Below are 57,029 nucleotides of genomic sequence, written 5' to 3'. Positions count from 1 at the left end.
TCTTTCCGTGGCACACGCGATCACGCCAGCCATGCACGAAGCGATGCTGCCGGCCCTGGGCCGCGCCTTCGGCCACACGTTTGTCTGGGCGCTGGGCATCATCGCCCTGGGGTTGGTGGCCGCCACCTTCCTGCCGCGCAAGCGCGCCGTGCACGACACCGGCGAAGCATCCGTAGCGACATTGGTCGACTAGCCCTATAAGGGGTCAGAGTCATTTTCCCGCAGCGAGCGCTATAAGGGGTCAGCGCTATAAGGGGTCAGAGTCATTTCCCTAAGCTTGGATGGGGCAATAATGACTCTGACCCCTTATGGTTTCTGATAGGGAAATAATGACTCTGACCCCTTATCGATGACTCTGACCCCTTATCGTTCCTTATGGTTTCACAGCTGTTTGGTGAAGCGTCGCGCTTCGATGCCGTAACCCATGGCGCGGTAGAACTGGTGGGCACCTTCGCGGTGGTTGCCGCTGGTGACTTCGATACGTGAGGCGCCACGGGCGAGGGCCCAGTGCTCGACGGCACGGACAAGGTAGCGACCGATGCCCTGCCGTTCGCGTCCCTGGCGCACCGATAGTGCGGTAATCCGCACCAGTTCCCCGGCTTGATGGAACAGGGGAATCGCGTGCGCGCTGGCCACGCCGGTAAGTGATGAGATTTCGGCACATACCAGCACGATGTCGCGTGGTGATTCCTTGAAGTGGGCGAGGTGGATGGCAATCGCTTCCGAGGTGGTGCCGTAGCCTAGCGACTGCATGCATGCGGCGATTTCGGCTGCATCGCGCACGCATCCGCGGCGCACCAGATGGGTGGAAGTGGCCATGGCTTCGCTCCGCTTTTTTGCGTCGATGTCCTGCAGCGTGTGGGCTCATTGGGGCCGTACAGGGGCGGCGGTGAGGCGCAATGGGCCCGTGTGTGGCCTTTCGCGGGCGGATATCCCGCCGGTCCCTTGAATTCCCGGGATGCAGAATGCCGTGGCGGCCATGTATCGAGCCGGGGGCACTTTATCTTCAAGCGGCAGAAGGGCATTCTTTCCGGTCTCGTAGTGCAGGAAGGGCCGACGATGACGATCCTGGTGACTGGTAGCGCCGGCCACCTCGGTGAAGCGCTGGTGCGCCGCCTTCGTGCGGAGGGCGCGGCAGTCCGCGGCCTGGACATCAAGCCGTCCCCGTTCACCGATGTCGTGGGTTCGATCACCGATCCTGCCGTGGTCGAGCGCGCCATGGACGGAATCGCCGCGGTGTTCCATGCCGCCACGTTGCACAAACCACACGTGGCGACGCATCCCCCGGGCGACTTTGTCGACACCAACATCAACGGCACGCTTGCGTTGCTCGAACGCGCCGTGGCGAACAAGGTAAGCGCCTTTGTCTTCACCAGCACCACCAGTGCCTTCGGTGCTGCACTGACGGCGGGGCAGGACGAGGCCGCATGGATCACCGAGGACGTGCGTCCCGTACCGAAGAATATCTACGGCGTGACCAAGGTTGCCGCCGAGGATCTGTGCGAGCTCTATCATCGCAAGCGGGGGCTACCTGTTGTGGTGCTGCGTACTTCCCGGTTCTTCCCCGAGGATGACGATGATCCGGCGAAGCGGGCGGCATTTGCGCTGGCGAACATGCAGGCGATGGAGTTGTTGTACCGGCGCGTGGACATCGCCGACGTGGTCGACGCGCACCTTGCCGCCGCTACACGCGCCCACGCCATCGGCTATGACCGCTTCATCGTTTCGGCAACCACGCCTTTCAGGCGGGACGAGGCGTACGCGTTGCGGCACCACTTGCCCAACGCCATTGCTGCTCACTTTCCCGATGCCGCTGCCTTGTTCGAAGCCCGAGGCTGGCGCATGTTCCAGGGCATCGACCGCGTTTACGACAATGCCCGCGCCAGGGAATTATTGGCCTGGAAACCGAAGCATGATTTTGCCCACGCACTGGAACGAATCCGTGCAGGCGCGGATTTCCGTAGCGACATGGCAATGGCCGTGGGCGTGAAGGGCTACCACGACGAGACGTTCGATGAAGGCCCGTATCCGGTGGATGCACCTCATTGAATGGCACTGCGAAACCTCACTGGGCTTCGCGAACTGGTTCGGCCACGCACTCGCGCGGCGCTGACCTTTGGCACATGCTCTTGTGGCACTCTGGTTGCAGATTCGACGCCTGCCAAGGGAGCTTTCGATGACACCTTTCATCTGTATCACCTGCGGTACCCAGTACGAACCTTCCGATGCCCCGCCGAGCGAGTGCCCGGTTTGCGTGGACGAGCGGCAGTACGTGGGATGGGACGGCCAAGAGTGGACCACCCACGCGGAACTGCAGGCGAAGAACAAGCTGCGTATCGAGGAAGACAACGGGGTCTTCGCGGTGAGCATGCCGGCCGGTTTCGCCATCCCGCAGCGCGCGATGCATCTTCGTACCGATGCTGGGAATATCCTCTTTGAGTGCGTGAGCATGGTGAATGATCAGGCCGTGCAAGCCTTGCGCGCTCGCGGCGGGGTAGATCGCATCATCATTTCGCACCCGCATTTCTATACATCGATGGTGGAATGGAGCGAGGCACTTGGTGGCGTTCCGATCTTGCTTAACGCTGCCGATCGCGAATGGGTGAAGCGATCATCGCCGCGGATCGAGTTCTGGGAAGGCGATCTCAATGTGCTGTCTCCCGACGTCACGCTTATTCGCACTGGCGGTCATTTCCCCGGTTGCACGGCGTTGCACTGGAAGAAAGGCCCGCGGCCCGGTGGCACGCTGTTCGCCGGCGACACGCCGCAGGTGGTCTTCGACCGCCGGCACGTCACCTTCATGTACAGCTACCCGAACTACATGCCGATGAAGCCGTCGGACGTGCGCGCCATGCGCGAGCGCCTGGCGGGATTTGAGTTCGAGGATGTGTACGGGTACACGTGGGGGCGGAACATCATCGGTGGCGGCCGTGCCGCCGTGGATGCCTCGTTCGATCGTTACCTGGCCGATACCGGTAGTTAGCGACGGTTAGTGGTTGCGGCGATTCAGATAGACCGGATTGCCAAGCAAAATCAGTCTTCCATCCGCGGCGTGTCCTTCGGCACGGATCCAATGAGGTTTGCCATCCCCTTGGATGCGTGCCGTCACCGTGCCCGTCGTTGAGGTGCCGTCGGGCAGGGGCTTGCCATCGAGCAACAGGACGATCTTCGAGCCAGGGGGCGCTTTCATGGTCGCCTGTGCCCTAACGTCGCTACCTGCGGGTGCGGTAAGTTCATCACCCATGCCGGCTTTTGTGTTGCCCACGCTGGCCTCAAGGTCAATCATGCCGTCCGCCGTGCCTTCGGTATCGATGAAGACATGCCCGGCGCGAATACCATCCAGGATGGCCGGCATCGACAACGCCGTGGCGTGCACGACGGTGGTCGGCGTGCCGACGGGAATATCCGGCTCGGTAAGGATCGGCACGGCGCGGTGGTTGTCGCTGCCACCCACGGCCGTGGGCCGGAAGCCCTGCGCCAGTTGATTCTCCCAGAAGGGAATACCTGAATCCGGACGTACCGCGTCGGTACCGTTCACCGCCTCGACGGCCTGCACCAGGTGCATGTCCACGGGCGGTTCGGGTGTCCAGCCGCAGCCCATGCATTTCTCGCCGCTGGGGCGGATGGCGTGGTTGATGGAAACAACGCCATGCAGCGGTGCGACGCTCTTCAACAGGGCGTTCCAGTCCGGAACGGTCTTGCTGCCGACGCGGAAGTCGACTGAGGTTGGCACGCCCCACAGGTTGGCATGGCCCTGGAAGGTGGTGAGTTCGCGGCCGGGAATAAGCAGAAGGTTGTCGAAGTAGGGTTGCAGTTCGCGGATGTCGCTCAGGTGCGAAGAGGTGTTGTGGTCGGTGAGGGCGATGAAGTCGAGCTTGCGCTTGGCCGCCGCTTCCACGGTAAGGAATAACGGGCAGGGCACTTTCACGTGGTTGCCCTGGCTAAGGCAGCTGCCGTCGCTATGTGCCGTGTGCATGTGCAGGTCGCCGCGGTACCAGCCAGGTTGCTTGCGCAATGGCGGGTTTAGCACATCGGGCCCCCACGCGGTGGCGGCATCGCGCGAGAACCACACCTTTGCCGTATAGCTGGCATGTGCATTGGCTCGGATGTTGGGGATACCCAGCAGCAGCGTCCACTTGCCGGGGCGAATCGCCCCGGGCAGGAAGCTTGGCGTGGCGTCGCTGGCTGAGACGGTGAAGATGCGCTTGCTGCCACCCGCCCAGCCGCGGAACCCATCCTGGCCCTTGAAACCATCCGGGCCGAGCAGCCCCAGGTCGATCGTGGTGTGGTCTTCCTTGCCCGTGGCCTCGAAGGCGATGGTGATGCGGGTGACGCCGGCGGGAACGTCGAAGGTGACGTTCCTATAGGTGTGGTTGTCCTTACCGGTAATTTCCCCGTGCAGTGTGAGGTCGCTCTTGTCTTCGGCCCTCGACGGCACGGGCGCAAACAGCAACCCGGCCACCAGGGCGATAGCAGCAATTCGCAGGTCCACCGTCAGAACCGGTACATGGCGGCAAGGCGGAAGCTACGCCCCAACAGCGGGCGGGCGATGAAGGTATTGGCACCGGCATCGGCGCTTGCCAACTCGCCAGCGCGCGGGTTGCCCTCGGTCAGGCCGAGTGAATTATTCAGGTTATCCGCATAGAAGAATGTCGACAGGGCTGGCGTCCAGTCGTAGCGGGCGCTGAAACCTACTGTCTTGTACGAAGGCAATACCACGGAGTTGGCGGTGTCGACGAAGCGCTTGCCTTCGTATTCGTAGGACACCTGCAAACGCAGGCGGCCATCGAGCAGGTTCACGCCGGGCACGATGCGATAGCTTACCTTGGGCACCCGGATCAGCTGGTCGTCCTCGTAGTCGCGCAGCACCGGCGCGCCGGCCACCACTTCCGTATAGCGCAGGCCCTTGTACTTCGGCTGCTGCAGGGTGGCGTTGAACTGCACGTCGAACATCTTGCTGGGATAGAGCGTGCCTTCCAGTTCCAGGCCGTAGGTCTTGGTATCGGCGTAGCCCGTTTGCGCGGTGGAAGCCTGGGAGTTCGGGTCGAAGACGTAGTTGCTGAACTGCACGTCGTTGTACTTGGTGCCGAAGGCCGTGGCGTAGAGGTCCACGTAACGATCGCTGTACTTGTAGCCCGCCTCGCCCAGCTTCATCGTCTGGATGATCGGCACGGCCGTTGGGCTGGTGATGTACGAGCTCAACGACGGCAGGCGGAAGGTCGACGTATAGCGGGCGAACAGGCCCTGGTGCTCGTCGAACTGGTAGTTGGCGCCGAGCGTCCAGCCAAGCTTGTGGAAGCTGTGGTCGTAGTGGGCGTAGTTGCCGTTGCCGGTGGAAATGTTCGAATCGGCAAGGGTACCCAGGTTCACGGTCTGTTTCAGCTCCGTGTAGCCCTTGGTGTTCACCTTCTCCCAACGCGCACCACCATCGATGCGCAGCTTGTCCGTTACCTGCCATTCGTCCGACGCGTAGAAGGCGTTGGTCGAGGATCGCCCGTTGGCGTGCTCCCACTCGTAACCATTGCGGTAGATGCCGTCTTCGGTGAGCGTGCCCACCGGGGCGCCGGCGGCATTGAGCGCGATAAGGTCGAGTACGCGGGCGTTATTCTGTGCGTCGAGCAGCACCGTGGAGGAATAACGGTCAAAGCGCTGGCTGAAGTTGGCCAGGTAGTAGCCCAGGCTGATGTCGTGCGTCTGGTCGCCGAACTCGAACTTGCGAAGCAGGCGCGTGTCGTTGATCAGTTCCTTTACCGGCATGGTCACGCCGCGTGCGCCACCGAGCACCACCAGGCCATTGCCGTTCTGGTTGGCGGTGTCGAACACCTGGCCGTTGTCGTGGTAACGGAACTGCAGGGCGGTGGCGCCCGGGTAACCAGCGAGCTGCTTGAGGTTGTTCGAATCGGTAAGGAACGAGCTTGCGCTTTGCAGTGCATTGGGGAACACGCCGTTGCGCGTGGTATCGGTGTCGCTGTAGCGAAGGCTCTCGGCAAGCTTCCAGTCATCGCCCAGGTCAAGGTTGAACTTGGCCGTGTACTGGGTGCGCTTGACGTGCGTGCCTTCGCTATTGTCGAAGTCGTACGGGCTGCCATCGCCCTCGCGCAGCACCAGGTGCTCGGTTTCGGGGCCGGCCAGGGTGCCGTAGTTGCCGTTGAAGCCAGGCACGGCGCGGATGTCGCCATTGCTGTTGGTGCGCATGGGGATGCCAAGGTACAGCGCCACCTTGTCGTCCAGGTGCTTGACGTCGAAGCTGAAGTCGCCACCTTCGAATTCCTTCGACAGCACGGCGCGCAACTGGCCGCCCTTGTCTGCGTCGAACCCCGTGCGGCGGATGCCGTCGTCGACGCGCCAGAAGCCGCCGACACCAAGCTTCCAGCCCTGGCCCACTGGTGTGCCATACCAGAAATCGGCACGGTTCAGGCCATAGTTGCCCACCGTGTACTTGATCAGGCCATCAGGGGTATCGCCGACCTTGCGGGGGATGAAGTTGATCGCGCCGGCCGGTGCGTTGGAATAGAACACCGACGAAGGGCCACCACGGACCACTTCGATGCGCTCGATGGTCTCGTCCAGGCGAAAGGCCTGGTCGGCATTGAGGTAGCCCAGGGCCGGGTCGTGCTGCACGGGGATGCCATCTTCGAGCAGGGTCACCGAACCGTAGCCATCGACGGGAATACCGCGGGCGCGGATGTTGCCGCTCGCCTCGCCGCCGGATGCTTCCACCCAGAAGCCAGGAACCGATTTCACCGCTTCGGTGACGCTGGTGGGTGCCTGCATGCGCAGGCGGTCCTCATCGATGGTGGTGACGGAATAGCTTGTTTCGGCTTTGGTGCGGGTATCCACGCCCGAACGCGCGGTTACAACGACGTTCTCCAGCGAGGTCGCTTTCTTCTCGGGGGGAGTTTGATTGTCGGCGGCAGTTGACTGGTCTTGTGCGAAAGCTGGAAGGGCAAGTGCCCCCACCGTGGTGAACAGGGCGACGCGAAGGGCGCGGCGCAGGATCAGGGAAGACATGTCGTGGACGACTCCGGTAGGGAACGAAGGCGGCAACGGGAGGGTTCACACCGTGGGGACGGCGTTACGGGTGATTGCATGCCGCGGCACCCTCCCGGGCTCGCAAGACATTCAACGTAAGAAATCCAGGTTACGCAGCCACGCCACCGGCGTGACGATTAAGTTTCAATCGTGATAAACCGCACTAAATGAGACATTAAGGCTTCGCACCATCATTTTTTGCCAAACAGTTCGCAAAAAATTCCGATGCAGTGCAACACAGCAACCATTAGGGGTCAGAGTCATTTATCGCCGCTACGGACTGCCACGTCCCTGGTGAGGTGTGCTGGTTGTGACATTGATATGACTCTGACCCCTTATTGAGCACTGACCCCTTATGGGCGGCGGGAAGCGCAAGAAATTACATCCATGACCATCGGCATGTTTGGACGTCTAAACGTTCAAATGAGAACTGGCTCATGTTTCTTCCCGACGATCGGCGGATAGTGCAGTGCACTGAACGCCCCGTGCTTGCAGTGCCAGGGGGAGCCTTTCGGGGGGCTCAGGTGTTGTATCCATCCAACGCTTAGGGAGATCCTCCATGTCACGCAGGGCAAGCATCTGGCTCGCAATAGCGGGCCTGACGACAAGTTGCGCGCTGATTCCGGCGACGCAGGCAAAGACGTTCGACATCACCGCGCACACATTGGCGAAAGTGGCCACGCCGCAGCTCACCAAAAGCATCGACAACACCAGCCTGGCACGCGTGCCCGGTTCCATGCCCCGCCAGGCGCTGGCGAAATACGATCAGGGCGCGCTACCGGCCAACCAGGCGATCAGTAATATCACCCTGGTCCTGAAACGCAGCGATGATCGGGAAAAGGCGTTCCGCAGCTACCTGCATGACCTTAATAACCCGGCTTCGCCGAATTTCCATCACTGGCTGAGCGAAGAGCAGATCGGCGAGAAGTTCGGGCCGGCGACAGAGGATGTATCGAAGGTGACACAGTGGTTGTCATCACAGGGCCTGAAGGTGACCAGGGCCACGCCCGACCGCATGATGGTGTTCTTTTCAGGTACCCCGGCCGCGTTGAACAAGGCCTTCCATACCAGCCTGCACAGGTACACGGTGGACGGCGAGGAACATTTCGCCAACAGTTCCGAGCAACAGATCCCGGCGGCTCTGACGCCTGTAGTGAAGGGCGTGGCATCGCTGCATAACTTCTTCCCCAAGCCCCAGCACACGGCGATCGGCAAACTGGCGCTCAATCGGAAAACCGGCAAGTGGGGTAAGGCGGCATCGAAGGTGGCGCCGCAGTTCACGGTGCCACCGGGCACGGTGGATCCGAACACCACCTATGACATGGTGCCGGCGGACTTCAACGAGGTCTATAACGTCAATGGCCTGTGGGGCCGTGGCACACCCATTCGTGGCGCCGGCCAGACCGTGGCCGTGCTCGAACGCACCAACGTGCAGCCGCAGGACGTGGCGAACTTCCGCAAGGCCTTCCTGCCCGCCGACGCGACAGGCGTGGTGGCGTATGTGCATCCGGGCGACGGCCACGGCGACGTGTGCGCCGATCCAGGCATCAATGGGGACGAGGGCGAGGCAGCACTCGACGCGGAGTGGGCCGGCGCTGCAGCACCCGATGCGAACATCCTGCTGGCTTCGTGCGCCGACAACATAAACGCGCTCGGCGCTACCTTCGGCGCCTTCACCGCCGCTGCCGAGTTGCTCGGCGGCACCGGGCAGGGTGGTTTGCCAGCCCCGACCATCTGGAGCCTGAGCTACGGTTCGTGCGAGATGGCCGATGAAGGCGATGCCGGCCTTGCCGACATCTTCTGGTCGGAAGCCGCGGCTGAAGGCGTGACGGTGTTCGTCTCCACCGGTGATGGCGGTTCCACCCAATGCGATCAGGGCGGCTTGTTCGCATCCCAGGGTGGTGCGGAAGTGAACGGCATGGCGGCATCGACCTCGGCCGTGGCCGTGGGCGGCACCGATTTCAACGACCGCGACCACCTTGCCGACTACTGGACCAGCAGCAACCTGCCGCTGTACCAGTCGGCGATCAGCTATATCCCTGAAATGGCCTGGAACAACAGCTGCGCATCCAGCCACCTGTACACGCTGCTCGGCTACAAGGATGGCGTGACCGCCTGTAACGACAGCGTCGGTCGTGGCGAGGACTTCCTGCAGATAGGCGGCGGTGGCGGTGGTGCCAGCACGTTGTTCGCCCAACCCGAATCGCAGGTGGGCATCTATGGTTCCTTCAACCACACCTCGCGCACCTTGCCTGATATTTCCCTGTTCTCGGCGAACGGGATTTTCAGCCATGCTTTGGTGTTCTGCATGTCCGACGCCAACGAAGGCGGTACGGCCTGCGACTTCACCAACCCGGACAACGTGTTCGCCAACAGTGCCGGCGGCACTTCATTCGCGGCACCGGCCATGGCTGGCGTGCAGGCCCTGGTAAACCAGGTAGCCGGCGAGCGCAGCGGCAATATCCTGCCGGCCGTCTACACCATTGCCGCGCGCGAGTTCGGCACGGTGGGATCACCCAATGCCAAGGACGTGACCGATTGCAATTCCACCAACGGCGCCGGTGTCGGTAGTGCCTGCGTGTTCAACAATGTTACCGAAGGTGACATCGTGCAGCCGTGCTGGTCCGGCTCGGTGAATTGCGATAGTGGCCGGAACCTCGGCAACACTTTCGGCATCGTCGACGGTGGCAATCCGACCAGCCAGAAGCTGGTGCCGGCATGGAAGACCAATCCGGGTTATAGCCTTGCCACGGGCCTGGGTTCGATCAACGCGGCGAATTTCGCCGATGCGGTGGCAGCTTATGCAGCACCGTACAAGCGCGGGTACACCGTGCCGTACGATTTCCTTTCGCTGGGGGATGTCTTCACCAATGATGGCTATAGCGACGTGATCACGATGGATCCGGTAAAGGGCCAGTTGCGCAGCATTGCCATGAAAGGCGCCGTTGAGCTTTACGAAGTAACGCAACCGACGGATGTGGGCGCTTCGGTCGGCGCGGTGGGTGATTTCGTGCCGGGCCTGGATGTTTTGTCACTGAAGTCCGGCGAGGTGGTACTGGTGGAGCCGGACAACAGGCTGCACGTTTGGGTGTCCACGGCCAATGGCGGGTTCTTCCCGTTTACCGTGTCCAATCCCGTGCCGACGACATGGAAGCTCATCGGTGGCGGCGTCAACGATGCCAGTGGCAACCAAAAGCTGTTGTTCTTCGATACGCAGAGTTCCCAGCTGTACTGGTGGACGCTGGATCTTGACCAGACCACGTTGAACGACATCATCGTGACCAACGTGTCCGCACCGGTCGACGGTATCGAAGGCGCCACGCCGACGCTCGCCGACACCAATAACGACGGCTACAGCGATATCGTCTGGACAAGCCCAAGCGATAACAGCGTGAATCTGTGGATCAGCAACCAGCAAGGCGGTTACGTTGCGCATCGCCTGGCCGACCACCCGGCGGGCTTCTCGCTGTTTGGCACGGCCGATGTCAACGGCGATGGCACCACGGACCTGATCTGGTCTGACCCGACCACCAGCCAGGTGGCCTGGTGGACCTTGAGCGGGTTCAAGGTGGTTACACAGAAAGCCAAGGCCGTGCCGGCGGGTCTGAACCTGGTATCAATCGCCGACTACGACGGCGACGGCGTGGCCGATCTTCTGTTCCAGAACGCAGCAGGCAAGCTGGTCGACTGGCAGGGAACGGGCACGAACTTCCAGTCCACCAAGGTCGCCGATGCCTTTGGCAAGGCGGTAGTGGTGCCGGCTGGGCAGGTCGTGCAGGCCGGTCGCATCCAGGGCGGCAGGCGCCTAGTCGTGACCAGCACCAGCGCGTCACTCTAGGTTGGGAAAAATCAGGGGCCGGGCTTACCCGGCCCCTGTCTTGTCTGGCTCATCCCGGCGGCGTGAGAAGCCCGATGCCGCTGCCGACCAGCTCCAGGCTGTCAGGAGGCCATGCCTTCCGGGCCTTGCGGCGTGAGGTACCCAGGCGTCTAATAATCCCATGACCACGCTTCACGCCGCCGCTCACCGTACCGCAGCCGCCTTCCGCGGCCTGGGCCGCGTTGCGCTGATCGTGCTGGTCTGGGCGCTGGTCGCGGGCATGGCCACCATGGGTGGTTTCGCCTCGATCATGTTCGCGCCGCTTCGCGCGCTGCAATAAATCCCCCCGGCAACGCCGTTTAAGTTCCAGCCAGCTACGGAGCCTGCATCCGCGTAACCTTCTGCGGCTGACATCTCCGGTTTTCCCCTCATGACTGAATTTCCACCCGGTCCGCACACCCGTGCGGCGGTTCCGCTCGCCCCGTCGCTGGATCCGACCCTTGCTGCTGCTCACATGCCGCGCCAGTTCCGGCCGCTGGACTGGCGTGTGGCCTGGATCGCCGGTACGGGCATCGTCTTGGCGGCCCTGGTGGCGCTGGTGGCCCAGTGGCTTACCGGGCTGATCGGCCTGGTCACCAACCTGGTTTACTACGGGCGCATCAGCACCGACTTCACCAGCCCCGCCCATAACACCCTTGGTGTATGGGCTATCGGCATACCGGTGCTGGGCGGCCTGGTGGTGGGTTTGATGGCGCGTTTCGGCTCACGCGCCATTCGCGGCCACGGCATTCCCGAAGCCATGGAGCAGGTGCTGCGCAACGACAGCCGCATCCCGCCGATCATCACCTGGTTGAAGCCGGTGTCGTCCGCGGTGGCCATCGGCACCGGCGGCCCGTTCGGTGCGGAAGGCCCGATCATCGCCACTGGCGGTGCGCTCGGTTCGCTGCTTGGCCAATGGCTGCATGTCACCGCCGACGAACGCAAGACACTGCTTGCCGCGGGTGCCGCAGCCGGTATGGCGGCGGTGTTCGCCGCGCCCGTGGCGGCCGTACTGCTGGCGGTGGAATTGCTGTTGTTCGAACGCCGCGCCCGTTCGCTGATCCCGGTGGCCCTGGCCGCCATGGTGGGCGCGGGCATGCACGTGTACTTCGACGGCGCGGGCGCGGTATTCCCCATGCCGACCGTGCAGTCGGCCAGCCTCGTCGCACTTGCCACCTATGTCGCGCTCGGCGCGCTGGTGGGCGTGGCGAGCGTGGGCGTTACACGCCTTTCCTATGGCATCGAGGATGCCTTCGAGCGCCTGCCCATCCACTGGATGTGGTGGCCGGCCATCGGCGGACTGGTGGTGGGTATCGTGGGCTATTTCATGCCGCGCACGCTCGGCGTGGGCTACGACAACATTTCCCTGGTGCTCAGCGGCGGCATCGGCATGGGCGCCATGCTCGCGCTTTGCCTGATGAAACTGCTGTCGTGGTCGGTGGCGCTGGGCAGTGGTACATCCGGTGGCACGCTGGCGCCACTGTTCACCATCGGTGGTGCACTGGGCGGTGCGATAGGCATCGCGCTTGCCACCTATGTGCCGTGGCTGGGCGTGGATCCGAAACTGGCAGCCCTCGTCTGCATGGCCGCGATGTTCGCCGGTGCATCGCGGGCGTTCCTTACTGCCGTGGTGTTTTCGTTCGAAACCACCCAGCAGACCCATGGCCTGCTGCCCTTGCTCGGTGGATGCGCCGCGGCCTTCCTGGTATCCGGGCTGATGATGCGCAACACCATCATGACCGAGAAGATCGTGCGTCGCGGCGTACGTGTGCCGTCGGAATACAGCGCCGACTTCCTGGACCAGGTTCATGTGGGCGACGCCTGCTCACGCGATGTAGTGAGTCTCAAGGCCGGCCAGACATTGGGTGAAGTCCGCCAATGGCTTGCCACCGGTGGCAAGAAGGCCTCGCACCAGGGCTTCCCCATCCTTGGTAACCAGGGGGGCGAACTACTGGGCGTGCTCACGCGGCGCGACCTGTTCGATCCGGCGCGGCCAGACGAAGTGACGCTGGACACGTTGTTGCGGCGTCCACCGCTGGTGGTGCGTGCGGATCACTCGCTGCGCGAAGCCGCCGACCACATGGTGGAAGCCGGGGTGGGGCGGCTCATCGTCGTCGACCCGCGCGTTCCGATGAAAATGCTGGGTATCATCACGCGTGGCGACCTCCTGGCCGCCCATGCGCACCGCTTGCGTTCGGCACGCGAGGCGTCGCGGCATTTCCGTTTCCGGGAGCGCAAGCAACGATGACATCGAAGGCCCTGCCAACCGACAAGCCCGCCCAGCCTTCGTGCCCGGTTTGCCACGGTACCGGCGAGGTGGTGGTGATCGACGAGGAAGTGGGCTGCCACGTGCCCATGCCGTGCTGGGCCTGCCAGGATGGCCCGATGCCGCCGGAGGGTTATGATCGTCGTCCGATCAAGGACGGCCCATGAAAAACATCCGGGGAAAGACGATCCTCATTACCGGTGCAGCGATGGGCATGGGGCGTCTTTACGCCGAGCGTGCGGTGAGCGAGGGTGCCGCCGTGGTGATCCTCTGGGATATCAACCAGGAGGAGCTTGAGCGCACGGTGCTTGCGCTGAAGGATGCCGGCGTTCGGTTGGCGCCCTATCTTGTGGATATCGGCAGCCTTGACGCCATCGTTGCGGCGTCCGACCGCGTGCGCAAGGACGTCGGCGATCCGGACATCATCATCAACAATGCCGGCATTGTGCGTGGGAAGTACTTCTGGGAGCACACCGCTGCCGATACGCGCCTGACCATGGAAATCAACGCGCTGGCTCCGATGTACATCACCGCCGGGTTCCTTCCGGCGATGATGGCAAGCAGGCGCGAATGCCGCATCGTCACCATCGCCTCGGCGGCGGGCACGGTGTCCAATCCACGCATGAGCGTCTATTGCGCCTCGAAGTGGGCTGCCGTGGGCTGGAGCGATTCCCTTCGACTGGAATTGATCCAGGCTGGGCATGATCATGTAAAGGTCACGACCGTGTGCCCCGGCTATGTCTCCACCGGCATGTTCGAAGGCGCGCGCGGTCCGCTGATGACGCCGGTGATGAAGCCGAACTACGTGGTGGACCGTGTCTGGCGCGCCATGCTGGCCGGTCGGCCCCTGTTGATGTTGCCCTGGACGGTAACCTTGGGGAAAATCGCGAAGGGCATACTGCCGCTGCGCGCATGGGATTGGGTCGCCGACCACGTCTTTGGCGTGTATCACACGATGGATCGCTTCAAGGGGCGTTAGATGCGCAAGAAAATCATCCTGGGCGTGGTCGTCCTGCTGGTGCTGTTCGTGCTGTACTTTGCCTACATGATGGTCGCCGTGCGCGGCACGTTCGCGCCGATCATTCCTGCCGACAAGGCAGGCGGCGACGCTGTGACCGCTGGTGCCGAAGGCCACCGCATCGTTGGCCGCATGCACCTTGAGGGCCAACTCAATCCATCGGCTCCGCTGGTGGTGATCCTGCACGGCGATGCACCGTTCGCTCATCCGCGCTACCAGTACGGCGTGGCGGCGGACATCGCCAATGCGGCGCCTGGTGCGCGCGTGGTGGCGCTGATACGCCCGGGATACACCGATGCCTACGGTGCGCATTCCGATGGCGAGCATGGGTCGACCTCGGGAGATAACTACACGCCCGAAGCGGTGAAGGACCTGGCCGACGCCATCGCCGAGCTCAAGACACGCTTCCATGCGCCCTCCGTGCTGCTGCTGGGGCATTCCGGCGGCGCCACGATGGCGGCGAACATCGCCGCGCTTAGCCCGGGACTGGTGCAGCATGTGTACCTGGCCGCGTGCCCCTGCGACGTGCCGCCCTTCCGCAAGCACATGGCCAAGCTGCAAACGAGCCCTGTATGGCTGTTTCCCGTCCGCAGCCTGTCACCGCTGCAGACGCTCGACCAGATGAAGCCCGGCGTGGCCATTACCGCGATTTCAGGCTCGGACGATCCACTGGCTTTGCCCGTGTACGCGCGTGACTACGTGGCCAAGGCCAAGGCACGCGGTTTCGATGCGTCGATGTTGATCATCCCCGGCAAGGGTCATGAAATCCTGGACGAAGGCGTAGTGATCAAGGCCGTGGCTGACGATGCTAAAGCTCGAATGTCGCCAGCACCGGAAAATGGTCCGACGGATATCGCCCATCCTTCGACGTCGTGACCGTTTCCACGCTGAGCGGCTTCACGCCGCGGTAGAAGATCCAGTCGATGCGCCGGTCGGGAACCCCGGTGAAGTTCTGGAAGGTTTTATCCGGGCCGCTTCGGGAAGGTGCCGTGTCCCAGGCGTCCTTCAGCTTCGCCGCCACGACCGCATGCACCTGGCTTTCCGGCCCGGTATTGAAATCGCCGGTAAGAATGAACGGGATATTCTTCGGCAGCGCCTGCATGCGCTTCATGATCAGGGTGACGCCCTTCAGGCGGGCGTCTTCATCCTGCGTGCGATAGGGCAGGTGGGTGTCGTAGAGGTAGAACTTCTTGCCGTCGCTCAGGCGCTGGAACAGGGCCCATGTCACCATGCGCGGTAATGGATGGCCCCAGGTGATGCTGCCCGCCACGTCCGGCGTATCGGACAGCCAGAAATTACCTGATTGAAGCACCTTCAGGCGGTCTTTGCGGTAGAACACGCCCATGTGCTCGTCGCTGTCGTCACCGGTGCGGCCCCGGCCGAACCAGGTGTACTGCGGCAGGCGCTGCACGGTGTCATCGCCCTGCAGCTTGAACAGCTCTTGCGTGCCGAAGACGTCCGGATCGGCCTTGCGCACGGTATCGGCGAAGAGGTCGCGTCGCGCTTCCCAGCGGTTGGGTCCGTCCGACGCCACCGGAAGGCGCACATTGAAAGTCATCACCTTCAACGGTTCGGCATGAAGCGCGGGAATAAAGGCAAGCAGTACCGCCAGAAAGGCTACGCGCATGGATTCACCGCCCGTGGTGGAAGTTATTGTTCACCCCTTCCACCGAGATGCTGACTCCCCCGGTGGGATGATCGCAGCTGCCGAAGGCCTGCGACAGGGTAACGCCGCCGCCCTGGTAACTGCCGCCGCGGATATGGCTGCCGCCCACCACGCCGGTCTCGATACTGCCGTGTACCTGCGGCTGGTTGTAGGTGGCATCGTCGCAGCGATCGACAGGGGTCTCGTCGGCCACGGCCATGCGTCCGCTGTGGTCGCCGTAGTACGTGCCCGGGGGATCCTTCGCGTGCACGGCGGCATTGGCGTTGGCCGAGGTCGAGGCACTGGCCGGCGCCGTGGCCGAAGAGGCCGGGATGTCCGAAGGCGGCAGCTTGAGGTTCAGTGGCTTGTTCGCGGACTGCGCGGCAGCCGCCGTGGAGAGGCAGAAGGCGAAGGCGGCGAGGAACGGGGAAACTTTCATGAGGGGGCTCCGCAGGATGCCGCTATTAACGCACCGACCAGCGGGGCGTGCACGTGAACACGTTGGACGGCATTCAGGACGGGGAGTTCCGCGGGCGTCCGGGGCCGGAAGCTGGCACGATGTCCCGCAAGATCCCGCCTCCGGGATCCTTCGGAGAGCGCCATGGGCCAGGCAGCGGGCAAGGTGGGACGGGTTTTGGCGGCATCGTGCCTTGCCTTGGCGGCATGGCCCACGGGCGGAGCACACGCACAATCGGCAACGCTGCCGTTCAGTGGCCCGGATCGTCCCTATTACCGCTACGCCAGCGAACTTGAGCACGCGCTTGAACTTTCCATGCAGGCAGCGCCCACGGCCGATGGTGGGGACGGTGTGGCCATGGCCTATGTGCAGGGCGTGGCTGATGCCGTGCAGGGGACGACAGCCTGCCCGACTCCCGCGCAGCGCTCGGGCGAGTTGATACGCGTGGTCCAGGCCTACTTTGCCGCCAATCCAGGGCTGGGCGCGCAGCCCGCGGCCGCCGTGGTGCGCGACGCATTGCGCCGTGCCTACCCCTGCAAGGGTCGTTGAGCACCGTTGCCTCTGGCCGTGGCGGCGTGCCCGCCGCGCTGCTATGGTCGGCGGCAATCTATCCAGGGGGCAACCGGGCATGGTCATGAACCGTCGGGAATTCCTGTATTCGGCCGTGGCCGGCAGTGCGCTCGCCGGGCTGGGCCTGCCAGCCGCTGCCTTTGCCGCCACCCGGGCTGATCCGGACCATATCGACCATGCGGTGGTGCTTCGCGGGGACAATGTCCCGCGCTACAACCGCGATACGGTGGCGCATCTGGACAAGCTCCTGGCCGCGCGGCCCAGCCCGCCCGGCAGCGGGCATGAGGTGGTCACCGACAGCTACCTGCAGCACGGCGCGGTCGAGGAACTGGAGCAGCACTTCGCCACCCTCCTTGGCAAGGAAGACGCAGTCTTCATGCCCACGGGCACGCTGGCCAACCACATTGCCATCCGGGTGCTTTGCGGCGAGCATCGCCACGCGCTGGTGCAGCGCGAAAGCCATGTCTACCGTGACGAAGCCGATACGGTCACCACGCTCAGCGGCATCAACCTGGTGCCGCTGGCCGAAGGCAAGGCGTCGCCGACCATGGATGAAGTGAACAAGTCCATCGACGATGCCGAGCATGGCCCGTATCCGATCAAGGTCGGTGCGATATCGCTCGAATCGCCAGTGCGCCGTTGCGACGGCGAGATGGTGCCGTACGAGTTGGCCCAGCAGATATCCGCCACCGCGCACGCCAAGGGCATCGGCATGCACCTGGACGGTGCGCGGCTGCTGCTCAATATCGGCGCCGACGGGTTCACGGTGCAAAAATACACGGCGCTCTTCGACACCGTGTATGTCTCGCTTTATAAGTATCTGGGCGCTCCCTTTGGCGCCGTGCTGGCGGGAAACAGGGCGCAGATGGCCCAGGCGCGCGAGTTGCGCCATCTCTTTGGTGGACTGATCTATCACGGCTGGATGCCGGCACTGCTGGCGCTGGACACCTTGCAGGGATTCCCCGAGCGCTTCTCGAAGGTGCGGCAGGCTGGCGAGAAGCTTTTGGCCGCGCTTGGTTCCATCGACGGCTATACAGTTCAGCGTGTACCCAACGGCACCAACATCCACTTTCTGGCCGTGGCGCCTGCGCGCCAGGCCGGGCTTGCCGAGCGGCTCAAAAAGCAGGATATCCTGGTTGGCGGGCTGCGGGATGGTCGCCTGATGCTGACATTCAACGAGACGCTCGTTCGCCGTAGTCCTGAGGCGATCGCGCGGGCATTCGCGGGCTGATGCCATGACCCTGAGCGATATCGTTCTTATCGTGGTGGTGGTTGGGGTGATCGGCGCCGTCATCAGGTTCTGGCCCAAGAAGATGCCGAAGGAGCGGGCGTTTCGGTGCAAGCGTTGCCACGCCGTTACGACCCACACGAGCCGCACCATCGAGGCATGGCGGAGCGGAAAAACGCAGTTCTACTGCGACGCCTGCCACAGCACCTGGCATGTCAATCGCACGTCAGCCCATGGCCATCACGTGCGTGCCCGTGCCGGCGGCGCCAGAGGCAAAGGTGGTTGTTTCGCCATGGTTGTCGGCCTGGTGGTGCTTCCCGTACTGGCCGTCACGGCCTTGCTCGTTCGATGGGCCTGAAAGCCTGGGGCGGCTGATATCAGCCCGCCGTGCCTGCTGTCTTTGGAAGAAGCGCGAGGGACAGTGCGTCTTCCCACGTTTTGATCCGCGCGGTATCGCGTTCCAGTTGTACCGTTGCGCGCGTGAGTTCGAATAACGAAGGGCCATGCGCCACCCCTCGGCTGGCGCGTAAGACAAGGAAATCGCGTTGCACGCTTGCCACGTCAACGTCTTCGCGCCAGTTTTCGAAACGGCGAAGGATGTCGCTGCCCGCCGGATGGGCCTGGAACATCAACTCACGCAGGCGGCCCAGTTGCCGGCGGAGGTCCCGTGGCTCAAGCGAGGGCGTCTCGCCGGCAGATGCCATCGCGTACGACCGGATGCAACGCCGAAGCGCAACCTGCAGCTGCACCGCGTAGCCTGTGAGAACCTCGAGGGCGCGGTGGACTTCCGTGTCATTGGGCGAGTACATGATAAATCCTAGCGAACAATTACTGACATCTGCTGCTTGAATAGACGCTCTGGGATGTAATCCAGATAACCGCTGTTAATGGCTTGATCAATGAGCTCATATTGAGAAGTGGCAGAAAATTTGTGCCGCAACGTCGCTACATGCTGTTCTATGGTCCGTGGCGACAAATCCAGAAGGACAGCAATGTCTTTCACCCGTTTCCCTCGAATCAGGAAAAACAGGACTTCCGCTTCGCGAGGGCTAAGGTCAACCGATCCGGCCTGATCGCCCACCAGATAACTGACTTGTCCTTCCCGCCCGGCTCCTGCTCGAATCCGACCCAGAAGCGAGCCGAGTTCCAACGTACGAGCGGACGTGATATCCATGCCATGGAAGATCGTTCCAATGATCTCTCCTTGCTGAATCAAGGGGGTCTTCGTGAAGAGATAGGCACACCATTCGCCGCCGGCAAAAGGATGGATATCCAGGATCTTCAGTGGCTTTGTACTCACCATGACCTCCTTGTCCTGCGCCTGGAACAAGCCCGCGCAGGCTGCCGTATCGCAAGGCGTATCGAAGTCGGTACTCCCAATCATATCCTGGTGTTGCTTGACACCAACTGCCTTCGCATACGCAGGATTGGCGTACATGAAAACCGAGTTTTCATCCTTGCAGCCCCATAGCCCAGGCATCTGGTCGAACAGCATGCGCAGTGAGGGATCTACCACACGCGTCATGACACTTCCTCTGAAGAAGAAGGAGACGGAACGACTCGATCTTCACTTAGGTGCTGGGGTGGACACGCGAACAAAAGGACCAGTGGCTGCGTACCGGTATTGACCAGTTGATGGACCGTTCCCGGTGGGATGTTGAATACATCGCCGTGCTCAACCTGGACTTTTGCTACGTCTGCGGCACTGTCGGGTTGCCAGGTTCTGATCACCCCCTTACCGCTGAAGATGATGTAAAGCTCATCGCCTTGGCGGTGGTAGTGCGGAGTTACCGATTTTCCTGGCGCGATCTCGGTCGCGTAGTACGAGCGAGTGGCATCTTCCAGCACGGTCGCTATGCGAATGCCAACGGCGGGATCGTGAACCACTTGGCTGGACAACTTCTGAAGGGCGTTACAGGCCGCGATCGGCGCGGCGCGAAAATTTGAAATTGCTTTCAAAATTCATCCTGTTTGACTGCTTGAAGGGTGGTGCTCGCCCTACTATCCATAGAAGAGCGCGCCCTGCCTATCCGTAGAAACTACGGATGAAAGATCACATCGATACTGATGGGTTGGCAGCAGGCCTTGTGCGCAACGCGGTAACGCCGGGTGCGCATGTGACGAACACGCGCTTTATGTCGTTGCGGGGCAATGGAAAAAATTGGGGATCAGAGCGACAGGTCTCGTTGTCTCACCCATACGACGCGGTCCCATCGACCAGCTTCCAGCGGAAGAAACGGGTATGCGCCAATTCGAGCATCTCTTCATCATCCCGCGTGTCGCCATACGCATACACATGTTCGAACAATTCCATGTCGTAGCGTTCGTTGATTCGCCGGCGCTTTTCTTCGCCGACACACTGGGCTTCCCGGTAACGGCCGGTCAGAACGCCGTCACGCTCTTCCAGGCGCGAGCAGATCAGTTCCAATCCCTGATCCCGGCACCAATACTCCAGGTAGATGTCGAGGGCACCAGAGACTACAACTACTTCGTCACCTCGCTCCTGGTGCCAGCGGATGCGAGCCAGAGCCATCGGACGAATCGACCCGGGGACCACCTCGGTGCAAAAAGTGCGTGCCTTCGCGCTCACCACTTTCACCGGCACACCGCGGAATCCGAACCGGACGACACGGGCGCGTATCCGGTTTCCCGATACCAAGCCCATTTTGTAGCCAAGGATCAGTGGTATGAAGAGAATGTTTCCCGCGAGTCGGCGTGGCTGCGACACGGCATAGCGCATGAAGTCGGCGAACAATGCGCGAGTGGTGATGGTGCCATCGAAATCGAATAGTGCGATATTCATAAATACGTTGTCTGATAGTTGAGGGGCCGGTTATCCATTGTGTTGGCACCAATGGGATGCTCCGTCCCTATCAGGGTGTGTGCGGCTTGTGTAAGCCAAATTCACCGAAATATTAGCGTGCGGGGGCCAGTACCTGGGAAGAGCCCGACTGCCGTCGGGGCTCTGATTCAGCAATGCCGGTAAGGTGGCGGGCGTGCCAGGGTGGAAGTCCGTATCCAGGGAACGGCTAGGCCGCAGCCTACCTGGCACGCCGCCATAAGCGGAATGCGGATGTCGCCACGGGGTGTGACGGTGTTGCTGGACAGCGGGCTTCCACGCCCGGCTGCCCGTGGTCGGGCAGCGCTGACATGATGACGCCGTGCATCAGCACAATCCATCGGAATGGTCGGAAAGTTTCCGGTGGATTTCACTCAGCCTTGCAGCAGGCAGCGCGCACATCGGCCACCAGCTTCACCAGCCCTCTAATGTCGTAGTTGGGCGGATCCACCGTGGAGCCCAGCCGCACGATCACCAGTTGGTTCGAAGGCACGATCACCACGCGCTGGCCGTCCTTGCCCGAGGCAAAATAGGCATCTGCAGGGAAGCCATCGATGGATTCATGGCCGGGACCCACGTTCGACCAGAACCCCGAGCCATACAGCGCGCCCAGCGTGCGCTTGCCGGCGGATGCGGCCCAGCCCTCGGGCAGGATGCGGCCGCCGCCTGCCATGCCGTCGTCGAGGTAAAGCTGTCCCAACTGCGCCCAGTCGCGGGCCGAAGCATAGACACGGGTCGAGCCAATCAGGCTTTGTGCGCCGTCGAATTCCATCAGCACGTGATGCATGCCCAGCGGTTTGAACAACTCCACATGGGCAAAGGCAAGCAACGCGGGAGCGCCGCCGCCTAGCGTGTCCCGGATGATCCCCGAGACGACCAGCGTGTTGCCGCTGGTGTATTCCCATCGGGTACCCGGTGGTACGGCCAGCGGTGCTGAGGCCGCGTACGCCGCCATGTCGCGCGTGGCGAACATCATTCGGGATACCGGATCGAAGCCCGTGTCGGCTTCGGGGAAATCCAGGCCGCTTTCCATGCGCAGGAGCTGATCGATGGTGATCGCATGGCGCGGATCGGCGGTATCGCGCCATGCGGCAACGGGTGCCGGCGTGGTGATGTCCAGCCGGTGCTGGCGCACCAGGATGCCCACCAGCGCGTGTACGACGGATTTGCTCAGTGAGTATCCGATCTGCGGCGTGTCGGGGGTGAAGCCGTCGGCGTAGCGTTCGGCGACGATCTGCCCGCGGTGCAGCACCACGATGGCGTGTACGTTGCGATGTGGTCCTGACTTAGGTTCGGCGAAGGCGGTAGCCATCGCCGCCTGCATGGCGGCATCGCCCGGCTGTATGGGAGTGTCGTCGGACGAACCTGGAACTGCCCGCGCCGCCGCGAGCGTCGCCGCCGAAGGTGTGCGCAACGGTAGTGCGCAACCATAGCCAGGGTAGTAGGTGGCTTTCGCCTCGAATCCGCCGTGCCAGCGCACAGTGACGGTGTTGCCATCGACGACCGTCTTCATGCCGCGCAGCAACGGATGCAGCCCCGGTTGCGAGGCCACGCTTTCGGCGAACACCCGCGGTTCTTCCAGGTGGGAAATGAACACGCCGCTGCACAGCGTCTCCGCGGCGCTGGCCATGGCGATGTTCAGCGCACGATCCGGCCGCTTCCAGGCCGCCAGCACCACCAGTGCAACGATGGCCAGGCCAAGCAGGCGCAGTACGATCCTTCCCACCGGCAGCGACGGCTCCGTCATCGTGTTCCCCTGTGTCGTGCGCTATGGCGTCATGGCGTGCTGCTGTCGCAGGTAGTGCGCTTGGTGATGAGCCCGGTGGCAAACGGCAGGTGGGCGAAGAAGACGTCCTCGCGCTCAGCGTTCTGGCCGTGGTAGATCCCGTGGGAGATATCCCCGGCATCATCCTGCATCACCACCCCTTCAGCCACCACCAGATGGTAGGCCTGGCCCACTTCCTTGCGTTCATCGGCGGTGGCCGGGCGCATGCGCGTGGCGGCAGTGCCACCACCGGTCATCACGTAGTCGTCTTCGGAACGGCGGGTGAGGCGGATACCGGGTTGCGAGGCCACCTCGTAACAGCCCAGGAGTGGTGACGGGGCGCTTTCACCCTGCAGCCGCCCGTTGGTCGAGCCGGCCTCGCAAGGCACCTGCTGGTACGACACCTGGCCGTTGCGGTTGCAACGGTAGATGTCGGCATGGGCCGCGACAGCCATGCCCGATAAACCCAGCCCCAACAGGAACAACACCCGCCACCGACCCATCCGCGCCCCTCGCCTTACCCTTGCGTGGGGCGATCATCGCATGGCGCGGGGCATGGTTTGCAGCCGCTATCCCACGACGTCCTGGTAGGTGCGGTAGCGCTGGTCGGTGATGTCGGGGAAGACGCTCATCCGGCTGCCGTCGGGCAAGCGCCATTGGCCGCGGCCGCTTTCCTTCGCCATCAAAAGGTCGCGGCGGGTGGTGGCGAGATCGCGATCGTCGATCATGCGCATCAGTACCAGCGGGCCAGCCAGCAAGGCCACGCTCTGCCCATGGCCATCTTCGATTTCCTGCAGGCGCATCGCCAGCGGCAGCTCCAGTTCGATACGGTCGCCGCCGCGCCACTGCCGGCTGATTTCGGCGAAACTGCCCGGCTCGGCAGGCACCGCCTTGCCGTTGACCTTCAGGCTGGCGCCATCGGCCCAGGCCGGGATGCGCAGGCGAAGGGCAAAGGTCTGTGGGGTGGCGGTGTCCACGGTGATGCCGATGGCCCCGCTATAGGGGTAGGCGGTGTCCACTGCCAGGCGCGCATCGTGGCCTCCCTGGCGCCAGGTGACTTCGCCAGGTACGTACAGGTTGACGTAAAGGCCACCGGCATCGGTGAAGTAGGTGCTGATGCGGTAGTCGGCGGCAACGATCGGAAGCGTTGCCGAGCAACACGGCCAGCGATCGGGATGGAAGGTTTTTTCTGCCTGCCGGGTGTAGTCGGAGTAGTAGAAGGCGTGTCCGTCGGCCTGGATATTCTTCGCGCCAAGTATCGTGTTGTACATCACCCGTTCCATGCTGTCGCCGTATCGGGCGTCGCGGGTGGTGCGAAGCAGGTAGCGGGTGAGCTTGAAGTGCGCATACGAGCCGCACGGGGTCTCGAAACTCTTGTGTTGCGTCACCAGGCTCGCGGCCAGTGCGCCGGTGCCCGGCTGCACGAAGTGTTCGTCCGGGCCCCAGCCGCCGGTGGCGTAGCTTTGCGCATCGATGAAATCGAAGCCGTGACGTGCCGCGGCAAGGTATTTTGCGTCGCCAAGCGTGGCGTAGGCCTGCGCGGCGGAACTGAGCGCGTTGACGTGGCTGTATGCGTGTTTGCCCGGCAGCACGTTGTGCCCGCGGGCCAGCGGCCCGAAGAAATCGTCGTACAGGAAGCGCTGGCCCAGGCGCCGGTGCAGCGGGTCACCGGTGAGGCGCCAGGCCAGGAACTGGTTTTCAGGAATGGTGTAGCTCTCATCCCAGGCGTGCTGGCTGAAGTCCTCGCCGGGAAGGGCATGCTCGTTGCGTGGTACCGCGTGCGCCGGCAGGTAGGGCATGGCGGCATGGTTGCTGCGCTTGAGCGCGGCCAGGGCGTTGCCGTCGTTGGCCAGGCGCCGGGCATCCACCATCGCGCCGACGAGCTTGTCGTATGTGTATGAAGGGAAACGGTTATCGCGGTAGAACTTGCCCTCCGGCCCCACGGTGTCGGCGTAACCCTTTACCAACCGGCCAAGCTTGGCGCGCGTGGCTTCATCGCCGGTGATCGCGTAGTAGCGCGCCAGGCCGCTGGCCCACTGGCCGAAGTTGGCGCCGGGCGCGAACGCATAGGTGCCGTACCAGCCGGGGAGGTCCTCGCCGGGGGCAGCCAGGCCCTCGCGCAGGCGGAAGGGTCGCAGCAGGGAATTTTCATCCATCCCCATCAACAGCCGGTGGGCTTCTCGGCCCTGGTCGTCCAGCGGGCCGGTGAGCTTGACCTGCGTGTAGCCAAGCTCGGCCAGCGCAGGCAAGGCGGCGCCGGTGGGCACGAAGGCCATGCCCGGGCGGGCCAGGGCTGCGGCTCCTGCGAATGCGGAGAATTTAAGTACCGTGCGGCGGTGCGGATCGAATGTCATCCCCCGACCTTACGCCGATCCTCAATAGCCTTCCAGATCGTCCACGGGCATGGAAAGATCTGCCCCGATGATGCGCGAGATGCTGCGGCCGACCACCGTGGTGTTGTTGTCGAAGCTTCCATGGGACGCGGGAATGACCTTGCCACGCCGGGTGGGTACGGTCGGGGCAATGACCGGCCGGGTGCGGTCGGCAAGTCCGGTATCGTCTGCCGCGCGGCGCCACGCGCGTAGCGCTGCGTCGGTAACCGATGTGCCGTCCCATTGCGTGTAGGAGGCATCCATCACGTTTGCAAGGCCAAGAATCGGCGTATGGACGTCCGTTTCAAGGGCATTGGATACCAGGTACAGCAGGGATTTGCGATAGGGGCCTACCGTGTCGTCCAGCTCGTTACGGTCGGAGAGCAGGTCGATGTAGAGGTTGTGCATGAGCGCATCGTGCGTGGCGTAGTACTGGTTTGCGAACGCCACGGTGCAGGCGGGTGCATACAGGTGCGCCGATGCCACATGGCCATCCAGCCTGCGCTGCGCCAGGAGGTCGAGCAGGTAACCCAGGAAGATCGATCCTGCCGAATGGCCGATCACGTGCACTTCAAGCTTTGGCCATGTCGTTGCCAGTGATGCGATCGCGCCGGCGAGCTGCTCCATGCCGCGCGTGGGCAGGCTGCAATCGAGCGCCTTGGTCTTCATGTCCGACCAGATGGGTTTTCCAGCCAGGCGCCCGGGCCCGCGTTCGATCACCAGGTCCGTGGCGTCGGTCCAGCGCCCCGCCGCGGCCGGGCCTTCGTTTGGCGAGAACAGGTTCCCGAACTGGGCGCCGAGGGTTTCCCAAAGCCCGGTCTTCCACACCATGAACAGTGGGTAGCAGCCGTTGCCGATGAAATAGCGCCCCATCGCCTGGGCCCGCGTGATCGCCGCCGCCTGGTCGTTGAGCCCGCCATGGGCGTAGATCACCAGACGCTGCTTTTTTCGCGCGCCGGCGGTGCGGAACCATTGATCGGGCAATACCGCCGCCTGGTACTGCAGGTTGATGCTCAGGTGGTCCTGGGTAACGTAGCTGTCCACGCGCCCGTCATCCTTGAATATCACGCTGTGCTCGAGCGCCGTGGCCTCGTCCCACCACTGGGATTTGTCCAGGCCCGCGCGTTTGCCGCCACCACCCTTGCTGTCGCCGACGATCTGCCCCTGCATCACGCCTGGTACGCCCATCGCCGCTACCCAGGCGTCCATGCCATTGGCCAGCCAGTCGCCATAGCTGAGCACGGCGAAGCCGCCGCCACCCCATTGCTTGCTCCAGGAGTTCTGTAGCACGAAGCCTTTGGTGTTGAATCCGACCAGCGCGAATGCGTGTCCATCGGTCGTGCTTGGGGTGCCGTCAAAAGCTATCACGGGAAGGTCCGGGTGCTCATTGACATGGCTCTTGAGCGTGGGGACCGATTGCCACCCGCGGTGGGTGTTGGCGGACACATAGATGGCGCCGACCTGCGCGATGGCAGCTTGCAGGTCGGTGATCGACTTGATGTCGATGCGGTAATAGACGCCCAAGGTGCTGTCAGCGGCGCGTTCGACATAGCCGAGGTTCGGCGTGGTGACCTTGCCGGCGAGGTACGGCCAGTCCGTCGCCAGACATACGCCATGGTGGAACCAGCCTTTCAGTGCGCCACGGCAGCTCGAACCTTCGTAGTTCTCGCCCGCGTATTCATCGTATCGGCGCGCGAAGTTATAGAGCATGCGCGGGCTCACCGACGTAAATGTCGCCGGTTCCTTGTGGATGCGCCAGCGCAGATAGTTGATCACGCATGCCAAGCCGAATCCGGTGCAGGCGCCTTCGTTGCCCTGGTCAAGGATCAGCCCCGCCGCGGTATAGCGTGGAAGGAACGCGGCGACCGTGGCGTCGTCGGGGTAACAGGCGGCAAGGCTCGTGGGCGGCGGCGTGTAAAGGCGATCCTGGATGTCGACCGGGTCCTTGCTGGCATTGAGCGGCCTTGAGCTTGCGCGCATCCTGCCACGCGTGGCGCCGGCGCCGGCCTTCGGTGCAGCTGCTGGGGCCGGGAGCGATTTAGCCAGTGTGAATACGCTTTCGAATTTATCCAGGCCGAAGCTGCCGCCGTTGACCAGCTTGCGGGCGGAAGCGAAGTTGCCCAGGGTCAACGCGCGCCGCATGGCCGCGGCTTTGGAGGCCAGGAAGGTTGCCAGTAGCACCGCCGCCACTTCAGGTGCGTTGGCAAGCTCGGGGTTACCGGCAAGGTCGATGCCCAGCTGCTTGCCGAATTCGGTGTAGTTGGCGCGGCCGGAAAGCTGCACGAAGCCGCGGCCGCGAAACCGGGCGCCATCGCCGGGCTGGTTGTTGCCGAGGGTTTTCCTGCCTTCGTACTGGCTGAAAGGTGGTTGGCCCGGAAGGGTGTTGAAGCGCGAAGGGAATTCCGATATCGGCACGAAGCCCTCGCTCTCGGCGCGAATGGTGCCGAGCGCGGCAAGAATCATCGGGCTGTCACGCAGGCCCGTGGCATCCAGAGCCGCCGCCACGTAGGGCAGGTTGCGGCGGATGTTCGAGCCGCGCGTGGCTGGGAACAGGTGCTGGACGTTCTCCACCGTCAGGTCCACCGCCATGGCGCCTGGCTTGGTCATGCCCAGCAATTGCTGGCAGTAAGGCCCGATCACACCATCGGCCACCAGTGCCTTGCCCGCCTGCCAGGCGCGCGCGGCGGCGTCGGTAACGGCGTCGAAATCCGAGCCTGTGGCAAGGCTGCGAAATCCCGCTGCCGCCGGCCCCAGGGCCTGTGCAAGCAGCCTGCGCAAGTTTGCTACCTGCGGTCCCTTCGATCCTGCCCGCAATAACAGCGTCATGGCAGTGCTCCGAACGTTGCGACCCGACCGATGCTGCGCCGATGCCCGTTCAGCCGCAACGGCCCGAACGGTCTACGTTCCTACTGCTTGTGTCGTAGGCGCGGGCAAGCCTTCGTGCGCGGTGAGCATGCGTTGCACGTCGCGCAGCGGCGGCGCACCGAACTGGCGGCTGTATTCGCGGTTGAACTGCGAGGGACTTTCATAGCCCACGTGCATGGCGATGGAGCCGACATCGAGGCGGCGTGCCAGTAGCAATCGCCGCGCCTCGTGCAGGCGCAGCTGCTTCTGGTACTGCAGCGGGCTCATCGATGTCACCGACTTGAACTGGTGGTGCAAGGTGGAGGCACTCATGTTCAAGCGTTGCGATAGCTCATCGATGCGCAGCGGTTGCTGGTAGTGCTCCTTCAACCACTCCACCGCGCGGGCGACGCGGCTGGATCCCGTATCGCGCGCGGCGAGCTGGCGCAGCCGTGGCCCGTGCTCGCTGCTGAGCAGGCGGTAGAGGATCTCGCGCTCCACCATCGGCGCCAGGTACGGGGCGTCGGCCGGGGCATCCATCAGCCGGGCCAGGCGTACGGCAGCATCGAGCAACGGCCGCTGCAGGCGGCTCACGCCAATGGCACGCCCCAGCGGCGAGGCAGCGGGGTGAGGCTGACCCATCTCGGCCATCATCCGGGTGATGTGGCGAAGGTCCAGTGCCAGGGCCATGCAAAGGTATGGCGCTTGCGCCGACGCCACGGTCACGTGCGACATCACCGGGAGGTCCAGCGTGGTCACCAGGCAATGCGAAGCGTTGTACTCGTAGCTCAGGCCGCCGATTTCCACGCACTTGGCGCCTTGCGCTGCAATGACCAGCGAAGGGCGGGCCAGGCAGCAGGGCAGGTCGCGGATATGGCCATGACGGTGGAGCGTGACACCAGGAAGGCCCGGCTCGTGGTCACCATCCATCGGCGCGTGGCGCAGTATCAGGCCGGCAAGCTCCGCTGAGAGATCGTCAAGGGTATCGACATTCTGCATGGCGGGATTTTGCACCCGATCGGCTTCGCGTGGGAGTGCTTCGGGCAGGATCAGGCAAGAATCGGGCAGGATCGGGGATTCGCGGCGGCGACAGCCAGGGCCACACTGGTGAGGTCCTGCCATCCCCACTGGAGCCAAGCCATGTTCACCGTACGCGCCTACGCCGCCCAGAGCCCCACCTCGCCGATCACTCCGTTCAGCATCGAACGCCGCGAGCCGGGCGAGAACGACGTCCATATCGAAATTCTTTACAGCGGCATCTGCCATTCCGACCTGCACCAGGCCCATGACGACTGGGGCGGCGCACTCTTCCCGATGGTGCCGGGCCACGAGATCGTCGGCCGGGTCAAGGCCGTGGGTTCGAAGGTCACCAAGCTCAAGGTGGGCGATTTCGCAGGCGTCGGCTGCATGGTGGATTCCTGCCGCGAGTGTTCGGCGTGCAAGGAAGACCTTGAACAGTACTGTGAACGCGGTGGCGCCACATGGACGTATAACTCGAAGGAACGCAACAGCGACCGCCTTACCTTTGGCGGATACTCCGAAGCTATCGTGGTCGAGCAGCGCTTCGTGGTGAAGATTCCAGCCGGCATGGACCTCAAAGCCGTGGCGCCGCTGCTGTGCGCGGGCATCACCACGTATTCGCCACTGCGCCACTGGAAGGTCAGCCCCGGCCAGAAGGTCGGCGTGATCGGCCTGGGTGGCCTGGGCCACATGGGCATCAAGTTCGCCAAGGCCATGGGCGCGCACGTGGTGATGATCACCACCTCGCCTGAGAAGGGCAAGGATGCAAAGCGGCTGGGTGCTGACGAAGTGTTGCTGTCGAAAGATGCCGATGCAATGGCAAAGCACGCGCTGAGCTTTGACTTCCTGCTCAACACCATCCCGGTGTCGCACGACGCGAATCCCTACCTGGCCCTCTTGCGCCGCGACGCGACGATGGTGATGGTGGGTGTCATTACCGCGCTCGATCCGCCGGTGATGGGCGCGAGCCTGATCTTCGGGCGCAAGCACCTGACCGGCTCGGGCATCGGCGGCATGGCCGAGACCCAGGAAATGATCGATTTCTGCGCCGAGAAGGGCATCGTCAGCGATATTGAGATGATCGCCATGAACCAGGTGAACGAGGCTTACGAGCGGCTGGTGAAGAACGACGTGAAGTACCGTTTCGTGATCGACATGGCTACGATGGACGCCTGATAAAGAACCGAAGGAATATCGATGGCTGATCTGTCCGCGTTTCCCATATCCAATCGTTGGCCGGCCAAACACCCGGACCTGCTCCAGCTGTATTCGGCACCCACCCCCAACGGCGTGAAGGTGTCGATCATGCTGGAAGAAACCGGGCTGCCGTACGAGCCGCACTACATCAATATCGGTGAGAACCAGACCTGGACCGAGCCCTACCTTTCGCTCAATCCGAACGGCAAGATTCCCTCGATCGTCGATCCCGACGGTCCGGGCGGCAAGCCGTTCGGGTTGTTCGAATCAGGCGCGATCCTGCTGTACCTGGCGGAGAAGACGGGCAAGTTCCTGCCGGTCGACCCTGCCGCCCGCTACCAGACGATCCAGTGGGTATTCTTCCAGATGGCAGCGGTGGGGCCGATGTTCGGCCAGGTGGGTTTCTTCCACAAGTTCGCCGGGCGCGAGTACGAAGACAAACGCCCGCGTGATCGCTACGTAGCCGAATCCAAGCGCTTGCTGGGTGTGCTTGAGACACAGCTTGCCAACCGCCAGTGGATCATGGGCGACGAATACACCATCGCCGACATCAGCCTGCTGGGCTGGGTGCGCAACCTGGTCGGCTTCTACGAAGCCGGTGAGCTGGTGGGTTTCGACAGCTTCAAAGCCGTCAAGGCCTGGCTCGACCGCGGCCTGGCACGGCCGGCGGTGCAGCGCGGCCTGGATATTCCCTCCCGCGGATAAGCCGGTCGCCCGGCAATGAAGGCCGGGCGTGGCTGATTGGCCGTCCGTATGGCTAGAGCGGGTCGTAGCAGCTTGTGCGACCCGCGCTGGCCGGGCAAACCACCGCGGCGAAGCCGCCATCCTTCTTCACGGCGAAATCCAGCGTATTGCTGGTTCCGTGCACATCGCGGTGGATCACATCGCCGCGACCTTCACCGGGTGTGTCTTCGATCGTATCGATCAGCCAGTCGCCCTTGCCGAGCGCCGCCAGGGGTAGCCGCAGGGTTTCGCCGGCGCCGCTACGGATGCCGCCGATAAACCAGCGCTTGCCGCTGCGCCGGGCAATCACGATGTCCTTGCCGGGTGTTCCCGAAAGCAGCTTCGTTTCGTCCCATACGGTAGGCACCTGATCCAGGAACGCCAGCGCACTGGGACGCTTGTCGTAGGCTTCGGGGCTATCGGCCAGGTGTTGCCAGCCAGACTCGAACACCACCGACAATGCGGTTTCATGGGCGATGGACGCCATCATCGGGCCGGCGTCGAACGCCACGGGGGTGAAATCCATGGAGCCCACCACATTTCGCGTGAATGGCTGCACCGTATTGGGATATACCGGCGGATCGTTCTCGGTACCGCGTACCGCTTCCATGCTCATGATGTGCGGCCAGGTGCGGGCCAGGCCGTGCGGGATGGTAGCGCCGTGGAAATTCACCATCAGGTGCAATTTCGCGGTGTCGGCAAGGATCGCGTCGTACCACTGGTAGCGCGCCTGCGAGTCGGAATCCATAAAATCGACCTTGACGCCCTTCACCCCCCAGCCCTTGACCTTCGGCAGGATCGCCTGGCGCTTGTCTTCGGTATCAAGGTTGGTCCAACGGAACCACAGCAGGATGTCCACATGCCTGGCATTGGCATACTTCACCAGGTCCGGTATCCAGGCGTCTTTCCAGCCCTCATCCACCAGTACATACGGCAGGTGGTTGCGCGAGGCGAAATCCACATACACCTTTTGTCGTTCGACATCGCCCGGGCTCTGGTGCTCGCTCAACCACGACCATGCCACCTTGCCGGGTTTGATCCACGAGGTATCGGTGAATCTGGCAGGATCGGCCAGGTCGTCCACCAGCGTGGACTGGGTCACCGTGGCAAGGTCGCCGGCAATCACCGTGCGCCACGGCGTGCTGCCGTGGAAGCTCGCCGAGGGATCGAACAACACTAGGCTATAGGTGCCGGTGTCCACGCCATGGCGCATGCGGCTACCGGTGTAGCGGCCATCGGTGTTGCTTTCGGTGACCAGAAGATAATCGCCATTCACTTCGAACAGCGACGGGTAACCGAAGTCGCCGACGGGCGAGCCATAGGCGCTGTCGTGTAAACGCACGCCTTCGTACTGAGGTTTGTAGGGCAGCAACCAGGCCGAGGTGTCCTCGGGGAAGGTGAAGTCGGTGGCCTCGCCCTGCACGGTGGCATCGTTGCTGCCGGGAAGTTCATAGCGCCAGGCGATGCCGTCTCGGGCGGTGCGCACCACCACGTCGAGCCTCGCGCCGTTGGCGCCTGTGAAAGGAAACCGCGTTTCTCCCATGGTCGCCGAGCGCTCCAGGCGCTTGCCGGTGGTCATGGTGTAGTGCTCGGTCACTTCATGGTGGCTGGACAGGCCTTGTTTGAGGCCGTGGGTGAGGTCGGCTTCGGTGGTGCGAAGACCAAGCCGGGATTGCATCAGCGGCTTGCCCTGCGCATTTTCCAGCAGCAAGGTAGGTGTGCCCGTGGTGTCATCCATGACCAGCGATGCCTTGAGCGGTGTATCCGACGGGAAGGGAAGGGGCGTGGTGGTGGCATGCGCTGACACGGCTGTGGTCAACGCCAGGAGAAGCAAGGCGGACGTTCGAACTTGCATCGACAACTTCCCTCGGCGATTCGAACTTCAAATAGTACGACAATTATCCAGGGCGAGGGTCAGGTGCATGGGTGTACATGCAGGTGTCGTGGTTCGCCGCATAATGCGGACATGAGCCTGCAACCCGTTGCCGTCACCCGCTCCATCGTCCTGCGTGTACCGCCAGCGGAGGCCTTCGATTTCCTGGCAGGCGCCGATGTGTTGCCGAAGATACTCAAGGGCCACGGTCTTCTGCCCGCGGTCACAGGAACCAGCGAGCAGACCGGCCCGTGGGACGAACCGGGCTCGAAGCGGCTGATCCATCTTTCCGACCGCACCACGGTGCGCGAGGAAGTGCTCCGCGCCGAGCGCGGCGTTTATTTCGGTTACCACGTGTGGGATTACACCCATCCCCTGTTCTCGCGCCTGGTCGACCACGCGCGCGGCAGCTTTGAATTCCGGCCGGAGTGAGCGGGGACGCGCGTGGCATGGACGTACGCCTTCACGCCGCGCGGATCCACGGGGCGACCATTGCTGTGGTTGATCGTGCACCTGCTATACCAGGGCTACATGGAACGTTGCCTGGGCGAGACGATGCGGATCCTTTCCGAGCCCAGGCCCTAGTCGCTCGCCACGGCACGGACGCGCCATGCAGGGACATCGCGATAGGCATCGGCCACGGCCCATGCACCGAAGGTGATCGCGCAGGAGATCACCAGCGCCGTCCACGCGTTGCGGTCGCCGGGTGATTGCGCAATGGCAGGCAACCACACCAAGGCGGTGATGAGCGCCAGCATCACCGCTTCCAGCCGCGCGGCGAGCGCCGGCCATACGCCGAACGCGATGCCTGCACTCGCGGCGATGCTTCCAGCGCCCGTGATCCACGCCAGCGCCGTATGGAACGGCAACCAGCCGGGGATGAAGGTGATGGTCTGCGCGGTGTAGAAGAAGTGCGACAGGCCGATCATCGGCAGGGCCAGCGCCAGGACGATTCGCGCGCTGCGCACGCCGCGTTCGCCGGTGAGGAAATGCGGCGGCAGCCCGCGCGCTAGCTGCGCATAGAGGGTCCAGGCTCCGGCGTAGATCACCAGGATCTCGCCCAGGCCAAGCCAGGTGGCTTCCATGGTCGGCACCACCAGCACGGCGGGAAGCTTCAGTAGCACCGCCCAGAGCAGCGTGAACACCATCGCCCCCGCTGCGGCAGGCAGGGCAAAGCGCGGCAGCAGCAGGCCCACGCCCGTGACCAGTTCAACGATGGCGCAGAGGTAGGCGATAAAGGTACGGCCGGGAAGGTGCTCGATCGGGATGCGCTGCCATACCAGGGCGAAGTCGCCATGGATCAGGCCCAGAAGACCCAGGCCGATTAGTGACAGGGCGAAGGCGATACGCGCCGGCCGGATGCGTTCATGGGTTCGTTCCACCGGCGGTGAGGTCGGGGCTGGCGCCCCGCGCGCACGCGTGGCGAACACGGCGTTGAACTGCAGGCCATCCGATCGCGTTGTACCGGTCATGCGGGTATCCCCTGTGTCCCGACTCCATGGGAATCCCTGGCCGACGGGAATTAAAGAGCCAATCCGGGCAATCCGGGCCGACCAATCCACAAGCTGATGCACGCCAGCGGCCAGGTCACCGGATCGCCCCCGGCGTGCCCGCGTCACGCCATGAACGGCCCGGCGTGCGTGGCTAGACTTCCCGGCTCCCTCCATGGAGAAATCCTATGCGCCCCACCTTCCTTATGCTGGCCTGTATGGGCTCCCTGTGCGCGGCGATGGCGCTGCCCGCGCTGGCCGCCCCGGAATGGACCCAGCCCACACGGCCCTTCCGCATTTACGGCAACACCTACTATGTGGGAAGCCTGGGCCTTAGCGCGGTACTGGTGACCTCACCGAAGGGCCATGTGCTGATCGACGCCACCCTGCCAGAGAACGCATCGATGGTGGAGGCGAACATCCGCGCACTGGGCTTCAAGCCATCGGACGTGAAAGCCATCCTTAATTCCCACGCGCATGTGGACCACGCCGGCGCAATCGCACAGGTGGCCCGTGACACCGGGGCCACGGTGTATGCAAGTGCGCCGGGTGCGAAGGCGCTTGCCCTGGGCGGGGTGGATCCGGACGACCCGCAATACCAGCCGGGCCCGGGCTATTCCCCGGTGAAGGCGACAGTGGTTTCCGATGGCGGGCACGTGAAGGTGGGGCCGCTGGATATCCAGGCGCATGCCACGCCGGGCCACACGCCTGGCAGCACCAGCTGGACATGGCGTTCGTGCCAGGACGGCAAGTGCGTGGACATCGCCTATGCCGACAGCCTCACCGCCCTCACCAACGGCACCTACCGTTACACCGATACGCCGGCGCATCCGCATCGGGTGGAGGACTTCCGCAGGTCCATCGCAACCGTCGCCGGCTTGCCGTGTGGCATCCTGCTGACCACCCACCCTGATGCCAGCGATGAACTCGAACGCGCGGCCAGCGGAAAGCTCCAGGACACCGCAGCCTGCAAGGCACTCGCCGTGCACGCGAACAAGGCGCTTGATGCAGAGCTGGCCCGGGAAGCCAACGCTGTACGCTGACAACTTCAGCAGGGCGTGGACACCGCTTCGAGATAGGCGCGGGCCAGCGTTACCAGTTCATCCTGAAGGACCTCGGCCGGCATGATGTGCCGGTTACTTTCCAGGATGTTGCGCACCGGCCCGGCGATGGCGCCAAGGATGACCGCCGCGTGCCTGGACGGATCGTTGAAATCGCGATCACCGGCGGTTGCCAGCGTGCCGGACACGGCTGCCAGCATGCGCTCGCGGGCCATCTCCACGCGTTCGGCGCCACCGTGTTCGGCGGCAATCGCGTACAGCGCCTGCGAGGCGCGGGCATGTTCGAGCTTGGCGCCGACATAGGAGTGCACCAGCGCCTGCGCCATGTCGGCGACCGTGCCGCCACGCTGTTCCATGCATGAGCGTTCCACGGCCATCGCCACGTGGGTCAGGTGCTGGGCCAATACGGCCGACAGCAGGGAACGCTTGTCGGGGAAATACTGGTAAAGGCTTCCCACCGAGACGCCAGCGCGTGCAGCCACCCGGGTAGTGGTGGTGCGCTCGATGCCTTCGGCCAGGAGTACCTGGATGGCGGCTTCGCCGATCGCGGCAACAGTGATGGCTGAGCGTGCCTGCAAGGGCTTCTTGCGAGGTATGAGCGGGGGCGTGGGTTCGGTCATTGTTGAAAACCTAGTCTCCATACCGGGCGATCTCAAGAGTGCCATTGTCTATTGGATCGTGGCAGTGTGCCGGTCCAACGGTCTAGTGCGGATGCACAATACCCGCCCTTTCGGTACGGCGGGAAGATGGTGGGCTCATACCTTTCCAGGCGCCATGCCATGTCGATCACCTACCGCTGGACGATCCATGTCCTTCGCACGCTGCTCGGTGCGCTGTTTGCCTTCTCCGGCGTCAATCATTTTGCGCACATCTGGCAGCCGCCGGCACCGGTGGCGGCGGCCGCGCAATCGTTCCTGCAGGGGCTTGGCGCGAGCGGGTTCGTGATGCCGGTGGTCAGCGTGATCTTCGTGGTGGCCGGGCTGCTATTGCTGGCCAATCGCTCGGTACCGTTCGCCCTGCTGCTGCTGGCCGCGCCCGTGGTGGCGATCTTCGGCTACCACGCAGTGTCCGAACGCGAAGGCTTCGGTATCCATTGGATCGTACTGGCCGTGTACCTGGTACTGGCCTGGGATCGTCGCGCGGCATTCGCGCCGCTGTTTGCCGGTCCCGCCCGCAGGGGCAGGACAAGCACGTTGTTCAATCCGGCCCTCTAGTTCTTTGCGTCCGGCACTGGTGCGCCGAAACGCGGCGTGCCGTCGGGACCGAAGTCGAACGGCTGGATGCGTGGCGCTCGGCGCTTCGTGCATTTCCAGTCGGGGCCGCCGTTGGCGTGGTAGATCAGCCAGTGGCGGCCGTCGGGTGTCTGGAAGAAGCCGTTATGTCCCGGTGCGTACACGCCGTTGGCACTGGCAAATACCGGCGTGGGGGATTTCTTCCACGAAGCGGGGTCGGTGAGGTCGGCCTTTGCATCGGCGGTAAGCAGGCCCAGCGAGTAACCGTCGGACCAGCAGGCGCTGGCGGAGTAGGTCAGGAAGACCTTGCCGGAGGGACCGGCAAGGAATTCCGGCCCTTCCAGGATTTTCCTGCCACCCTGCATTTCCCACTCATAGGTTGGTGCGGCGATGTCCACCTGTTTATCGGACAGCGTCCAGGGGTTCGTCATCGGCGCGATCACCAGGTCGCTGTGGTCACCCACATAGGCGGAGTACACGAAGTACCGCTTGCCGCCGTGATCGAAAACGGTGCCGTCGATGCCGTTGTAACCGGTCTTGAGCATGCCCTTGTCCACCCACGTGCCTTCGGTGGGATCGCTCGAGGGGTTCTCCAGCACGAACACGTGGCGATGGGCGTCGTCGTCATGCCCTCGTTCTGAGGCGCTGTAATACAGGTACCACTTGCCATCCAGGAAGTGCAGCTCCGGCGCCCAGATCGAGAACGAATGCGGCCCCGATACCGGTGCGCGCCACACGGTGACGCGCATCGCTTGGCTGAGCTTGCGCATGTCGGTGGTCTTCCACAGGTCGATGCGGTCGCCGAGTGTGTTGGTGTAGTAATAGAAGCCGTCTTTCTGCGCCACCCAGGGGTCCGGCCCCGAGGGCAGCAGCGGATTGCCTGCCTGCGCCAGGGCAGGTGCGGTCAGGGTCAACGCCAGTGCGAACGCCTGCTTCTTCAGGTCAAGGCGCGTCATCACCATCCACCTGCAGGAAATCGACGTCCTGGACGTAGGCTGCACCATCGACGTCGATCGTGTTGAAGCCCGCCAGCAGAGGCGCCTTCACCGTCAGCACGTTCCAGCCCGCCTCGTGGGCCGGGCCGGTGGTTGATGGTTGTACCGCGCCGTTCACCCGCAGGGCCGGGGTGGCGGCCAGGCCGACGTCGGCGAAGACCAGCCGCAGGGTATGGGTGCCGGCCGTGCTGTTGATCTGGAAACGCAGCCGCCCCTGCGAGCCTGCGCCCAGGCGTGCCTTGCGCAGGTTCGACGCATGGCGGTCGGGAACCTGCACGGCGTCGGTCATGGCGGCGTCCTCGGCCTCGTAGCGGTCGAAGCGTAGCGGCGCTGAGTTGTACAGGATCTCGTTGGATTTCTCCGACGAGGGATCCTGTGGGGATGATGAAGACGTGACATGCAGGAACGTGCCGTCGTCGCGCTGGAGCAAGGCTTGCGTCCAGCCGGCGTGGATATTTCCGGTGAGCTTCTGTACCGGTGCGCGCACTTCCCACCACGGCCCACGGCCGGAGGCGTTGTTGAAGTAGAGGGCGCGGCCGCCTTCGTCGCCACCGCCACCGGCGCGTTCGGCCAGGACCACGATCACGCCCTCAGGTCCGCCCACCGGGAACCAGCGGATCACCGGACAGGCCGCCGGCCAGGCGCCGGACTGTGTGATCACCGGATCGCCATGGCGCTGCGGGTCGCCGAAGTCCAGGCCGTCGCGGCTGAACTTGATCTGCACCTGGCCGTTCTGCGGGCCGTCGATGTTCTCGTAGGTCATCGCGTAGCGGCCGTCACCCAGGCGCTCGACGACGGCCATGCCCGGGCGCTCCACGCCGCCGGGAATGGCCACATCCAGTACTTCCTTGCCCCAGGTCTTGCCGCCGTCGGTGGACAGCTTATGAGCCAGTACCTGGTTATAGCCTTCGGCCTTGTGCTGCTCGGACGAGTAGTAGGCCACCATGCGGCCGTCATCGAGCACGTGGATGTTGGTTTCCCACACGCCCTTGTTGTCCTTGTCCGATGGCTTGCCGCCGCCCTTGATCACCGAGCCGCGATAGGTCCAGGTCTTGCCGTCATCGGTGGACGCGTACACCTGGAGGTCCTGCGTGCCCACGTGGTCGTGCTCGTCGTTGCCGGTGGCGTTGGCCGAAAGGATCAGCGTGCCGGCGGCCAGGCCGCCGCTGGCACGCTGCATGCGCATCAGGTGGGGTTGCCAGCGCAATTGCCACTTTGCGTTGCCCTTGTGGGCCTGGTCGGTGATGTCCATCAGGTGCATCCAGTGGTCACCGCCGTCGCGGCTCTCCCACAGCGGAATACCGCCCATGCCGTGCTGTTCGAACACCATCAGCAGGTGTTTGGGATCCTTGCCTGGTGCATCGTCGAATCGCGCCACCGAAACGTAGCCGGTACCCGGTGCCAGGTGAATGCCTGTCGCCACATCGCGCCCGTCCTGCGCCTGTGCCGTACCCAACGCCAGGGCGATACCCATGGCCAGCCATGCCTTGCGTGTCATGCGTCTTCCTTCAAAAAAAAGGCGGCGCGGCGGTGCGATCCGCCGGCCGCCAGGGGAGAAACGTCAAAGCTTCAGGCGCAGGCCGACGCCCACGGTGCGATCCTGGTAACGGATATCACGCGGGCGGGTGGTGCCGTCGCCAAAGTAGTTGTGGAAGTTCGCACCGAAGATGTTCGTGGCGTTGAACACACCCGTCAGGTACTTGTTGAAGTCGTACGACAGCGAGAAGTCGGTCTGGTTGGCGGGGGTGACCTCGTCCAGCACGCCGGCCACGTTCGGTGCATTGAAGCCGTCGACGAAGCGGCTGCGGTAGTTGTAGGCCAGGCGCGCGGACCAGCCATACTTCTCATAGATCAGCACGGCGTTGCCGTTGTTGCGCGAGACATTCTGCAGCGGCGATACCACCACCGGGCCACCGATGAACTGCGGCGAGCGCGTGGAGCCTTCGATATAGGTGTAGTTCAACTGCACACCCAGGCCGTTGAATGGTTCGGGCAGGAAGTCGAAGAACTGCTGGTAGGCCGCCTCCGCGCCGTCCAGGTGGCCGGAGCCTGCGCTCTGCGGCGAGGACAGCTGGTAAGGCAGGCCACCGATGGTGACGTCGGTGATGTAGTTCTGGATGTAGCCGTTGATGTCGCGGTAGAACACCGTGCCGCTCAGGTAGCTGGCGGGAGCGAAGTACCATTCCAGCGAGGCGTCGTAGTTGGTGGAGCGGATGGGCTTTAAGTCCGGGTTGCCGGAGGCCGCGGCGCCGGCACGGTTGATCGTGGGCGGGTTGAGCGAAATCGACGGGTTCAGCTGGCCGAAGTCCGGGTAGGTAAGTGTCTTGGCTGCCACGAAGCGGGCCTGCAGGTTGTCGGTGAAGTGCAGGTTGAAACTGAAGTTGGGTAGGTACACCGGCGAGTTGGTGGCGTCGTCGATCGGCGAGTACAGGTTGGTGCCGGCGTCGTATGAGTACGCATTCAGGCGGCGCTGCGTGCGCTCCATGCGGATGCCGGCCAGGCCGTCGAAGGGCAGGCCGAACAGCGTGTTGCCGTAGCCGACCTGGAAGTACGCGGCGTACGCGTGCTCCTTGATCTGGTAGAAGCGGCCGTTGTCCTCGCCGGGCTGGCCGGCGTCCAGGCCATACAGGTTGCGGATCGCGCCCTTGTTGTCGACCAGATAGTTGTAGCAGCCCGACAACCACGACACCGGGATCGCCGGGGTGGTCGGCTGGTCGCAGAAATAGCCATTGGGGAAACGCGCGATCACCTGGTTGGCCGGGTTCGGGTTGTCCGAAATGGCGCCCGTGCCGCCCGGGGGCGCGGTGGAGATGTCCACGCTGCCGTGGTATTCGGCCTTGTGGTCGGAGTAGCGCACGCCGAAGTCGGCGTACTGGAAGAAGTCGTTCTGGAAGTCGAAGGTACCGTCGGCGCGCCAGGCGAACTGACTGGCCTGCTGGTCGTTCCAGTCCTGGAACAGGCCATTCAAATAGTAGTTGGCCGGGTCCAGCTGGGCGTTGTTGCCGATCAGCCAGTTGGCGCGGTTACCCTGGTTGCCGCTCCAGATGGTGGTCACAGGCGCCTTCAGGAAGGTATCGATGATGAAGGTGTCTTCATGGAACGAGGTGGAGTTCCACGAGAAATCGGTGGACAGGTTCCAGCGGTCGTTATGCCACTTCGCGCCGAGCGAGTTCTGGATGTCGTGGCCATGTTCCTGGTGGGCCTGGGTGCTGGTGGCGGCGTAGGTATTGCCCGTCCAGGTGCCGCTGGTGGCGTCGCAGATGGTCTGGCCGTAGAACGGTGATCCGCCGAGCTGGTTCGGGTAGCAGTTGTTGCCCACGGTCAGCGCCGAGGGTGTCACCGAGCCCACCGGGAAGCTGAAGTAGAACGGCTGGTTGTACTGGTCTGAATCCCAGTCGTACAAACCTTCGGCGTAGAACTCCGTCTGGTCGTTGGGCTTCCATTGCAGGGCGTAGTTGGCTTCCTCGCGCTTGCGGTCGCCGATGTTGTAGTCGGCGCCGAAACCATTGGGCGCGGAGATCAAATTACCGGCGGAGGTTCGCATCGGCGTGCCCGTGCCGTCGGTGAGCACTTTGGGAAAGTCCCCCCACACCGCGTTGTAGTCGTAGTGCTGCCTGCTGTAGCCGGCGTTGATCAGGGCGCCGAAATCACCGGCATCGGTGTGCCAGCGGTTGGACAGCAGCACGCTGCCGGTGGGATCGTTGTGGTCGGCGTAGTGGCTGTGCGTTTCGTTGATGGTGGCAGCGACCTTCGAGCCGTCGAAGTCGAGCGGGCGGTACAGCTGCATGTCCACCAGGCCGGCGATGCCGCCGTCGATCAGGCTGGCTTCGCTGCTCTTGTACACCGACACGGTTTTCACCGCGGTAGCGGGCAAATTCTGGAAGGCGAAGGCACGGCCTACGCCTGAGAAAATTTCGCGGCCGTTCAAGGTGGTGATCACGTTGGGCAGGCCGCGGATCACCACGCTTGAGGTCTCGCCCTGGAAGCCCTGGGCTACCTGCACGCCGGTGATGCGCTGCAGGGCATCGGCCACGCTGTTGTCCGGCAGCTTGCCGATGTCCTCGGCCACGATGGAATCCACCACCATGCGCGCGTTCTGTTTCAGCGACTGCGCGCTCTGCAAGCTGTCGCGCACCGGGGTCACCGTCACCCCGGAAAGGTTGATCGCATTCTTCGCTTCCGCCTCGCGCTCGGCCTGGGTCTTGTTCTTCACAGGCGCTGTAGTGCTGGACGGAGCACCCGGCGTGGTCTGGTTGGCGGCCTGGGTGGTGTCCGTTGCAGGCGGCTGGTCGCCGGCATGGGCGGCTGGTGCCAGCGCCGCGGCGATCATGGTGGCGAGCAGGGTGGTCTGGATGCTTATGCGGTTCATGTGGATTCTCCCCTCAGAGAATTTCGTGCGGCTTGTGATGTGGGTGGATGGAATACCTGCGGGCCTGGGGTGTCCGGGTGTGCCGGGGTTTGGCTTTAGCTAACGTGGGGCGGCTTTCTCGCCGGAAGGCAGGCCCATGGGCACGCCGGCGTCGATCGGCACGCCAAGTACCGGGGCGCCGTGCGCGTCGAAGTGCATGGGCTGCATGCGGATGTCGCGGCAGGCATAAGCGTTGGGTTTGCAGTCCAGGCGTTCGATGGCGTGGTAGACGTTCCACTGCTGTTTGCCGTCGGGCGAGGGCACGAACACCACCGAGCCCGGCCCGTAGACCGTGCCGTGGTGATCGAAGATCGGGCCGGATTTCAACCATGAAGCGGCGTCACGCGCATTGCCACCGGCTTTGAGCGACAGCAGTCCCACCGCGTAGTCGTTGGGAATCCAGCTGGCGCTACCGGAATAGGTGATGTACGTGCGGCCGTTGCGCGCATAGCCCACCGGCCCTTCCTGGATGGGTTTGTCACGCGTCTCCCAGGGTTCGGTCGGCGTGGACAGTAAAACGGTTGACCCATCCACGGTCACTGCATCGCGCAGGCGCGCCAGGCAGATGCGTTGTGGAAAGGCACTGTCGGCCTGGTTGGTGCATGACCATGTCAGGTACCGCTTGCCATCGGCGGCGGTAAAAACGTTGGGGTCAATGCCCCAGTGATCGGGGGACAGCTTCAGTTGCCCGTGGGTCAGGCCGGTATCGGCTTCATGGAACTTGCCCAGCGCCGGGCCGGATTTATCGGCAGCCAGTACGAACAGGCGATGGTGGTCGTTGTCGCCATCGTCGGCCGCGTAGTAGGCGTACCAGCGGCCGTCGATGTAGTGCAATTCAGGCGCCCAGACTTCCTTGCTGTTGACGATGTCGCCGGGGCCGTGTTTCCACACTGCCTGCCAGGGCGCCGTCGCCAGGCCGGTCAGTGAGCGCGACTGCTTCACGCAAATATCGGCGATACCACAGCCGGACGAGCTGTAGTAGTAGATCCCGTCCACCACTTCGATGTAGGGATCCTGGCCCACAAAGACGGGGTTGGTAAACGTAGCAGCATGGCTGGCACAGGCAATCACGAGCGTGCCCAGGAGGGTCAGTCCTCGACGCTTTCCCCATGCTGTGGTCGTGCAGCTGATTGCCATGGTCCGTTGACGCCCCTTCGCGTCGTCTTGCCCTGCTTTACAGCTTGAACCGCACGCCCAGGCCCACCGACTTATCCTGGTAGCGGTAGTCCTGCGGCATGGTCGTGCCCTTGCCCGCGTAGGAATGGAAGTTGGCGCCGAAGAGGTTCGTGGCGTTCAACACCACGGTGAAGTTCTTGCTGATGTCGTAGCTGACGGACAGATCGACCTGGTTGGCTGGCTTGTCGTACATCTGCGCGTTGTTGCCGATCACGCCGGATGCGGCCAGGAAGAATTCCGGGAACTTGCTGCGATAGTTGTAGGCCAGTCGGGCGGAGAGGCCGTACTTCTCGTACATCAGTGCCACGTTGCCGTTGTTCTTCGACACATTCTGGAACGATGCCTCGATGAACCCGTCGCCGGTCATCGACGGCGTGCTGAGCGAACTGTCGATGTAGGTGTAGTTCACCTGCAGGCCCAGGCCACTGAAAGCGCCGGGCAGGAAATCGAAGAACTGCTGGTAGGCAAGTTCGGCGCCCTCCAGGTGTCCCGAACCCGAACTCTGTGGTCCGGAGATCAAATAGTTGATGCCGCCGATGTTCTGCTCGAAGGTGTAGTTTTCGATGTAGCCGGTGATGTCGTGATAGAACACGCCGCCGGTGAGGGAGCCGACGGGGCTGAAGTACCACTCCAGCGTGGCGTCGTAGCTCTTGGACTTGGTGGGCTTCAGGTTCGCATTGCCGCCGGCGCCGGTCGCGATGGTATTGGCGGTAGGTGGGCTCAGCGACAGCGACGGGTTCAGCTGGGTGAAGTCTGGATACTGCAGTGTCTTGCCGGCCGACAAACGCATCTGCAGGTCGTCACGAAAATGCAGGTTGAAGGTGGCATTGGGCAGCGCATTCTTCTGGCTGGTGCCAAGGCCTATGGGTGAATACGCGGCCGAAGCACTGTCGTAGGTGAAGGCGTTGAGGTCGCGGTTGGTTTTCTCAAAGCGCGTGCCGATCACACCGTCGAAGGGCATGTCGCCGATCTGGCCGCCGTAGTTGAGCTGGGCGTAAACCGAATACGTTTTCTCGTTGATGTCGAAGAACTGGCCTTGCTGTGCTGCCAGGTGGCCCGGTGCCAGGCCGTAGTACTCGCGCAGCGCGTCCTTGTTGTCGATCAGGTAGTTGTAGCAGCCGGTCAGGGCGCTGCCTGGTACCGTGCCGGTGCGGGGCACGTTGCAGAAATAGGACGAGCCGAACTGGCCAAGTACATTGTTTTGCGGGTTCGGCGAGCCGTCGGCAAGGTAAGCACCGCCCGGCGGCGCCTGGTCGAACTGCGCGCCGGTGGCCTTGGCGGTGGTGTTGGCGTAGCGCGCACCGAAGTCGAGCGAGTTGAAGATGCCGGCGTCAAATGACCAATCGCCGTCAAAGCGCCAGGCTGTCTGCGTGGCCTTGTTGTTGTTCCATTGTTGATACAGGCCATTGAGGAAGTAGTTGGCGGGATTGAGCTGCGGATTACCCACCAGTCCCCAGGTGTTGGGGTAGTTGTAATACGTGGTGAGCGGCTGGGTCTTGGCATCCAGGTATGTGTCGATCACGAAGCGCTGGTTCTGGTAATCGGCGGAATTACGCGTGACATCCGAGGACAGGTTCAAGCTGTCGCCGTGCCACTTGATGCCCAGCGAATTCTGGATGTTGTGGCCCCAGTCTTCGTGCGCCTGCGTGCTCGTGGCGGCGTAATAGTTGCCGGTGAACTGGGCGCTGGTGAGCGGGCAGATGGTCTGGCCGGCGTAGGGCGAATCCATCGCGCCGATCGGGAAGCAATGGCTGCTGGCGGTGAACTGCGAGGGCGCCACCACATTCTGCGGGCCGGAGAAATAATAAGGCTGGTTGTAGCGGTCGGAGATCCAGGTATACAGGCCCTCCAGGTATACCTCGGTATGGTCGTTGGGCTTCCACTGCAAGGCGTAGTTGGCTTCCGGACGCTTGCGATAACCGATGTTGTAATTCGCGCCGTACTGGTTGTTCGCCACCAGCAGGTTGCCATTGGCGTCGCGCACGGGATTGGTCGTGCCATCGGTCAAAACGCGGGTGAGGTTCGAGTCTACATACGCCACGTTGTAGTCGTAGTGCGAGGTGTTGATGCCGGTGTTCAGCAGTGCGCCAAACTCGCCAGCGTCGGTCTTCCAGCGGTCGCTGATCAGGAAGCTTGCCGATGGATCGGTATGCGCACCGTATTTCTGGTTGGTCTCGTTGGCGGTGGCCGATACCTTCAGGCCGTCGAAGTCGAATGGGCGGAAGGTGCGGATGTCCACCGTGCCGGCGATGCCGCCGGTGACCATGGTGGCATCGGTGGACTTATACACATCCAGGCCGCTGACGGCGGTGGCGGGCAGGTCCTGGAACGAGAACTGGCGGCCACCGGAGCTGAAAAGCTCACGGCCATTGAGCGTGGTCACTGCGTTGGGCAGGCCGCGGATCACCACCGAGGTGGTCTCGCCCTGGAAGCCCTGGGCCACCTGCACGCCGGTCACGCGCTGCAGGGCGTCGGCCACGCTGTTGTCCGGCAGCTTGCCGATGTCCTCGGCCACGATCGAATCCATCACCATGCGCGAGTTCTGCTTCAGCGACTGTGCGCTTTGCAGGCTGTCGCGCAGCGGCGTCACCGTCACCCCGGTCAGGTTCACCGCGTTCCGCGCTTCGGCCTCGCGTTGCGCCTGGGTCTTGGCCGCCGGCTTCACCGCGGCCGGTGAAGGGGGTGCTGCCTGGGTCGATGGCGAGGCTGGCAACGGATCGCCAGCGGGTGGCTGTCCGTCGGCATGCGCCGCTGGAGCGAGCGCGGCGGCGACCATGGCGGCAAGCAGGGTGGTATGGAAACGGGCGCGGTTCATGGGGATTCTCGCGTGCGGGGATGAAATGTGCCTACTTGCGGGGTGCGACGGGATACATCTGGTCCTCGGCCGGAACCACACCACGCGGTGCATGTGAAAGGGAGCGCAGGATGTCGGCTTCGCGCTGGCGGTAGGGCGTGCCATCGGGATGCAGCAGGTCGTGGAACCACAGCACCGGCGGTTCATCGGTATAGGGTTTCTTCCAGGAATCCCAGGGGAATTTCGTTTGCGTGAGGCCGTCGACGAAGCCCCAGTTCACCATGCCTACATCAAGCTTCTTGGCCACAGGCAGCACGCCGTCGATGGTGGAGCCGACGCCGCGCGCCATGTACTCGGTGCAGATCAACGGACGGCCATAGCCCTGCAGCTGCTTTACGCGCGCGGCGAACACTTCAGGCCAGTCGTAGCTGTGGAAGCTGATCACGTCCGACTGCTCAAGCTGGGTGCGCTCCACGGCGTTGAGTTTGGACATGTGCGACCAGTCGTCGTCGTGCCACAGGCCGCTGGTGAGCGGTTGGGTGGGTTTGGCGCTGCGAGCCCAGGCGAATACCTGGGGCAGCAGGGTGGCCACGTGGTTGAATTTATCCGTTGGCTCGCGCAGCTTGTAGTTGCCGCCACCGGCGTTATCCGGCTCGTTCCAGACGTCCCAGGCAAGGATGCGCTTGTCGTTGGCGAAGTGGCCGACGATGTCTTTCACGTACGCTTCGAAGCGCGGGTACTGGGAAGGGTCGGTCATGGCCACACCGGGGCTTTGCACCCAGCCGGAGTTATGCACGCCGGGGATCGGTGGCCGCTGGGGCCCAAGCTTCGGCTCCGGATCCCAGCATGAATCGAACAGCACGAAGATCGGTTTGATGCCGTGCTTGCTGGCGATGGCCAGGAACTTGTCCATGCGGTCCTTCAGGCCTTCGGCATCCTGCTTCCAGAGCAGGTCGTGCAGGAACACGCGCATGGTGTTCATGCCCAGCGACTGGGCCCATCCGAATTCCTTGTCGATCTGCGCCGGATCAAACGTGTCGCCCTGCCACATCTGCAGTTCGTTGATGGCATTGGCCGGGATGTAATTGCTGCCCAGCGGCCACGCCTGCTTCGCGTACCAGCTGTTGGCCTGTTGCGGCGTCCAGCGTGTGCCTGTGCCGGCGGCATCGGCCGCCCGCACGGCGCCGGTGGTGGCCAGGCCCAGTGCGATCATCAACAACCACTGCTTCATGACGTTCCTTTTTCGAAGACAAACCGACCCCGTGACGGCCCGATCGGGCCCTCAGTCATGGCATCGCTCAAGCGTTTATTTCTTTACCGAAAACTCGTAGATGATCAGGTTGCGGTATTCGTGGCCCGGTTCCAGGCGCGCTGAGCCGAAGGACGGCTGGTTCGGCGTGTCGGGGTAAAGCTGTGGTTCCAGCACGAAGGCATCGCCCTGGCGGTACACGTGGCCGCTGGTGCCCACCGTGGTGGCATCGAGGAAATTGCCGGAATAGAACTGCAGGCCCGGTTGCGCGGACTTGAGCGTGAGCACGCGGCCGGATGACGGATCCTGCACGCGGGCCACCACGCGCGGGGCGCGGGCCTCGGTACGCGAGATCACCCAGTTATGATCGTACCCACGGCCATTCAACAGCTGCTCTTCCTTGCCATCGCGGATATCGCGGCCGATCGCCTTGGGCGTGCGGAAATCGAACACGGTGCCGGCCACCGGCGTGATCTTGCCCGTGGGGATGGATCCTGCATCGACGGGAAGATAGGCATCGCCGGCAATGGTGAGAAGATCGCCCATCACGCTGCCGGAGCCTTCTCCTGAGAGGTTCCAGTAGGTGTGGTTGCTCAAGTTGACGATGGTTGTCTTGTCGGTAACCGCGCGGTAATCGATGGAGAGGCGGTTGTCCTCATCCAGGGTGTAGGTGGCGGTAACGTCGAGCTTGCCGGGATAACCCATGTCGCCGTCGGGGCTGGTGACCTTCAGGGTAACGCTGGCCGCTTTGGCATCGTGTTTGACGTCGGCCACCGTCCAGATGAGCTTGTCGAAGCCCTTCGTGCCGCCGTGCAGGGAATTGACCTTGTCGTTTACCGGCACCGAATACTGATGGCCATCCAGCGTGAACTTTCCGCGGGCGATGCGGTTGGCGTAGCGGCCGACGGTGGCACCGAAATACTGCGGGGCTTTCTGGTAGCCGTCGAGGGTAGCGTAGCCCAGCACGATGTTCGCCTGCTTGCCCGCGGCGTCGGGTGCGGTGAGCGACTGCAGGGTGGCACCGAGCGAGATCACCCGGGCGGTCATGCCGTGGCTATTGCGCAACACCACGGCTTCCACCTTGCTGCCGTCGGCCATGCTGCCGAACGACTCGCGCGTCGCATCCGCGGCGGCTGCCTGGCCCGCGACAACAAGGGCGACGAGGCACCACGCCGGGTACGACCAGCCGAATCGCTTCATGTGCTCGAGCCCCGACCCCAGTGAAGATAAGATCAGTCAAACATATTGTATGACTATCGCGCAACATGACAAATGGAACGGAATAATTATGCTGCGTTGCGTCAGATGTTGTGAGGACGTACTTTCCGCTTCCTTGCCTTACTCTGCGGCAATGCCGCATGGCATGCGGCGGAGTTGCACGACACCGACCACGCAAATGCACAGGGGATGGCTTGGCAGAATGCCTTGCGCTGCCTATAGTCAGTTTGTATGACAAACGGCGCGCGGCATCCGTCGCTTGCCTTTCCTGCAGGGGAAACCATGAGGAAGCCCAACGCGGTCCGTACCCTGTATGGACACGTGATGCACGAACTGGGGCAGCGCATCGTCTCCGGACGCGTGCGCCCGGGCGAAGTGCTGCCACGGGAGGAAACCCTTGCCACCAGCCTGCAGGTCAGCCGCACCGCGTTGCGGGAAGCCTTGAAGGTGCTCTCGGCCAAGGGCCTGATCGAGTCCCGCGCCGGCGTGGGCGCGCGCGTGCTGCAGGAGCGCTACTGGAACCAGCTCGATGCCGATGTGCTGGCCTGGCGTTGTGCATCGATGCCCACCGACGATTTCATCGACAAGCTGGTGGAGATGCGCGAGATCATCGAGCCCGCCGCCGCCGCGGCCGCGGCGCGCCATCGTACCGATGCACAACTGGCGGCCATCGAAGCTGGCTTTGCGTTGATGGATGCATCCACCACGCTCGACGAATGGGCCAAGGCCGACCTCGTCTTCCACGAAGCCGTGCTGCATTCCACCGGCAATGAACTGCTGATGTCGCTGTTCTCGGTGATCGAGACCGCACTCGGCATGTTCTTCGTGCTTTCCGCCCGGAACGCCAGCAACTTCAAGTATTCCCTGCCGCACCATCGGAAAGTGCTGGAGGCGATTGCCCGCCAGCAGCCGGAAGTGGCACGCAAGGCGATGCAGGCAATGATCGGCGATTCCCAGGCAAACCTGAAGAAACACCGGGGTCATGCCCGAAAGAAGGCGGGCGCCTGATTTCCCGCAAAGGCTTCGATCAGTCGGCCAGCATCTGTCGCACGCGCGAGGCAAGGCGCTCGAAGGCGAACGGTTTGGTGATCATCTGCATGTTCGGTCCAAGGAAGCCCCCCGGCGCGGCGGCATTCTCGGCGTAGCCGGTCATGAACAGTACCTTGAGGTTCGCGCGGCTGGCCATCGCCGCGTCCGCCATCTGGCGGCCGTTGATCAGGGGCAAGCCGATGTCGGTGATCAGAAGGTCGATGTGCTGCTGGGATTGCAGCAGGTCGAGCCCTGCCTGGCCGTCGCCGGCTTCGAGCGTGGTGTAGCCCAGTTCATCCAGGACATCCACCACCAGGCTGCGTACCACCGGCTCGTCTTCCACCACCAGCACGACTTTCCCGCTGTCGCCGTGGTGATGGAGTCCGCCGGCTTCGGGGCTTTCGACCACCGGGGCGTCGATGAGATGGCGCGGCAGGTACAGGTGGATGGTGGTGCCCTGGCCCAGTTCGCTCACGATGCGCGCCACACCTTCGGACTGCCGTACGAAACCGTAGATCATCGATAGCCCAAGCCCGGTGCCCTGGCCCATCGGCTTGGTGGTGTAGAACGGCTCGAATGCGCGATCGATGGTGGCAGGCGACATGCCGACACCCGTGTCTGTCACGGCGATGCAGATGAATTCGCCCGACGGCACGTCGTGGCCGGCAGCGTCGGCGACGAGCGTGGAATTCCTCGTGGTGATGGTGAGTTCGCCACCGTCGGGCATGGCATCGCGGGCATTGATCACCAGGTTGAGGATGGCGCTTTCCAGCTGGTTTTCATCGCAAAGGGTGAGCCACAGATGGTCGTCCAGATCCAGCTGGACGGTAATGTGCTCCCCCAGCGTGCGCCGGAGCAGGTCTTCCATCGACTGCACCAGCGGGTTCACCCGCACGGGTTTCGGATCGAGCGGTTGCCGGCGGGAGAATGCCAGCAGGCGGTGGGTGAGGGCAGAGGCGCGATTGGCCGAGGTCATGGCGCCGGTGATGAAACGGGAGAGATCGTTGGTGCGGCCTTGCTCGATCCGCGCGGCGATCAGGTCGAGGCCTCCCACGATGCCCTGCAGCAGGTTGTTGAAGTCGTGCGCAATGCCGCCGGTGAGCTGGCCGACGGCCTCCATCTTCTGCGCCTGGCGCAGGGCATCTTCCTGCCGATGAAGCTGCTCGGTGCGCTCGGCCACCTGTTGTTCGAGCGTCGCATTCAGGCGCTGGGTTTCTTCGAACAGGCGAGCGTTGTCGATGGCGATCGCAGCTTCCGCTGCCAGCGCCATTACCGGATGTTCGGCGCGCTCGGTGAACACGTCGGGTTCGGGATGACCGAAAAACAGACCGCCCCGCACGTAGCCGCCGCGCGCCACCACCGGCACGGCGAGATAGCTGGTGACGTCAAACGGGGCCGGGGATTCTGTCCGGTTGTGCGTGTACTGGCTATAACGCGGGTCGGTCTTGATGTTGCCCGAACGCACGATACCGGTGCCTTCCGGCGTGGACGCGAACACCTCGGTATTCCGCATCATCGCGTACCGGCCGAACATCTCAGGTGACACGCCCGACAGGGCATACAGCGGGTAGTTGCCGTTACGTCCGTCGAGCGTGTTGTAGATGAAGGCGCCGAAGCCTGCCCCGGTAAGTTCCACGCCGGCGTCGATCACCGCCTGCACCAATGCGTCGACGGAAGTTTCCCGGGCCAGCGCGGTACTGGCGCGGTTGAGCACCGCCAGCACGTGGCGCTCGTTTTCCAGCGCCTGCTCGGCGAGCATCTGTTCGGTGCGATCGCGAAGCACCTTGACGAAGGTAATGTTCCCTGCGCCAGCACCGGAGACGGGCGTCATTTCGCCCACTGCCCAGAAGCGCGAGCCATCCTTGCGCACGCGCCAGCCTTCATGGCCACCACGGCCATGGGTCCTGGCGTCGTGCATTTCTTCGGCAAGGCGATCGCGTGGCTGGCCGTCTTCGGGGAAGATGCGCTCAAGCGACTGGCCGGTCATCTCGATGGCGGTCCAGCCCAGGAGCTTTTGGGCACCGGCGCTCCAAAGGCGCACGAGCCCCTGCGTGTCGAGCGCGATGATCGCCGTGTCCACGGCGCTGTCCAGGATCAGCGATAGGGCGCTTGCGCTCGGTTCCAATACGTTCTCCTCCGGCGGGCGATCATAACCCCGCAGGGCGGCGGACCGAACCCCCGTGGGTCTACAGCGGGTGCACCCGGCAAGCGCGCTCGACTGCATCGAACACGATGGCCAGCCGCACATGCGTGGCCGGCTCCGGATGGGTGGCGGCCATCACACGCCCGAGTTGTTCCAGTTCCTTGCCAACCTGGCCCAGGCGGCCAGCCTCGATTGCCACCCCATAGCCACGGAATTTGCGGCTGTCCAATGCACCTTGCATGGCCCGCCGGCCGTCACCCGGGCGCACCTTCACCAGTTCTACACCCGGTTCGGCAAGGAGGTTCCGGATCTTCGGGTGGTAGATGAGTTCGATCGTGGCGCCGGGGACGGACATGGACCGGGCGATCAGGTCCACCGCCAGCTGGCAGGCGTGGGCCTGGGCGATACCGGCCGGATCGTCCAGCGGCGTGGCTTCCTCGCCCAGCGGCGCCATCGGGCCCAGGCCCAGCAGGGCCCGGCCGTCGGCCGATAACAGCACCAGATCGCCACCACGGCTGCGGTCTTCGGCCGGATGCATGCGGAACGCCTCGGCACTGCCCAGCGCCGCGGTTTCGGGCACCGTGATGGTGGCCGGCACCGTCTCGGCCGATGCATCGTCCTCGCTCCTGGGCCAAAGGAAATAGGTGGCAACCGCCGCCAGGGTCACGCCCAGGAGGATAAGGATCAGCAGGATATCGTCGATGCCCATCGATGGTTCGCTGGCGCCTTGGGATGGGCGCCCTGAACGGATATCGGCATCTATGTGCACAGGTTGAGCCCGGGGCTTGCCACCTGATTGCCGCGCCGTGCCATGACGACCGCCGCCGGGATCGCCGAGAATGGATCCACCTTCTTATCCATGAGGCAACACATGCCTTTCGAAAAAGTCCGGCGGCCCATGCGCCTGTGGGGCATCCTTGGATTGAACATCGTCACCGCGGCACTGGCCATGGCCAGCTACGCCCCCAAGGGCAGTGGACCCGACGCGCCGCCACCGGTTCATTACAACCCCCTGGTGATGGGGGTAACGGGGTTGCTGGCGTTGGCCGTGGTGGTCTGCACCATCGTGGCCCTGGTGGGGCGCCCGCGCTGGCGCTGGTACGCCCTGGGTTCGGCATGCGTGTTCTTCGGCTTGCGCCTGCTGGACCAGGTGGTTTCGATGATCTCGCCAGCACCAGGGGTGCCACCGGGCGATCCGATGGCGCTGGGCGTGGCGGTGGTGATGATCGGCATGAACCTTTGGGTGTTCCTGGGCATGCCGGCGGACGATTTCTACGAAAGCCGCGACCCACGTTTCCGCCTTCCGGATGACAACGCCCTGCCGCATGTGTGAGTCCTGCCCGTCGATCGGGTGGCGGGAAAACGTTTACCCGTCGATATGTGCACAAATTCTGTCAAAAAATAACGGTTTATAACCTTTGTCCGCTAGAAAAGTACGCGATGGCCTCTGTAATCTGGCGACGGGGAAAGTAGTACCGACCTTGGCCTGGAGTAGGGCACCACCATGCAGACGCCGCGGGCGCGCGCCTTGATCATCGAGGACAACTTCCTGCTGGTCGAAGCACTCATCGACACGCTGGACATCCTTGGCTATGACGTGGCCGCCACGGCGGCCTCGGTCGAGCAGGCGATTGACGCTGCCCACAGGGTGCAATGCGAACTGGCCCTGGTGGACCTGGACCTTCGCGGCAAGAACGCGTGGCCCGTCGTGGACATTCTTCGTCGCCGCGGCATTCGCATCATCATGACCACCGCCACCGGTGCCTGCGACATGCCGCTGGGATTCCGCGGCACGCTGGTCGAAAAACCTTTCGACATCGGCATGCTTCGGCGCGCCATCGACGCCCATCCGTCGCACATAGCCTGATCGCTTGCCCAATAACGCCATCGGGCGCATGATCCGCCGGGGCAGCGACGACCCTTCGTACAGGATCATCGCTGGACGGCCACGGTCGAGGGGATGCCATGGGTGCCGTTGCATGACGTTCACCGCGCAGTCCGTGCGGGCGACTTATTTCGATGAAAGCGAAGATGCGCCGTCGGCGTTCCGGTTTCCCCGATGGCGGGGCACGGTATTGTTCCGAGACCGCTACGGCGTGCACGGCATGCCGCGCGAGTTGTGGGACGCCCTGCGCGTGGCAAGTCCCCATGTGTATTGGTGGCTCGGGGAATATGCGCGTGGTGCGGAAGCCGATCCCTGGTGCCGCACGGTGCCTTCGGAATGGAACGCCTTCGCCCGCACCATGCACGGCTCGGGGTCGCCCGATTGCGTCCTGGTGGATCCGGCCGAATGCTGGGCGGTGCTGGTGGACATCGACTGCACGGTGCTTGGATGTTCACCGGAAGTGGCCAGGGTGATCGACGCGCGGCTGGCCATGCATGGCAGCAGCTTGCGTACGCTTAGCGACGCTGACTATGGCGATGCTACCGAGTGGAGCTATCGCCGCGCCGTGCTGCAGGTGTAGAGGTTAATCCACCCGAGCGCGGATGGCGGCGGAGAAATCCCCGTCGAACCCTGCCGCGCGGGCTTTTTCGCTGATCGCGGCATGCTTGCGAAGCGTGTCCACGCCATCGGGGGCATCCACGGCGCCAGCGTCGCGCAGGTACTCAGGCAGGTAACCGGTGGCCAGCAGGCGGATATCCATCGGCAGCCCGGGATTCAGGCGGCGTGCCATGCGGTAGACCAGCGTGGTGCAGTTGGATGTGATGGTGTTGTACCACCGGGGCCGGGCCGCCAGGCGGTTGGCCGCGCCTACATAGGCCACGAAAAGCGAGCGAAGTGTTTCCGCTTGCGCATTGAGCGGTAACAGGTAGGTATCTTCCATGCGTACATTGGTGCGCACGCCGATGATGTCAGGCTCCGTGGCTGCGATCAGGATCATCTCGTATTGTTTGAAGAAGCCGCCGATGGCCGAGAACGCCTGTCCGCGCTTCTTGCGGATCTCCACCGAGAACACCAGATGCCGGCCATCGTCGAAGGCGAAGGACACCATGGCGTGGGCGATGCTGCGCAGTCCCCAGTAGGAGACCACGGCATCGGCGTGACGCAGGCGGGACAGATCGAATGACGGGTTCGCCCAGCGCACTTCGTAGCTTTCCTCCGACGTCCAGCGGAAGTCACGGACATTGGCGAGCTGCACCATGTCGCCATCGACACGGCCGGTGAGCGTGCGGGCAACGTCATCGGCCCAGTCGCGCTCGTTCGATGGCGCGATGCGCCACCACCAGGCCAGCAGCAACAAGAGCACCAGGCCCCATGCAAGCCAGGGCCATGCATTGGCGAAAACGACGATGGCTGCGAAACACGCCACGGCAGCGGCGAGGTAGGCAACGAGCACCAGCCTCGTGCCGTGGTACCAAAGCGCCATGGCGCCCCAGGCACCGGAAACAAAGACGATGGCGGCGACGAGCATCGCCGCCAGCAACTGCATGCCCGCGCGGTACGCGCCCGTCATCTACTTGCAAGGTCTGCGGTCATATGAGCCAGTGTAATGGCGCGATGAAGATCAGCAACGCAGCAGGGTGAGCAGTTCCTTGCCTTCCTCGGGCGTGATGGCTTCCGCTTCCACCCGCAGGTGCATGTCCGAACCGGTGCTGGTATTGCGCACCCGTCCACTGCGCTCGTCCCGGAAGCGTCCCATCAGCACGTCGTTCACTGCGCAGTGGCCTGATTCGATCAAGCCCAGCGTGAGCCCGTTGTCTCGCTCGATCAGAGCCACCTGCAGATCCGGGTTGTAGAACCTGACCACACCTCGCATGACCTTGCCCCTTTTATCGGCGTCGGTTTACCGGCTCTCTACGGAGCCATTGCGAGCTCTACAGCACGTTCCGTGCCACGACGGTGGCGGACGGTGGGAAGCCGGCGCCGCCCAGGCAACCCAGGGCGCAAAGGCCTAGCAGCACGATCCAGGCAACCAGCCAGGCCACGCGCAAACGTGCCTTCACCGCCACGGCCGCCAGGCCGCCGATGAGCGCGCCCAGCATCGATGGCGCCACGGCGATGCCGATCGCCGCGGCGATATTCTCCTTCCAGGCAAAGTGTCCCAAGGCCAGGCCCGCGATCAGCAGCAGGGTGGCGGCTGCCAGCGTCCAGGCTACGCCGAGATCGCGCTTGGGATGGAAGACGAAGGCCGGCTCCCCGGGCAATGGCGGTGGTTCGACGCTTCGGCCCAAGGGTAGTGGCGGTACATCCGCCATCGAGACCGGCATATGGCAGGCGGGGCAAACCCGGGCCGACGACGATACGTCGGCGCCGCAAGACAGGCAAAGCATGGACAACCCCTGATACGTCCGGCGCCACGCTACGCAGGCGCCGCCACTTCGTCAAGGCGGCCAGGGCATGACTTCCGGCAATATCTGCCGACCGTGGCGACAGCGCACTATCCCGCGAACCCACCCACGGCCACACCTTCGCCGTCCCCACCCAAGGAATTCCATGCGTCGTCTCATCGTTTCCGCCATCGCCCTGGCCCTGGCCGGTATCGCCGCCAGTCCTGTCGTGCTGGCAGCCGATACCTCGGCTCCCAGCGTCCAGGCCGTCACCGGTACGACGCAGCTGCCGCGCAACGTGCGGCCGAGCCACTACGCCGTGTCCATCACCCCGCATGCCGACAAGCTCGCTTTCGACGGCAAGGTCGCGGTGGACCTCGACGTGCTCGAACCCACCCGCACGATCACGCTGAACGCCATCGACATGACCTTCGCCAGCGCCACGCTCACCCCGAAGGGCGGCAAGCCCTGGACGGCGAAGGTAAGCGTGGACGACAAGGCGCAGACGGCCACCTTCACCTTCGACAAGCCGGTGCCCGCTGGCGCGTACACCTTGTCGATGGCCTATACCGGCAAGATCGGTACGCAGGCCAACGGCCTGTTCGCCATCGACTACGACACCAAGGCCGGCAAGAAGCGCGCACTCTATACCCAGTTCGAGAATTCCGACGCCCGACGCTTCATCCCCTCGTGGGACGAGCCAGCTTACAAGGCAACGTTCGACCTGGACGTCACCGTGCCCACGGGCCTCATGGCGGTGAACAACATGCCGGCGGCAAGTTCGAAGGACCTGGGCAACGGCCTCACCCACGTGGTGTTCAAGACCTCGCCGAAGATGTCCACGTATCTGCTGTTCTTCGGCCTGGGCGACTTCGACCGCGCCACCACCATGAGCGGTGACACCGAGATCGGCGTGGTGGTGCAGAAGGGCCACGTGGCGCAGGCGCAGTTCGCGCTGGAATCGTCCAAGGCGGTGCTTGCCGAGTACAACGACTACTTCGGCGTGCCCTATCCGCTGCCCAAGCTCGACAATATCGGTTCGCCCGGCAGCAGCCAGTTCTTCGGTGCGATGGAGAACTGGGGTGCGATCTACACCTTCGAATATGCGCTGCTGCTCGATCCGAGTATTTCCACCCAGCGCGACCGCCAGGGCGTGTTCGGCATTGCCGCGCACGAAATGGCCCACCAGTGGTTCGGCGACCTGGTCACGATGCGCTGGTGGGATGACCTGTGGTTGAACGAAGGTTTCGCCTCGTGGAT

Annotated in this window: 51 protein-coding genes (1 of these 51 running past the window's edge); 22 read left to right on the top strand and 29 right to left on the bottom strand. The window is 63.5% G+C overall.

Features of this window, described 5'->3' with window-relative positions:
• Positions 1-193 carry the 3' portion of a DHA2 family efflux MFS transporter permease subunit gene (locus VGM61_RS00590; protein ID WP_331520752.1) on the top strand. 1,322 nt of this gene lie to the left of the window's left edge, so only the last 193 of its 1,515 coding nucleotides appear in the window; its start codon lies off the left edge, out of view; the stop codon is at positions 191-193.
• A gap of 188 nt (positions 194-381) precedes the next feature.
• Here VGM61_RS00590 and VGM61_RS00585 read toward each other — a convergent pair whose 3' ends face one another.
• Positions 382-819 carry a GNAT family N-acetyltransferase gene (locus VGM61_RS00585; protein WP_331520751.1) on the bottom strand — a complete coding sequence of 146 codons (438 nt, stop codon included), beginning with the start codon at positions 817-819 and terminating at the stop codon, positions 382-384.
• A gap of 240 nt (positions 820-1,059) precedes the next feature.
• Between VGM61_RS00585 and VGM61_RS00580 the strand changes: the two genes are divergently transcribed.
• Positions 1,060-2,049: an NAD(P)-dependent oxidoreductase gene (locus tag VGM61_RS00580; RefSeq protein WP_331520750.1), complete on the top strand. Its 990-nt coding sequence runs from the start codon at positions 1,060-1,062 to the stop codon at positions 2,047-2,049.
• 127 nt (positions 2,050-2,176) lie between these two features.
• Positions 2,177-2,983 carry an MBL fold metallo-hydrolase gene (locus VGM61_RS00575; protein WP_331520749.1) on the top strand — a complete coding sequence of 269 codons (807 nt, stop codon included), beginning with the start codon at positions 2,177-2,179 and terminating at the stop codon, positions 2,981-2,983.
• Positions 2,984-2,989: 6 nt separating this feature from the next.
• Here VGM61_RS00575 and VGM61_RS00570 read toward each other — a convergent pair whose 3' ends face one another.
• Positions 2,990-4,492, bottom strand: a complete 1,503-nt coding sequence (locus VGM61_RS00570; RefSeq protein ID WP_331520748.1) for a CehA/McbA family metallohydrolase — start codon at positions 4,490-4,492, stop codon at positions 2,990-2,992.
• A 2-nt stretch (positions 4,493-4,494) separates the two neighbouring features.
• Positions 4,495-7,011 carry a TonB-dependent receptor gene (locus VGM61_RS00565; protein ID WP_331520747.1) on the bottom strand — a complete coding sequence of 839 codons (2,517 nt, stop codon included), beginning with the start codon at positions 7,009-7,011 and terminating at the stop codon, positions 4,495-4,497.
• 580 nt (positions 7,012-7,591) lie between these two features.
• Between VGM61_RS00565 and VGM61_RS00560 the strand changes: the two genes are divergently transcribed.
• The 6 genes from VGM61_RS00560 (at position 7,592) to VGM61_RS00535 (ending at position 15,048) form a co-directional block, all read left to right on the top strand.
• Positions 7,592-10,870 (top strand): protease pro-enzyme activation domain-containing protein, encoded by a 3,279-nt coding sequence (locus VGM61_RS00560; protein ID WP_331520746.1) that lies wholly within the window; start codon positions 7,592-7,594, stop codon positions 10,868-10,870.
• 160 nt (positions 10,871-11,030) lie between these two features.
• Complete coding sequence (locus VGM61_RS00555) at positions 11,031-11,189, top strand: hypothetical protein (RefSeq protein ID WP_331520744.1); 159 nt, start codon at positions 11,031-11,033, stop codon at positions 11,187-11,189.
• A 90-nt stretch (positions 11,190-11,279) separates the two neighbouring features.
• Positions 11,280-13,136: a chloride channel protein gene (locus VGM61_RS00550; protein WP_331520743.1), complete on the top strand. Its 1,857-nt coding sequence runs from the start codon at positions 11,280-11,282 to the stop codon at positions 13,134-13,136.
• A complete protein-coding gene (locus VGM61_RS00545) occupies positions 13,133-13,321 on the top strand; it encodes a hypothetical protein (protein WP_331520742.1) in 189 nt (62 codons plus the stop codon). The genes VGM61_RS00550 and VGM61_RS00545 overlap by 4 nt, the downstream gene beginning before the upstream one ends.
• A complete protein-coding gene (locus tag VGM61_RS00540) occupies positions 13,318-14,133 on the top strand; it encodes an SDR family oxidoreductase (protein WP_331520741.1) in 816 nt (271 codons plus the stop codon). The genes VGM61_RS00545 and VGM61_RS00540 overlap by 4 nt, the downstream gene beginning before the upstream one ends.
• A complete protein-coding gene (locus VGM61_RS00535) occupies positions 14,134-15,048 on the top strand; it encodes an alpha/beta hydrolase (RefSeq protein ID WP_331520740.1) in 915 nt (304 codons plus the stop codon).
• Here the strand turns inward: VGM61_RS00535 and VGM61_RS00530 are convergent.
• On the bottom strand, positions 14,981-15,799 hold the full coding sequence (locus VGM61_RS00530; protein ID WP_331520739.1) for an endonuclease/exonuclease/phosphatase family protein: 819 nt from the start codon (positions 15,797-15,799) through the stop codon (positions 14,981-14,983). The genes VGM61_RS00535 and VGM61_RS00530 overlap by 68 nt on opposite strands.
• Positions 15,800-15,803: 4 nt before the next feature.
• Positions 15,804-16,256, bottom strand: a complete 453-nt coding sequence (locus VGM61_RS00525; protein WP_331520738.1) for a hypothetical protein — start codon at positions 16,254-16,256, stop codon at positions 15,804-15,806.
• 162 nt (positions 16,257-16,418) lie between these two features.
• Here VGM61_RS00525 and VGM61_RS00520 point away from each other — a divergent pair, with 162 nt between their 5' ends.
• The 3 genes from VGM61_RS00520 to VGM61_RS00510 all read left to right on the top strand — a co-directional run bounded on the left by VGM61_RS00520 (position 16,419) and on the right by VGM61_RS00510 (position 18,430).
• The gene (locus VGM61_RS00520; RefSeq protein WP_331520737.1) at positions 16,419-16,823 is read left to right on the top strand and encodes a Rap1a/Tai family immunity protein; all 405 of its coding nucleotides are present in this window, start codon (positions 16,419-16,421) and stop codon (positions 16,821-16,823) included.
• Positions 16,824-16,902: 79 nt separating this feature from the next.
• Positions 16,903-18,075, top strand: a complete 1,173-nt coding sequence (locus tag VGM61_RS00515) for a threonine aldolase family protein (protein WP_331520736.1) — start codon at positions 16,903-16,905, stop codon at positions 18,073-18,075.
• Between the two features lie 4 nt (positions 18,076-18,079).
• Complete coding sequence (locus tag VGM61_RS00510) at positions 18,080-18,430, top strand: hypothetical protein (protein ID WP_331520735.1); 351 nt, start codon at positions 18,080-18,082, stop codon at positions 18,428-18,430.
• A 19-nt stretch (positions 18,431-18,449) separates the two neighbouring features.
• Here the strand turns inward: VGM61_RS00510 and VGM61_RS00505 are convergent, their stop codons facing one another.
• The 9 genes from VGM61_RS00505 to VGM61_RS00465 all read right to left on the bottom strand — a co-directional run bounded on the left by VGM61_RS00505 (position 18,450) and on the right by VGM61_RS00465 (position 28,891).
• A complete protein-coding gene (locus tag VGM61_RS00505; protein ID WP_331520734.1) occupies positions 18,450-18,881 on the bottom strand; it encodes a hypothetical protein in 432 nt (143 codons plus the stop codon).
• Positions 18,882-18,889: 8 nt separating this feature from the next.
• Positions 18,890-19,597 carry a helix-turn-helix transcriptional regulator gene (locus tag VGM61_RS00500; protein WP_331520733.1) on the bottom strand — a complete coding sequence of 236 codons (708 nt, stop codon included), beginning with the start codon at positions 19,595-19,597 and terminating at the stop codon, positions 18,890-18,892.
• Positions 19,594-20,031, bottom strand: coding sequence for a cupin domain-containing protein (locus VGM61_RS00495; protein ID WP_331520732.1), 438 nt, complete (start codon positions 20,029-20,031; stop codon positions 19,594-19,596). Before VGM61_RS00495 ends, VGM61_RS00500 begins: the two co-directional genes overlap by 4 nt.
• A 232-nt stretch (positions 20,032-20,263) precedes the next feature.
• The gene (locus VGM61_RS00490; RefSeq protein ID WP_331520731.1) at positions 20,264-20,875 is read right to left on the bottom strand and encodes an HAD family hydrolase; all 612 of its coding nucleotides are present in this window, start codon (positions 20,873-20,875) and stop codon (positions 20,264-20,266) included.
• Between the two features lie 406 nt (positions 20,876-21,281).
• Positions 21,282-22,658 carry a serine hydrolase gene (locus VGM61_RS00485; protein WP_331520730.1) on the bottom strand — a complete coding sequence of 459 codons (1,377 nt, stop codon included), beginning with the start codon at positions 22,656-22,658 and terminating at the stop codon, positions 21,282-21,284.
• Between the two features lie 29 nt (positions 22,659-22,687).
• Positions 22,688-23,179, bottom strand: a complete 492-nt coding sequence (locus VGM61_RS00480) for a DUF4124 domain-containing protein (RefSeq protein WP_331520729.1) — start codon at positions 23,177-23,179, stop codon at positions 22,688-22,690.
• A gap of 66 nt (positions 23,180-23,245) precedes the next feature.
• The gene (locus tag VGM61_RS00475) at positions 23,246-25,030 is read right to left on the bottom strand and encodes a beta-L-arabinofuranosidase domain-containing protein (protein ID WP_331520728.1); all 1,785 of its coding nucleotides are present in this window, start codon (positions 25,028-25,030) and stop codon (positions 23,246-23,248) included.
• A gap of 21 nt (positions 25,031-25,051) precedes the next feature.
• Entirely contained in the window at positions 25,052-27,826 is a 2,775-nt protein-coding gene (locus VGM61_RS00470) for a C1 family peptidase (RefSeq protein WP_331520727.1), read from the bottom strand.
• Positions 27,827-27,946: 120 nt separating this feature from the next.
• On the bottom strand, positions 27,947-28,891 hold the full coding sequence (locus VGM61_RS00465; RefSeq protein ID WP_331520726.1) for an AraC family transcriptional regulator: 945 nt from the start codon (positions 28,889-28,891) through the stop codon (positions 27,947-27,949).
• Between the two features lie 141 nt (positions 28,892-29,032).
• On the opposite strand from VGM61_RS00465, the gene VGM61_RS00460 reads away from it, so the two are divergent.
• Both VGM61_RS00460 and VGM61_RS00455 read left to right on the top strand, forming a co-directional pair.
• Complete coding sequence (locus tag VGM61_RS00460; RefSeq protein WP_331520725.1) at positions 29,033-30,088, top strand: NAD(P)-dependent alcohol dehydrogenase; 1,056 nt, start codon at positions 29,033-29,035, stop codon at positions 30,086-30,088.
• A gap of 21 nt (positions 30,089-30,109) precedes the next feature.
• Positions 30,110-30,814, top strand: coding sequence for a glutathione S-transferase N-terminal domain-containing protein (locus VGM61_RS00455; protein ID WP_331520724.1), 705 nt, complete (start codon positions 30,110-30,112; stop codon positions 30,812-30,814).
• 52 nt (positions 30,815-30,866) lie between these two features.
• On the opposite strand, the gene VGM61_RS00450 is transcribed toward VGM61_RS00455, so the two are convergent.
• On the bottom strand, positions 30,867-32,687 hold the full coding sequence (locus tag VGM61_RS00450) for a glycoside hydrolase family 97 protein (protein WP_331520723.1): 1,821 nt from the start codon (positions 32,685-32,687) through the stop codon (positions 30,867-30,869).
• A 111-nt stretch (positions 32,688-32,798) separates the two neighbouring features.
• Between VGM61_RS00450 and VGM61_RS00445 the strand changes: the two genes are divergently transcribed.
• Complete coding sequence (locus VGM61_RS00445) at positions 32,799-33,137, top strand: hypothetical protein (protein WP_331520722.1); 339 nt, start codon at positions 32,799-32,801, stop codon at positions 33,135-33,137.
• 149 nt (positions 33,138-33,286) lie between these two features.
• Here the strand turns inward: VGM61_RS00445 and VGM61_RS00440 are convergent, their stop codons facing one another.
• Entirely contained in the window at positions 33,287-34,177 is an 891-nt protein-coding gene (locus VGM61_RS00440) for a hypothetical protein (protein ID WP_331520721.1), read from the bottom strand.
• 206 nt (positions 34,178-34,383) lie between these two features.
• Between VGM61_RS00440 and bla the strand changes: the two genes are divergently transcribed.
• Complete coding sequence (gene bla, locus VGM61_RS00435; RefSeq protein ID WP_331520720.1) at positions 34,384-35,238, top strand: subclass B3 metallo-beta-lactamase; 855 nt, start codon at positions 34,384-34,386, stop codon at positions 35,236-35,238.
• Positions 35,239-35,243: 5 nt separating this feature from the next.
• Here bla and VGM61_RS00430 read toward each other — a convergent pair whose 3' ends face one another.
• A complete protein-coding gene (locus VGM61_RS00430; protein ID WP_331520719.1) occupies positions 35,244-35,876 on the bottom strand; it encodes a TetR/AcrR family transcriptional regulator in 633 nt (210 codons plus the stop codon).
• Positions 35,877-36,035: 159 nt separating this feature from the next.
• Here VGM61_RS00430 and VGM61_RS00425 point away from each other — a divergent pair, with 159 nt between their 5' ends.
• Positions 36,036-36,470 (top strand): hypothetical protein, encoded by a 435-nt coding sequence (locus VGM61_RS00425; RefSeq protein WP_331520718.1) that lies wholly within the window; start codon positions 36,036-36,038, stop codon positions 36,468-36,470.
• Here the strand turns inward: VGM61_RS00425 and VGM61_RS00420 are convergent.
• From VGM61_RS00420 to VGM61_RS00390, 7 genes are all read right to left on the bottom strand, one after another.
• Positions 36,467-37,444, bottom strand: coding sequence for a glycoside hydrolase family 43 protein (locus VGM61_RS00420; protein ID WP_331520717.1), 978 nt, complete (start codon positions 37,442-37,444; stop codon positions 36,467-36,469). The genes VGM61_RS00425 and VGM61_RS00420 overlap by 4 nt on opposite strands.
• On the bottom strand, positions 37,431-38,981 hold the full coding sequence (locus tag VGM61_RS00415) for an exo-alpha-sialidase (RefSeq protein WP_331520716.1): 1,551 nt from the start codon (positions 38,979-38,981) through the stop codon (positions 37,431-37,433). Before VGM61_RS00415 ends, VGM61_RS00420 begins: the two co-directional genes overlap by 14 nt.
• A 63-nt stretch (positions 38,982-39,044) precedes the next feature.
• On the bottom strand, positions 39,045-41,852 hold the full coding sequence (locus VGM61_RS00410) for a TonB-dependent receptor (RefSeq protein ID WP_331520715.1): 2,808 nt from the start codon (positions 41,850-41,852) through the stop codon (positions 39,045-39,047).
• A gap of 99 nt (positions 41,853-41,951) precedes the next feature.
• Entirely contained in the window at positions 41,952-43,028 is a 1,077-nt protein-coding gene (locus VGM61_RS00405) for a glycoside hydrolase family 43 protein (protein ID WP_331520714.1), read from the bottom strand.
• Positions 43,029-43,065: 37 nt separating this feature from the next.
• Positions 43,066-45,882 (bottom strand): TonB-dependent receptor, encoded by a 2,817-nt coding sequence (locus tag VGM61_RS00400; RefSeq protein WP_331520713.1) that lies wholly within the window; start codon positions 45,880-45,882, stop codon positions 43,066-43,068.
• 31 nt (positions 45,883-45,913) lie between these two features.
• Complete coding sequence (locus tag VGM61_RS00395; protein ID WP_331520712.1) at positions 45,914-47,092, bottom strand: cellulase family glycosylhydrolase; 1,179 nt, start codon at positions 47,090-47,092, stop codon at positions 45,914-45,916.
• Between the two features lie 75 nt (positions 47,093-47,167).
• Positions 47,168-48,310, bottom strand: coding sequence for an aldose epimerase family protein (locus VGM61_RS00390; RefSeq protein WP_331520711.1), 1,143 nt, complete (start codon positions 48,308-48,310; stop codon positions 47,168-47,170).
• Between the two features lie 300 nt (positions 48,311-48,610).
• On the opposite strand from VGM61_RS00390, the gene VGM61_RS00385 reads away from it, so the two are divergent.
• The gene (locus tag VGM61_RS00385) at positions 48,611-49,336 is read left to right on the top strand and encodes a FadR/GntR family transcriptional regulator (RefSeq protein ID WP_331520710.1); all 726 of its coding nucleotides are present in this window, start codon (positions 48,611-48,613) and stop codon (positions 49,334-49,336) included.
• Positions 49,337-49,355: 19 nt separating this feature from the next.
• Here VGM61_RS00385 and VGM61_RS00380 read toward each other — a convergent pair whose 3' ends face one another.
• Complete coding sequence (locus VGM61_RS00380) at positions 49,356-51,482, bottom strand: ATP-binding protein (RefSeq protein ID WP_331520709.1); 2,127 nt, start codon at positions 51,480-51,482, stop codon at positions 49,356-49,358.
• A gap of 61 nt (positions 51,483-51,543) precedes the next feature.
• Entirely contained in the window at positions 51,544-52,209 is a 666-nt protein-coding gene (locus tag VGM61_RS00375) for a hypothetical protein (RefSeq protein ID WP_331520708.1), read from the bottom strand.
• Between the two features lie 162 nt (positions 52,210-52,371).
• On the opposite strand from VGM61_RS00375, the gene VGM61_RS00370 reads away from it, so the two are divergent.
• The 3 genes from VGM61_RS00370 (at position 52,372) to VGM61_RS00360 (ending at position 53,965) form a co-directional block, all read left to right on the top strand.
• Positions 52,372-52,833 (top strand): hypothetical protein, encoded by a 462-nt coding sequence (locus VGM61_RS00370; protein WP_331520707.1) that lies wholly within the window; start codon positions 52,372-52,374, stop codon positions 52,831-52,833.
• Between the two features lie 171 nt (positions 52,834-53,004).
• Complete coding sequence (locus VGM61_RS00365) at positions 53,005-53,367, top strand: response regulator (protein ID WP_331520706.1); 363 nt, start codon at positions 53,005-53,007, stop codon at positions 53,365-53,367.
• Positions 53,368-53,479: 112 nt separating this feature from the next.
• Positions 53,480-53,965, top strand: a complete 486-nt coding sequence (locus VGM61_RS00360; RefSeq protein WP_331520705.1) for a hypothetical protein — start codon at positions 53,480-53,482, stop codon at positions 53,963-53,965.
• Between the two features lie 3 nt (positions 53,966-53,968).
• Here the strand turns inward: VGM61_RS00360 and VGM61_RS00355 are convergent, their stop codons facing one another.
• The 3 genes from VGM61_RS00355 to VGM61_RS00345 are packed head-to-tail and all read right to left on the bottom strand — an operon-like array spanning position 53,969 to position 55,673.
• Positions 53,969-54,955 carry a DUF4105 domain-containing protein gene (locus VGM61_RS00355; protein WP_331520704.1) on the bottom strand — a complete coding sequence of 329 codons (987 nt, stop codon included), beginning with the start codon at positions 54,953-54,955 and terminating at the stop codon, positions 53,969-53,971.
• 51 nt (positions 54,956-55,006) lie between these two features.
• On the bottom strand, positions 55,007-55,258 hold the full coding sequence (locus VGM61_RS00350) for a hypothetical protein (RefSeq protein WP_331520703.1): 252 nt from the start codon (positions 55,256-55,258) through the stop codon (positions 55,007-55,009).
• A gap of 58 nt (positions 55,259-55,316) precedes the next feature.
• A complete protein-coding gene (locus VGM61_RS00345; protein ID WP_331520702.1) occupies positions 55,317-55,673 on the bottom strand; it encodes a hypothetical protein in 357 nt (118 codons plus the stop codon).
• Positions 55,674-55,935: 262 nt separating this feature from the next.
• Here VGM61_RS00345 and VGM61_RS00340 point away from each other — a divergent pair.
• The coding region (locus VGM61_RS00340; protein ID WP_331520701.1) for a M1 family metallopeptidase at positions 55,936-57,029 on the top strand (1,094 nt) is incomplete at its 3' end.

This window comes from Pinirhizobacter sp. (genome assembly GCF_036499745.1).
Taxonomy (GTDB): domain Bacteria; phylum Pseudomonadota; class Gammaproteobacteria; order Xanthomonadales; family Rhodanobacteraceae; genus Pinirhizobacter.
The sequence above is the reverse complement of the archived record's forward strand: the minus strand, read 5'-3'. Positions and strand labels throughout refer to the sequence as shown.

What these genes read in the sequence shown, in the direction of transcription:
- VGM61_RS00585 (WP_331520751.1), bottom strand. Translation starts at nt 819, where the DNA reads ATGGCCACTTCCACCCATCTGGTGCGCCGCGGATGCGTGCGCGATGCA.
- VGM61_RS00580 (WP_331520750.1), top strand. Translation starts at nt 1,060, where the DNA reads ATGACGATCCTGGTGACTGGTAGCGCCGGCCACCTCGGTGAAGCGCTG.
- VGM61_RS00575 (WP_331520749.1), top strand. Translation starts at nt 2,177, where the DNA reads ATGACACCTTTCATCTGTATCACCTGCGGTACCCAGTACGAACCTTCC.
- VGM61_RS00565 (WP_331520747.1), bottom strand. Translation starts at nt 7,011, where the DNA reads ATGTCTTCCCTGATCCTGCGCCGCGCCCTTCGCGTCGCCCTGTTCACC.
- VGM61_RS00560 (WP_331520746.1), top strand. Translation starts at nt 7,592, where the DNA reads ATGTCACGCAGGGCAAGCATCTGGCTCGCAATAGCGGGCCTGACGACA.
- VGM61_RS00555 (WP_331520744.1), top strand. Translation starts at nt 11,031, where the DNA reads ATGACCACGCTTCACGCCGCCGCTCACCGTACCGCAGCCGCCTTCCGC.
- VGM61_RS00550 (WP_331520743.1), top strand. Translation starts at nt 11,280, where the DNA reads ATGACTGAATTTCCACCCGGTCCGCACACCCGTGCGGCGGTTCCGCTC.
- VGM61_RS00545 (WP_331520742.1), top strand. Translation starts at nt 13,133, where the DNA reads ATGACATCGAAGGCCCTGCCAACCGACAAGCCCGCCCAGCCTTCGTGC.
- VGM61_RS00540 (WP_331520741.1), top strand. Translation starts at nt 13,318, where the DNA reads ATGAAAAACATCCGGGGAAAGACGATCCTCATTACCGGTGCAGCGATG.
- VGM61_RS00535 (WP_331520740.1), top strand. Translation starts at nt 14,134, where the DNA reads ATGCGCAAGAAAATCATCCTGGGCGTGGTCGTCCTGCTGGTGCTGTTC.
- VGM61_RS00530 (WP_331520739.1), bottom strand. Translation starts at nt 15,799, where the DNA reads ATGCGCGTAGCCTTTCTGGCGGTACTGCTTGCCTTTATTCCCGCGCTT.
- VGM61_RS00525 (WP_331520738.1), bottom strand. Translation starts at nt 16,256, where the DNA reads ATGAAAGTTTCCCCGTTCCTCGCCGCCTTCGCCTTCTGCCTCTCCACG.
- VGM61_RS00520 (WP_331520737.1), top strand. Translation starts at nt 16,419, where the DNA reads ATGGGCCAGGCAGCGGGCAAGGTGGGACGGGTTTTGGCGGCATCGTGC.
- VGM61_RS00515 (WP_331520736.1), top strand. Translation starts at nt 16,903, where the DNA reads ATGGTCATGAACCGTCGGGAATTCCTGTATTCGGCCGTGGCCGGCAGT.
- VGM61_RS00510 (WP_331520735.1), top strand. Translation starts at nt 18,080, where the DNA reads ATGACCCTGAGCGATATCGTTCTTATCGTGGTGGTGGTTGGGGTGATC.
- VGM61_RS00505 (WP_331520734.1), bottom strand. Translation starts at nt 18,881, where the DNA reads ATGTACTCGCCCAATGACACGGAAGTCCACCGCGCCCTCGAGGTTCTC.
- VGM61_RS00500 (WP_331520733.1), bottom strand. Translation starts at nt 19,597, where the DNA reads ATGACGCGTGTGGTAGATCCCTCACTGCGCATGCTGTTCGACCAGATG.
- VGM61_RS00490 (WP_331520731.1), bottom strand. Translation starts at nt 20,875, where the DNA reads ATGAATATCGCACTATTCGATTTCGATGGCACCATCACCACTCGCGCA.
- VGM61_RS00485 (WP_331520730.1), bottom strand. Translation starts at nt 22,658, where the DNA reads ATGACGGAGCCGTCGCTGCCGGTGGGAAGGATCGTACTGCGCCTGCTT.
- VGM61_RS00480 (WP_331520729.1), bottom strand. Translation starts at nt 23,179, where the DNA reads ATGGGTCGGTGGCGGGTGTTGTTCCTGTTGGGGCTGGGTTTATCGGGC.
- VGM61_RS00475 (WP_331520728.1), bottom strand. Translation starts at nt 25,030, where the DNA reads ATGACATTCGATCCGCACCGCCGCACGGTACTTAAATTCTCCGCATTC.
- VGM61_RS00465 (WP_331520726.1), bottom strand. Translation starts at nt 28,891, where the DNA reads ATGCAGAATGTCGATACCCTTGACGATCTCTCAGCGGAGCTTGCCGGC.
- VGM61_RS00460 (WP_331520725.1), top strand. Translation starts at nt 29,033, where the DNA reads ATGTTCACCGTACGCGCCTACGCCGCCCAGAGCCCCACCTCGCCGATC.
- VGM61_RS00455 (WP_331520724.1), top strand. Translation starts at nt 30,110, where the DNA reads ATGGCTGATCTGTCCGCGTTTCCCATATCCAATCGTTGGCCGGCCAAA.
- VGM61_RS00450 (WP_331520723.1), bottom strand. Translation starts at nt 32,687, where the DNA reads ATGCAAGTTCGAACGTCCGCCTTGCTTCTCCTGGCGTTGACCACAGCC.
- VGM61_RS00445 (WP_331520722.1), top strand. Translation starts at nt 32,799, where the DNA reads ATGAGCCTGCAACCCGTTGCCGTCACCCGCTCCATCGTCCTGCGTGTA.
- VGM61_RS00440 (WP_331520721.1), bottom strand. Translation starts at nt 34,177, where the DNA reads ATGACCGGTACAACGCGATCGGATGGCCTGCAGTTCAACGCCGTGTTC.
- bla (WP_331520720.1), top strand. Translation starts at nt 34,384, where the DNA reads ATGCGCCCCACCTTCCTTATGCTGGCCTGTATGGGCTCCCTGTGCGCG.
- VGM61_RS00430 (WP_331520719.1), bottom strand. Translation starts at nt 35,876, where the DNA reads ATGACCGAACCCACGCCCCCGCTCATACCTCGCAAGAAGCCCTTGCAG.
- VGM61_RS00425 (WP_331520718.1), top strand. Translation starts at nt 36,036, where the DNA reads ATGTCGATCACCTACCGCTGGACGATCCATGTCCTTCGCACGCTGCTC.
- VGM61_RS00420 (WP_331520717.1), bottom strand. Translation starts at nt 37,444, where the DNA reads ATGACGCGCCTTGACCTGAAGAAGCAGGCGTTCGCACTGGCGTTGACC.
- VGM61_RS00415 (WP_331520716.1), bottom strand. Translation starts at nt 38,981, where the DNA reads ATGACACGCAAGGCATGGCTGGCCATGGGTATCGCCCTGGCGTTGGGT.
- VGM61_RS00410 (WP_331520715.1), bottom strand. Translation starts at nt 41,852, where the DNA reads ATGAACCGCATAAGCATCCAGACCACCCTGCTCGCCACCATGATCGCC.
- VGM61_RS00405 (WP_331520714.1), bottom strand. Translation starts at nt 43,028, where the DNA reads ATGGCAATCAGCTGCACGACCACAGCATGGGGAAAGCGTCGAGGACTG.
- VGM61_RS00400 (WP_331520713.1), bottom strand. Translation starts at nt 45,882, where the DNA reads ATGAACCGCGCCCGTTTCCATACCACCCTGCTTGCCGCCATGGTCGCC.
- VGM61_RS00395 (WP_331520712.1), bottom strand. Translation starts at nt 47,092, where the DNA reads ATGAAGCAGTGGTTGTTGATGATCGCACTGGGCCTGGCCACCACCGGC.
- VGM61_RS00390 (WP_331520711.1), bottom strand. Translation starts at nt 48,310, where the DNA reads ATGAAGCGATTCGGCTGGTCGTACCCGGCGTGGTGCCTCGTCGCCCTT.
- VGM61_RS00385 (WP_331520710.1), top strand. Translation starts at nt 48,611, where the DNA reads ATGAGGAAGCCCAACGCGGTCCGTACCCTGTATGGACACGTGATGCAC.
- VGM61_RS00375 (WP_331520708.1), bottom strand. Translation starts at nt 52,209, where the DNA reads ATGGGCATCGACGATATCCTGCTGATCCTTATCCTCCTGGGCGTGACC.
- VGM61_RS00370 (WP_331520707.1), top strand. Translation starts at nt 52,372, where the DNA reads ATGCCTTTCGAAAAAGTCCGGCGGCCCATGCGCCTGTGGGGCATCCTT.
- VGM61_RS00365 (WP_331520706.1), top strand. Translation starts at nt 53,005, where the DNA reads ATGCAGACGCCGCGGGCGCGCGCCTTGATCATCGAGGACAACTTCCTG.
- VGM61_RS00360 (WP_331520705.1), top strand. Translation starts at nt 53,480, where the DNA reads ATGACGTTCACCGCGCAGTCCGTGCGGGCGACTTATTTCGATGAAAGC.
- VGM61_RS00355 (WP_331520704.1), bottom strand. Translation starts at nt 54,955, where the DNA reads ATGACGGGCGCGTACCGCGCGGGCATGCAGTTGCTGGCGGCGATGCTC.
- VGM61_RS00350 (WP_331520703.1), bottom strand. Translation starts at nt 55,258, where the DNA reads ATGCGAGGTGTGGTCAGGTTCTACAACCCGGATCTGCAGGTGGCTCTG.